The sequence below is a fragment of the Paenisporosarcina sp. NPDC076907 genome, from assembly GCF_050269735.1.
Lineage (GTDB): Bacteria > Bacillota > Bacilli > Bacillales_A > Planococcaceae > Paenisporosarcina.
In genome coordinates this window covers 678,424-736,094 of sequence record NZ_JBNNIX010000001.1, presented here as the reverse complement: position 1 = coordinate 736,094, position 57,671 = coordinate 678,424, and the positions used below count along the sequence as shown (strand labels likewise).

General features: G+C 41.2%; 45 protein-coding genes. 5 read left to right on the top strand and 40 right to left on the bottom strand.

Features of this window, described 5'->3' with window-relative positions:
* Positions 1–14: 14 nt before the first annotated feature.
* The 7 genes from galU to ACQKEV_RS03585 all read right to left on the bottom strand — a co-directional run bounded on the left by galU (position 15) and on the right by ACQKEV_RS03585 (position 17,172).
* A complete protein-coding gene (galU, locus tag ACQKEV_RS03615; protein ID WP_427443447.1) occupies positions 15–893 on the bottom strand; it encodes a UTP--glucose-1-phosphate uridylyltransferase GalU in 879 nt (292 codons plus the stop codon).
* Between the two features lie 105 nt (positions 894–998).
* Positions 999–2,843: a polysaccharide biosynthesis protein gene (locus ACQKEV_RS03610; protein ID WP_427443445.1), complete on the bottom strand. Its 1,845-nt coding sequence runs from the start codon at positions 2,841–2,843 to the stop codon at positions 999–1,001.
* A 28-nt stretch (positions 2,844–2,871) separates the two neighbouring features.
* Positions 2,872–3,642 carry a tyrosine-protein phosphatase gene (locus ACQKEV_RS03605; RefSeq protein WP_427443443.1) on the bottom strand — a complete coding sequence of 257 codons (771 nt, stop codon included), beginning with the start codon at positions 3,640–3,642 and terminating at the stop codon, positions 2,872–2,874.
* A 124-nt stretch (positions 3,643–3,766) separates the two neighbouring features.
* Entirely contained in the window at positions 3,767–4,492 is a 726-nt protein-coding gene (locus ACQKEV_RS03600) for a CpsD/CapB family tyrosine-protein kinase (RefSeq protein WP_427443441.1), read from the bottom strand.
* Positions 4,492–5,232: a YveK family protein gene (locus tag ACQKEV_RS03595; RefSeq protein ID WP_427443439.1), complete on the bottom strand. Its 741-nt coding sequence runs from the start codon at positions 5,230–5,232 to the stop codon at positions 4,492–4,494. The genes ACQKEV_RS03600 and ACQKEV_RS03595 overlap by 1 nt, the downstream gene beginning before the upstream one ends.
* Before the next feature lie 538 nt (positions 5,233–5,770).
* The gene (locus tag ACQKEV_RS03590) at positions 5,771–9,505 is read right to left on the bottom strand and encodes a S8 family serine peptidase (RefSeq protein WP_427444813.1); all 3,735 of its coding nucleotides are present in this window, start codon (positions 9,503–9,505) and stop codon (positions 5,771–5,773) included.
* 605 nt (positions 9,506–10,110) lie between these two features.
* Positions 10,111–17,172: a CehA/McbA family metallohydrolase gene (locus tag ACQKEV_RS03585; RefSeq protein ID WP_427443437.1), complete on the bottom strand. Its 7,062-nt coding sequence runs from the start codon at positions 17,170–17,172 to the stop codon at positions 10,111–10,113.
* 238 nt (positions 17,173–17,410) lie between these two features.
* Between ACQKEV_RS03585 and ACQKEV_RS03580 the strand changes: the two genes are divergently transcribed.
* Positions 17,411–18,547 (top strand): HupE/UreJ family protein, encoded by a 1,137-nt coding sequence (locus ACQKEV_RS03580; protein WP_427443435.1) that lies wholly within the window; start codon positions 17,411–17,413, stop codon positions 18,545–18,547.
* A gap of 339 nt (positions 18,548–18,886) precedes the next feature.
* Here ACQKEV_RS03580 and ACQKEV_RS03575 read toward each other — a convergent pair whose 3' ends face one another.
* The 7 genes from ACQKEV_RS03575 to ACQKEV_RS03545 form a co-directional block, all read right to left on the bottom strand.
* Positions 18,887–19,333 carry a GNAT family N-acetyltransferase gene (locus ACQKEV_RS03575; RefSeq protein WP_427443433.1) on the bottom strand — a complete coding sequence of 149 codons (447 nt, stop codon included), beginning with the start codon at positions 19,331–19,333 and terminating at the stop codon, positions 18,887–18,889.
* Positions 19,334–19,364: 31 nt separating this feature from the next.
* Positions 19,365–20,003 (bottom strand): L-fuculose-phosphate aldolase, encoded by a 639-nt coding sequence (locus ACQKEV_RS03570; protein ID WP_427443431.1) that lies wholly within the window; start codon positions 20,001–20,003, stop codon positions 19,365–19,367.
* A gap of 37 nt (positions 20,004–20,040) precedes the next feature.
* Positions 20,041–21,057, bottom strand: a complete 1,017-nt coding sequence (mtnA, locus tag ACQKEV_RS03565) for an S-methyl-5-thioribose-1-phosphate isomerase (RefSeq protein ID WP_427443429.1) — start codon at positions 21,055–21,057, stop codon at positions 20,041–20,043.
* The gene (gene mtnK, locus ACQKEV_RS03560; RefSeq protein WP_427443427.1) at positions 21,054–22,280 is read right to left on the bottom strand and encodes an S-methyl-5-thioribose kinase; all 1,227 of its coding nucleotides are present in this window, start codon (positions 22,278–22,280) and stop codon (positions 21,054–21,056) included. The genes mtnA and mtnK overlap by 4 nt, the downstream gene beginning before the upstream one ends.
* A gap of 244 nt (positions 22,281–22,524) precedes the next feature.
* Complete coding sequence (locus ACQKEV_RS03555) at positions 22,525–23,817, bottom strand: efflux RND transporter periplasmic adaptor subunit (RefSeq protein ID WP_427443426.1); 1,293 nt, start codon at positions 23,815–23,817, stop codon at positions 22,525–22,527.
* A complete protein-coding gene (locus ACQKEV_RS03550) occupies positions 23,814–24,503 on the bottom strand; it encodes a hypothetical protein (protein ID WP_427457706.1) in 690 nt (229 codons plus the stop codon). Before ACQKEV_RS03550 ends, ACQKEV_RS03555 begins: the two co-directional genes overlap by 4 nt.
* A gap of 1,164 nt (positions 24,504–25,667) precedes the next feature.
* The gene (locus tag ACQKEV_RS03545; protein ID WP_427443422.1) at positions 25,668–26,102 is read right to left on the bottom strand and encodes a transcriptional regulator; all 435 of its coding nucleotides are present in this window, start codon (positions 26,100–26,102) and stop codon (positions 25,668–25,670) included.
* A gap of 623 nt (positions 26,103–26,725) precedes the next feature.
* On the opposite strand from ACQKEV_RS03545, the gene ACQKEV_RS03540 reads away from it, so the two are divergent.
* The 3 genes from ACQKEV_RS03540 to ACQKEV_RS03530 all read left to right on the top strand — a co-directional run bounded on the left by ACQKEV_RS03540 (position 26,726) and on the right by ACQKEV_RS03530 (position 31,521).
* The gene (locus tag ACQKEV_RS03540) at positions 26,726–27,166 is read left to right on the top strand and encodes a helix-turn-helix domain-containing protein (RefSeq protein ID WP_427443420.1); all 441 of its coding nucleotides are present in this window, start codon (positions 26,726–26,728) and stop codon (positions 27,164–27,166) included.
* A 75-nt stretch (positions 27,167–27,241) separates the two neighbouring features.
* Positions 27,242–28,792 (top strand): SWIM zinc finger family protein, encoded by a 1,551-nt coding sequence (locus ACQKEV_RS03535; RefSeq protein WP_427443419.1) that lies wholly within the window; start codon positions 27,242–27,244, stop codon positions 28,790–28,792.
* Positions 28,789–31,521 carry a DEAD/DEAH box helicase gene (locus ACQKEV_RS03530; protein ID WP_427443417.1) on the top strand — a complete coding sequence of 911 codons (2,733 nt, stop codon included), beginning with the start codon at positions 28,789–28,791 and terminating at the stop codon, positions 31,519–31,521. Before ACQKEV_RS03535 ends, ACQKEV_RS03530 begins: the two co-directional genes overlap by 4 nt.
* Positions 31,522–31,668: 147 nt before the next feature.
* Here ACQKEV_RS03530 and ACQKEV_RS03525 read toward each other — a convergent pair whose 3' ends face one another.
* Both ACQKEV_RS03525 and ACQKEV_RS03520 read right to left on the bottom strand, forming a co-directional pair.
* The gene (locus tag ACQKEV_RS03525) at positions 31,669–31,812 is read right to left on the bottom strand and encodes a hypothetical protein (protein WP_427443415.1); all 144 of its coding nucleotides are present in this window, start codon (positions 31,810–31,812) and stop codon (positions 31,669–31,671) included.
* Positions 31,813–31,892: 80 nt separating this feature from the next.
* The gene (locus ACQKEV_RS03520; RefSeq protein ID WP_427443413.1) at positions 31,893–32,312 is read right to left on the bottom strand and encodes a single-stranded DNA-binding protein; all 420 of its coding nucleotides are present in this window, start codon (positions 32,310–32,312) and stop codon (positions 31,893–31,895) included.
* A 264-nt stretch (positions 32,313–32,576) separates the two neighbouring features.
* Between ACQKEV_RS03520 and ACQKEV_RS03515 the strand changes: the two genes are divergently transcribed.
* Entirely contained in the window at positions 32,577–33,014 is a 438-nt protein-coding gene (locus ACQKEV_RS03515) for a YwpF family protein (RefSeq protein ID WP_427443411.1), read from the top strand.
* Positions 33,015–33,137: 123 nt separating this feature from the next.
* On the opposite strand, the gene ACQKEV_RS03510 is transcribed toward ACQKEV_RS03515, so the two are convergent.
* From ACQKEV_RS03510 to rpiB, 24 genes are all read right to left on the bottom strand, one after another.
* Positions 33,138–33,449, bottom strand: a complete 312-nt coding sequence (locus ACQKEV_RS03510) for a hypothetical protein (protein WP_427443409.1) — start codon at positions 33,447–33,449, stop codon at positions 33,138–33,140.
* A 303-nt stretch (positions 33,450–33,752) separates the two neighbouring features.
* Positions 33,753–34,196, bottom strand: a complete 444-nt coding sequence (fabZ, locus tag ACQKEV_RS03505) for a 3-hydroxyacyl-ACP dehydratase FabZ (protein WP_269926315.1) — start codon at positions 34,194–34,196, stop codon at positions 33,753–33,755.
* Positions 34,197–34,330: 134 nt separating this feature from the next.
* On the bottom strand, positions 34,331–34,627 hold the full coding sequence (locus ACQKEV_RS03500; RefSeq protein ID WP_427443407.1) for a DNA-directed RNA polymerase subunit beta: 297 nt from the start codon (positions 34,625–34,627) through the stop codon (positions 34,331–34,333).
* A 50-nt stretch (positions 34,628–34,677) separates the two neighbouring features.
* On the bottom strand, positions 34,678–35,673 hold the full coding sequence (locus ACQKEV_RS03495; protein ID WP_427443405.1) for a rod shape-determining protein: 996 nt from the start codon (positions 35,671–35,673) through the stop codon (positions 34,678–34,680).
* A 920-nt stretch (positions 35,674–36,593) separates the two neighbouring features.
* Complete coding sequence (locus ACQKEV_RS03490; RefSeq protein WP_427443403.1) at positions 36,594–36,866, bottom strand: sporulation transcriptional regulator SpoIIID; 273 nt, start codon at positions 36,864–36,866, stop codon at positions 36,594–36,596.
* Between the two features lie 55 nt (positions 36,867–36,921).
* Complete coding sequence (locus ACQKEV_RS03485; protein WP_427443401.1) at positions 36,922–37,581, bottom strand: peptidoglycan DD-metalloendopeptidase family protein; 660 nt, start codon at positions 37,579–37,581, stop codon at positions 36,922–36,924.
* A gap of 35 nt (positions 37,582–37,616) precedes the next feature.
* The gene (gene spoIID, locus ACQKEV_RS03480) at positions 37,617–38,540 is read right to left on the bottom strand and encodes a stage II sporulation protein D (protein WP_427443399.1); all 924 of its coding nucleotides are present in this window, start codon (positions 38,538–38,540) and stop codon (positions 37,617–37,619) included.
* A 939-nt stretch (positions 38,541–39,479) separates the two neighbouring features.
* A complete protein-coding gene (gene murA / locus ACQKEV_RS03475; protein ID WP_427443397.1) occupies positions 39,480–40,781 on the bottom strand; it encodes a UDP-N-acetylglucosamine 1-carboxyvinyltransferase in 1,302 nt (433 codons plus the stop codon).
* A gap of 373 nt (positions 40,782–41,154) precedes the next feature.
* A complete protein-coding gene (locus ACQKEV_RS03470; protein WP_427443395.1) occupies positions 41,155–41,391 on the bottom strand; it encodes a DUF1146 family protein in 237 nt (78 codons plus the stop codon).
* A gap of 384 nt (positions 41,392–41,775) precedes the next feature.
* Complete coding sequence (locus ACQKEV_RS03465) at positions 41,776–42,183, bottom strand: F0F1 ATP synthase subunit epsilon (protein WP_427443393.1); 408 nt, start codon at positions 42,181–42,183, stop codon at positions 41,776–41,778.
* Between the two features lie 24 nt (positions 42,184–42,207).
* Complete coding sequence (atpD, locus tag ACQKEV_RS03460; RefSeq protein WP_427443391.1) at positions 42,208–43,623, bottom strand: F0F1 ATP synthase subunit beta; 1,416 nt, start codon at positions 43,621–43,623, stop codon at positions 42,208–42,210.
* Between the two features lie 30 nt (positions 43,624–43,653).
* Positions 43,654–44,511: an ATP synthase F1 subunit gamma gene (gene atpG, locus ACQKEV_RS03455; protein ID WP_427443389.1), complete on the bottom strand. Its 858-nt coding sequence runs from the start codon at positions 44,509–44,511 to the stop codon at positions 43,654–43,656.
* Positions 44,512–44,553: 42 nt separating this feature from the next.
* Positions 44,554–46,062: a F0F1 ATP synthase subunit alpha gene (atpA, locus tag ACQKEV_RS03450; RefSeq protein ID WP_427443387.1), complete on the bottom strand. Its 1,509-nt coding sequence runs from the start codon at positions 46,060–46,062 to the stop codon at positions 44,554–44,556.
* A 27-nt stretch (positions 46,063–46,089) separates the two neighbouring features.
* Positions 46,090–46,626: a F0F1 ATP synthase subunit delta gene (locus ACQKEV_RS03445; protein WP_427443385.1), complete on the bottom strand. Its 537-nt coding sequence runs from the start codon at positions 46,624–46,626 to the stop codon at positions 46,090–46,092.
* Positions 46,623–47,156, bottom strand: a complete 534-nt coding sequence (gene atpF, locus ACQKEV_RS03440; protein ID WP_427443383.1) for a F0F1 ATP synthase subunit B — start codon at positions 47,154–47,156, stop codon at positions 46,623–46,625. Before atpF ends, ACQKEV_RS03445 begins: the two co-directional genes overlap by 4 nt.
* A 151-nt stretch (positions 47,157–47,307) precedes the next feature.
* Positions 47,308–47,532: a F0F1 ATP synthase subunit C gene (atpE, locus tag ACQKEV_RS03435; protein WP_427443381.1), complete on the bottom strand. Its 225-nt coding sequence runs from the start codon at positions 47,530–47,532 to the stop codon at positions 47,308–47,310.
* A 57-nt stretch (positions 47,533–47,589) separates the two neighbouring features.
* On the bottom strand, positions 47,590–48,300 hold the full coding sequence (gene atpB / locus ACQKEV_RS03430; RefSeq protein ID WP_427443379.1) for a F0F1 ATP synthase subunit A: 711 nt from the start codon (positions 48,298–48,300) through the stop codon (positions 47,590–47,592).
* A 240-nt stretch (positions 48,301–48,540) separates the two neighbouring features.
* Positions 48,541–48,753, bottom strand: coding sequence for an AtpZ/AtpI family protein (locus ACQKEV_RS03425; RefSeq protein WP_427443377.1), 213 nt, complete (start codon positions 48,751–48,753; stop codon positions 48,541–48,543).
* A gap of 1,156 nt (positions 48,754–49,909) precedes the next feature.
* Entirely contained in the window at positions 49,910–50,539 is a 630-nt protein-coding gene (upp, locus tag ACQKEV_RS03420) for a uracil phosphoribosyltransferase (RefSeq protein WP_269926296.1), read from the bottom strand.
* A 392-nt stretch (positions 50,540–50,931) separates the two neighbouring features.
* Complete coding sequence (locus ACQKEV_RS03415; protein WP_427443375.1) at positions 50,932–53,121, bottom strand: EAL domain-containing protein; 2,190 nt, start codon at positions 53,119–53,121, stop codon at positions 50,932–50,934.
* A 250-nt stretch (positions 53,122–53,371) separates the two neighbouring features.
* Positions 53,372–54,751 carry an amino acid permease gene (locus ACQKEV_RS03410; RefSeq protein ID WP_427443373.1) on the bottom strand — a complete coding sequence of 460 codons (1,380 nt, stop codon included), beginning with the start codon at positions 54,749–54,751 and terminating at the stop codon, positions 53,372–53,374.
* Between the two features lie 497 nt (positions 54,752–55,248).
* On the bottom strand, positions 55,249–56,484 hold the full coding sequence (glyA, locus tag ACQKEV_RS03405) for a serine hydroxymethyltransferase (protein ID WP_427443371.1): 1,236 nt from the start codon (positions 56,482–56,484) through the stop codon (positions 55,249–55,251).
* Positions 56,485–56,505: 21 nt separating this feature from the next.
* A complete protein-coding gene (locus ACQKEV_RS03400) occupies positions 56,506–57,057 on the bottom strand; it encodes a TIGR01440 family protein (RefSeq protein WP_427443369.1) in 552 nt (183 codons plus the stop codon).
* A gap of 14 nt (positions 57,058–57,071) precedes the next feature.
* On the bottom strand, positions 57,072–57,512 hold the full coding sequence (gene rpiB, locus ACQKEV_RS03395; protein ID WP_427443367.1) for a ribose 5-phosphate isomerase B: 441 nt from the start codon (positions 57,510–57,512) through the stop codon (positions 57,072–57,074).
* Positions 57,513–57,671 lie beyond the last annotated feature (159 nt).

Sequence of the window (57,671 nt, the reverse complement as noted above, 5' to 3'; positions counted from 1 at the left end):
CTAGGGAAGCTTATCTACCTAACTTCTTTCTTCACTAATAAGCCTTCGAGATACTCTAGCAACTCTTCTCTCAATTCCTCATGCTGCAAAGCAAACTCAATCGTAGTCTTCACAAACCCAATCTTCTCCCCAACATCAAACCGCTTACCCTCAAAATCATAAGCAAATACACGTTGAATCTGATTCAATTGTTCAATCGCATCCGTCAATTGAATCTCTCCACCCGCTCCTGCCCCTTGTTTCTCAAGGAAATTAAAAATCTCTGGTGTTAATATATAACGCCCCATAATAGCAAGATTAGACGGTGCAGTTCCCATAGCTGGTTTCTCTACAAAATTATTAACTTTATAAAGTCTTCCAGCTCTTTCAAGTGGTGCAATAATCCCGTACCGATTTGTTTCATTATCAGATACTTGTTGCACACCAATGACTGAAGCACCGGTTTCATCATATTGATAAATTAATTGTTTTAAACATGGTGTCTCAGCTTGAACAATATCATCACCCAGAAGAACTGCGAAAGGCTCATCGCCAATGAATTTCTTCGCACATAACACCGCATGTCCAAGTCCAAGGGGTTCTTTTTGACGAATGAAGTGAATTTCAACATTTGAGCTTTCTCTTACTTTCTCAAGTAAATCGAATTTCTCTTTTTGAATTAAGTTTTCTTCTAGCTCAAACGCGTGATCGAAATGATCTTCAATCGCTCTTTTCCCTTTACCTGTCACAATAATAATATCTTCAATACCAGATGCAATTGCTTCCTCAACAATATATTGAATCGTTGGTTTATCCACAATCGGCAACATTTCTTTGGGCATCGCTTTTGTCGCAGGCAGGAAACGTGTACCTAGCCCTGCAGCCGGAATAATCGCTTTTCTGACTTTCTTCATGACCCTTACCTCTTTCTTATATCGCATTTTTATAATAAATGATCTATTTTTTATTATTCCAAGTATTCATACACACAACAAAAGGACGTTTAACACGTCCCCAAATCACCCGACAACATTCATCATCTGTTTTAAACTAGGAACCTCAACATTCTTACGATTAGCAACGCCAACCAAAGTCTCTTTCAACTCAGAACCCGCTAAAGTTGGAATCTTCTCAAGCAAATAAAACAGCTCATGTTTCGTAATCGGCGTAGCCTTCCCAATATAAATCTTCGGAAACACTACGTCGCTCTGACGTTCACTTTCATTCATCAACTCTTCAAACAACTTCTCACCAGGTCGTATTCCAGTCTCTCTAACTTCAATCTCTCCTTCTGAATAACCAGAAAGTCGAATTAAGTTCTTTGCAAGATCTACAATCTTAACCGGTTCACCCATATCCAAAACAAAAACTTCTCCGCCATTTGCTAGAGTTCCTGCTTGAATGACAAGTCTAGAAGCTTCCGGAATGGTCATGAAGTAACGAGTCATACGTGCATCCGTTATGGTTACAGGACCACCCTTGGCAATTTGCTTCTTAAATAAAGGAACAACGCTACCACGAGATCCTAAAACATTCCCAAAACGTACAGCCGCGAATCTGGTATTACTGTTCTTTGCTAAGTTCTGTACAATCATTTCTGCAAAGCGTTTTGTTGCGCCCATTACATTTGGAGGGTTTACAGCTTTATCTGTAGAAACCAATACAAAGTTACTAACTCCGAACGTATCCGCCGCTTCTGCCACATTCTTCGTACCGAAGATATTGTTCTTAACAGCTTCCATCGGATTATATTCCATCAATGGCACATGCTTATGTGCAGCCGCATGATAGATGACGTCCGGTCGATACTGATCAACAATGTCGAAGATTCTCGCGCGGTCTTGCACGTCCGCAATCACAGGGCAAAGTTCTGTTCCTTTTCCTACTATCCCGCGCAATTCTTGTTCAATCAAATAAATCGAGTTCTCACCATGGCCCAATAAAATTAATTGTTTCGGACTGAATCTCATCACTTGTCTGCAAATCTCTGATCCTATCGACCCGCCCGCTCCCGTAACTAGGATTGTTTTGTCGGTAATGTTCTCAGAGATTACTTTCATATCCAACTGGACTTCTTCTCGTCCTAGTAAGTCTTCAATCTTCACGTCACGAATTTCGTTAACCGATACTTTACCTGTCATGAGGTCTTCAATTCGTGGAATCTGCTGTGTTTTTGCACCGGAAGCCACACAAATTTTTATGACGTCTGCCAATTCTTGTTTCGATAGAGATGGAATCGCAATCACAATGTTTTCCACGTCATGTGTTTTTACGATTTCGGGGATGTCTTTTAAATATCCCCATACTTTTACGCCGTAGATTTCCAAAAACTGCTTTGATCGGTCATCATCTATAAATGCCACAGGTTGTAGTTCTGCCTCACTGCTATTCAACAACTGACGTGCCACCATTGTCCCTGCTGCGCCCGCTCCGACAATTAATGTGCGTTTTTTCATATTAGTTTTTGAATGTTTGAATTTAGAGTCCGCATAGACTCGCCATGAAAAACGCGATCCACCTAGTAAAATGACATGTAGCATCCATGTTAACGCCAGGACACGCCAATAAATGTTTTGTTGAAGAGCAAATTGAATGACCATTACTGCTAAAATTGTAAAACTTACCGCACGTACGATGGATTTCATTTCCCCCACTGATGCATACGACCACACTTTGCGATATAAACCGTAGCGCCATGCAAAAAAGTGATGAGCTATGAAAATGGCCAGAGAACTGACCACCAACATTTCATTTGTAAAAATATTAAAGTAAGGATGAAGGACAAAATAACCAGCATATATGGAGAACAATACAATGATTGAATCGAGCAGAATCAATAAATATGTTCTTTTTTTTATGGTCATCATCCTTACCTCCCTCTGTATTAGTTGATTAAACAATCCCAAACAGCTTCTTTCGTTGATGAATTCTTTCTGGTGGGAGTTTGGCAATGGCAATGCCATTCAACACATCCCGGGCATTGGTTGCAAATGCATCCACGCCATCTCTACCAAACTCTCGCTCCACGACTTTCCAAGCAGCTTTCCACTGGAAGGCGCGGTTGCCTGTATTATGGGCATCTGAAGCGATGACATGAGCTAACTGATGATCCAAAAATTTGATGGACGTCTTTTGGATTGACTTCCCAAACTTCCCGGCCAGACTGCCCGCCGTTACTTGGGATAACGCACCATTTTTAATGAAACGGTATAGACGATCCGGATTTTTGACGAACTCACTGTTACGCTCAGGATGAGCAATAATTGGTGTGTAACCTTTTACTTGAATGTCATAAAACAATTGATCGGCATATTTCGGCACATCAGATGACGGGAATTCGATCAAGACGTAATTGGAATCGTTCAACGACAGCAACTCATCGCCTTTTTGTAAATCCTCTACCAGGTCCCCATAAATACGAATCTCCTGTCCAGCCATTACAGACAAAGGAATGGATTGTGACCGTAATTCGGCATTTAATAACGCCACATGTTTCTCTACCTCAAATTTGCTGTTTAAATAACTTGGGTGTTTATGATGTGGTGTAGCAATGATTGTGCTTATGCCCTCTGCCACCGCTTGTCTGGCCATTTCTAAACTACCCTCTAGTGATGGTGCCCCATCATCGAGTGTCGGTAATATATGCGCGTGGATATCAATCATCATTATGCTCCTTTCGACCTACTTCGTTATCAAATAACACTAAATTCACTATCTATCTAATAGATTAGCATTATTTCACACTGGAAGAAAGGGAAAAATTGTTATTTGTTTGATTAAAAAGTCATCAATTACTTCCGTAGTAATAGTAGTATTGTGAATCTTTTGCTTTTTTCTTGTTTAATACCGCACCAAGTAATTTGGACTTGGCATTTATCAAGATATCTTTCGCTTTCACTGCCGCATCTACATCCGTATCTCCACTGCTGAAAACTAGAATGGAACCATCTACTTTATTCGCTAAAATTTGCGCGTCCGTTACAGCCATAATGGGTGGGGTATCAAAAATCACCATATCGTATTTCGATGCCACGTTTTCGATGAACTGTTGCATCGATTCGGAACCAATCAGTTCCGCTGGGTTTGGTGGAATTGGACCGCATGTCAAGACATGTACATCTTTTATAAATGTCATTTGGATTGCATCATCCAATGTAGCTTGTTTTGTAAGGACATTCGTCAAGCCCTTCGTATTTGTTAAACGGAATGTGTAGTGAACCGTAGGATTACGCAAATCAGTATCAACGATTAGTGTTTTTTTCGCTTGCTGGGCAAACACAATTGCCAAATTAGCTGCCGTAGTGGATTTCCCTTCACCCGGTGCCGTAGAAGTAATCAATATGGTACGAATAGGTTCATCGATTGACGAAAACTCAATATTTGTGCGCAACGTTCTGTACTGCTCTGAAATCGGTGAACGCGGTGATTCATGTGTAATCAACTGACGTTCTTTCGTGAATTTTTGCTTTGACTTTTTCTTTCCTTGTTTATTGCTTCGACGACTATTTTCCATTACAGCGTCTCCCCTTCTTGCGGTCGTGTTTGCTGGAACTTATCGAGCTTGCTCTGTTCTTTCCGCTCCATCGATGAAATAGCACCGATGACAGGGATATCCAACAGCTTTTCAATCTGTTGCTCACTCTTAATTGTAGTATCGAGGTATTCCAATAAGAAGGCCAAGCCCACTCCAAGCATTAAGCCAACAACCATAGCAATCGCCATATTCAACGGTTTGTTTGGTTTAATCGGACTTTGTGTATCAGTTGCAGTAGCTTGCGATAATATGCTAACATTGTCCACATTCATAATGTTCGAGATTTCACGTTGGAAAACACTTGCCGTTGTGTTAGCAATGTCGCGTGCAACGAACTGGTCCGGATCTTGTACAGTAATTGTCAACACTTGAGATTCACCAACTGCTGACACGGTGATTTTCGAGTTCAATCCCTCCGTCGTCAATGTATCTAAAGCCAAATCTTTGCGAACGATATCTAAAATTGCCGGACTCTTAATAATTACGTTATATGTGTTAATTAATTGCAGATTTGTTTGTATGTCACTAACATTTAGAATGGGCGTTTCAGATTTCTCTTGATTGACCAAAAGTTGAGTGGATGCTTGATAAATTGGCGTTACAAAAAAGTAACTAACGATTCCGCTAATTAATGTCGCTAGAATGGTTAGTGTCAGAATTAATACGATCCGTTTTTTTAATGTGTGAAATAGTTCCTGCAAACTGATAGTTTCTTCCATGGCTGTGCATGTCCCCCTAGACAGTAAATAATATGTCATATTATAGCACATTAAAACATTGTCTATTGAACTATTTTGCATGTAAACTACTAAAATGTTGGTAAAAATGGGTATTTATTACCACTTATCTTGTAAAAATTTTGTCACATGTAAAGTACTAGAATAGTGCCACTATTCTAGTACTTTACATGTGGCTTTTTTTTATTGAAATATAGTAGTTTTTTGAGATTCGAAAGAAGCATCACGCTGTTGTGGGGTTCTTTATTTTTTTGTGGAGGTTGGACACAATTTGAGGAACAATTGTGTCCAGCCTCGAGTGATACATACCGCTAGAGTGCAGCGTCCATTTCTGCTACAAAACTGCCCCTACTGGATCAGGCGGCGACACAAATACAAAACATTTGTGCCGCCGTCTGCCGCCGTTTATTTCTCACTCTTGAACGGAGTATCACGCTGTGTCCACTTACTTTATCTTTTCTTTAAAGAAACACAAAAGGAGCCAGCGGTTGCTGACTCCTTTTGTGTTTTTTCATTTAGATCATTTAGGGCGTTTGATTGGTGCTGGTGCTGCTGCTGGTTTAGCTGCACCTTGTCGTGTTACTGAGATATTTTGTGTTGCTTCGTGACCGACCAAATCAACCACTTTTAGTTCGAAATCGTTTTTGCCAACTTCCAAAGGAAGCTCTACTTCAACTACTTGGCTGAAGTTTGACATTCTGTATGGCTCTGAAATTTCTTTAGCGAACACTTCACTGCCATTCAAGTATAGGCGAATTTCATCAAAGTTGTCTCCAACTCTTACTTTAATCACTTTGCTCGCAACATTTGCTTTCACAGAAGTTGGAACAGTGTTTGCGACCGCTTTAACTGTTGGTTTTGTCGAATCCACGAAGACTTTACGTGCGATTGACATTTTGTTATCAAACTCATCAATTGCTTCTACGCTCACGTTTTGGACACCATCAGCCATTACCAATGTGTGTTTGAACGTTTTGCCGTCGAATGAAGACGCTACTTCGCCATTGATTTTCAATGACTTGATGTCTGAATCATCTTCAACTGTTCCAGATACCAATACTTCAGACGAATTGTGATAGCCGAAGAAATCAGGCGTTGTGATAAAGATTACTGGCTCTACTGTTTCTGCTACATTTTGTAGTGTGAATTTCTGCTCTACTTTGTTACCAGCGATATCCCATACTTTGACTGTAATATCATCGCCAGGCATTGCGCTTGCCACTACATATGATTCAAGTGTTGCAGCTTCTTTTACTTCTTTGCCATTTACTAATACTTCAACACGGTCAATTCCGACTCCACCTGCGTTGTCTGCCACACTAGCAAAAGCAAGTGTTTTCGTAGAAGCGTCGAATGAAACATCAGCAGTCGGTACTTTTGTATCTACCATAATCGGGTACTTAATTTCTTGCCATTCTGCTCCTTCAAAGTCAATCACAGCACGTAATTGAATTTGGTATTGTCCATCAGCAACTTGGCGGTAGTTAACTTTTCCATCCCACCCATTTGCCGCACTATACGTGTATGCCGGGTTTGTTGCAGAATCGATATAGTCTTTCGTCAAGTTAGATGCTGTGCGGATTGTACGTAATTTGTTACCGTTTGCATCCAACACGTTGACTTCGAATTTCTTCGCATTACGCATTAAAGAGTAAACCGGAATCGCTTTATCAATGCTGCCATCTGCGTTAGGAGAGAAAGCAAATTTCGATGGGTCGAAATCTTCACCTAAAGAAGGACCTGAGATAAAGTTCCCTTGCTCATCTGCCAATGCTTGATAACCCCAATACGTGTCATCATTCCATAAGAAGTCATCAAAGATTGATGCATCATCCCATGAACCGTTGAATCCGAAGAAAGGTACATGTAATGGTACGTTTCCTGTTGTTTCTTCATTCGGGTCAGTTAGTGACACAAATCCGTCAATGAAGAATCCGTTTACGAATGTCTCAAAACCTTCCATGTCTTTCAATGCAGATGCATCGACAGAAACTTGGATATCCACTGCCCCGTTACCTGGGATTGTTATTTTGCTAGGAGCTTGTACATCTACTAAATCCGTTACGATGTTAGATCCTGCAATGTTTGGTACAACGACATCATATCCACCTGTTGTTAGTGCATAGTCTGTTTGAAGTTGAACGTTCACATCAAAGTTTTTCTTTTCCCATGAATAGTTTTTCGCTCTTAATGTGAATGTGAATTTACCATCTTTGATTTCTTTCAATGCAACTTTCGCTTCACCAGTTGCTTTGTTTGTTACCATTACATCCGTTTCCAAAGCGTTCGCAATTTGCATGATTCCAGCACCTTGACGACGTGGGGATACGTATTCTTTCATTCCACCATACTCAGCAAGAACAACTGGTTTAGCTGTGTTCATCATTAAGTTTTTAACGAATTGCACACGTTTTGCACCAGTTAACTTGAACTGTTCATTTACACGTTCCATAACCAATGCTGTACCACCTGCTACATGTGGCGCTGCCATTGACGTACCGCTCATTAAACCGTATTCGTTGTTATTGAACGTCGAGAAGATATTTCCACCTGGAGCTGTGATTTCAGGTTTGAAATCCAAGTTCGGTGTTGGACCCCAAGAAGTGAATGTAGACATTTTGCCAGCCGTCGGACTTGCTGTTTCGATATATTCCCCATTGAATCCGACAGTTACAACTTTCCCTGAATCTAGACCCGCCTTCATTGCCAATCCATCCACTTGAAGTGTAGACATGTATGGAATCGTGATTTCTGAGCTTGAAGCCATACTGATTGTTCCAGCCGCATTGTTGTATACAATGACAGCGGCTGCACCAGCAGCTTGTGCATTCAAACCTTTTTCAACGAAAGGAATGCTTCCGCGTGAAACTAATGCAATTTTACCTGATAGGTCCTTACCAGCGAAATCAGCCGGAGTACCAAACCCTGCAAACACGACTGGGTATTCTTCTAGTGGAAGATCGTTCGGTTCTGCGTCATTTGCCAGCAAGAATAAAGCTTTACCAGCTTCTGCGCCGTCAAATTCATAACTGAAACTTGAAGCCGTAATGTGGCTATTTTCGAATGAAGCAACACCAAATGAATCTTCAGACGTCGATGGTGATCCCGTTAAACCGTAATCTTGATTGTTAGCCATCGGATAGAATGTACCTGATCCGAACATATCGGAGTTCCCTGCAGAAATCGCTACTAACAAACCATTGTCTTGCGCGCGTGAAACAGCTTGTTGCTCAGGACTGCTGTTATCTACATAACCAGCTGTTGATCCAAGTGACATGTTCAGAACGTCCGCACCTAACTTGATTGCATCGTCCATCGCTTTCACATAAATATCACCATATGTTGATGGGAATAACGGATCATTACCGAATACTTTAAGTGCTAAAAGTTGAGCTTCTGGAGCTACCCCTTTAATACCACCATTTTCTTCGTCACCGTTCGCTGCAACTGTACCACCAACGTGCATACCGTGCATCGATGCTCCCGGACCTAAGTCACGGATTTCCTGGTTACCATCCATATAGTTGTAACCGAAAGGCACTTTCGCAGTGAAATATTTACCTGGTTCAATTGCACCTTTGTTAATCAATTTATTTACTCGTGTAGATGTAATGTCGCCTGACGCGTCATTTGTTAAGACCATGTCACGGTGTGTGGAGTCAATCCCAGTATCGATAACCCCTACGACCATGCCTTCGCCTTTAAAGTTATATTTTTCCCAAGCAAGTTGTGCTTGAACTAATCCAGCAGAGTGAGTCATATTCGGTTCTTCTAAAGGACGATCATATTCAGTAGATTCGTGTACAGCTTTTACTCCCGTTGTAGAAGCAATACGTGCTACGTCTTTTGCATCTACTTCAGCAGAAAATCCGTTGAATACAGCTGTGAAGTTCTCTTTTACTTTCATGTTTCGCGCAAATCTCGAGATGTTTGCACGAACATTCACTTGGTCTTTCTCAATTGCCGCTTCCAAACTCGTACGTTGGCTTTCCGGCAGTTCTTTATATAGCACACCTTTTTGTGTAGCTGTTTCAATTGCCGGTGCTTTTTCAAGTTCTACGATAATACGTACTTTCTCACTTGGATTTTCCGGTGTTACTAATCGTGCCGGCATTTTCGGAGCCGGTTTTTGTAATTGAATCGTTGGAATCTGTTTTGCTAATTGCGTTGCTGCCGTAGGAGCTGGTGCACCAAATGATGCTGTGCTAAGTGCTAACGACGTAGCAATTGCTAGGATCATACTCTTTCTTTTCATTCCCAATCTAGTTTCCTCCCCAATTATGTTTCACAAATTAGACGAACTTTACAAATATATTAAGTTTCCAACTAAAATGTGTGACAATTAGAAATTTACCATATATTTCGATTCTTGCAAATACTATTTTCATCTCCTTGTATTACATTTTGATTACAAATTTATGCAGTAGAGGAAAAAATGACGCTAAATATTATTTTAGTAGTACTTTAGTTGTTATCTAATAGTTACTTAGACTTAAAATTACGGTGTTTATAATGCTTTTCTAATATATTAATTCTAAAAATCTATCATTTTCCGTTTTTAAAAAGAAAGAATCGTACATTGGAGTTTCTCCAGGTAGACAGTTTTGCGTTTCAGGTAGACAGAATTTCATTTCAGGTAGACAGAACCACGTTTCAGGTTGCACAAAATGAAAATAGACGAGCATCGGACTATCACATAAACGCAAAAAGGCAAGACCGAAGTAAGGCTACGTAATCACTATTGGAATCGGCGAAGTGGAGAGTCTATTCGAGTTCATAGGAGGTCTATTCGCGTTCATATACTTTCTGATTACATAAAAAAATCCATCCAAGCTTGTGGCTTGGATGGATCTATTTTGATTACCAACGGATGGTTAAGAATCTCCACTTCTTCGATTTGTTTTCGTAGTATGCTCCTACGATTTGCTTTTTACCTGAAGTGGTGATGATGAAGAAATCTTTGAACCCTTCCGTAATTTGTTGCCCTGTTGCATCCGTAAATGACATGTCTTTCATTTTCCATCCTTTGGACCCATTTTGAACATGGAACTCTAGATTTAGTGAAAATGTTCCTTTTTTCGCTAAAATGTCGAAGTTCCTCGAAGTGATGGTAAATGTGCCGCTTGCTAGCTTCACTATCACATTCTTGTTCGCTTTGTCGATTTTGGCTACTGCTTCATTTGTAAAACGAATTTGGCCTTTTCCATTATCAAACGAAGTTTTGCTTTCAATCAAGATTGCTGATTTTGTTGTATCTATTTCGCCTGCATTCACAATGACCACATTTAGATCTGTAGCAATTACCGTTACGTTAATTAATACGGAATTTCCACCATATGTTGCGATGATTGTTGTCGTTCCAGCAGCTTTCGCTGTAACTAATCCGCCATTCACTGAAATCACGTTGGCATTGTAGCCACTGTATGTTGCTACAGCCGAAACGTCTTTTTGTGATTTAGTCATGCCAGAATTTTTGATTGTTTCTGTCATTACGATTCGATCAGTTGCACCTACAACAAGAGACATTGTAGATTTGTTCAATTCGATTGTAATGACATCTTGTTTTGGTGGCGCTTTTTCTGTTACTGTAACCTTCACTGTTTTGGAATTTTTGCCAACTGTAATTTTGATGTTGGTTGTTCCGCTTGCTTTCGCTGTAATTAATCCAGCATTAATTGAAATTATCTTACTATCGAAGCCTGAATATGTCGCTGTTGCCGTGACATTATTAATAGTAGAAGTCATGTTCGCTTTTGTCGTTATTTCATTTACGATCAAACGCTCAGTTTTCCCTACACTCAGTGATACAGAAGTTTTGTTTACTTCTAACGTTTTGACATCCGGTTTTTCTGTGACCGTAACGCTCACTGTTTTCGTGTTCTCACCGACTGTAATGGTGATGTTCGTTGAGCCGGCCACTTTCGCAGTGATTAGGCCCGCTTCTACAGCAATCACGTTTGTGTCATAGCCACTATAAGTTGCAGTTGGTGTCACATTTTCTTGAGTAGATGTCGAATCAGCTTTAGTCGTTGTTTCAGTGACTACTAATTGATCAGTTGCACCTACTTCAAGCGAAACAGTTGTTTTGTCCACTTCCAACGTTTTGACATCCGGTTTTTCTTTGACCATAACGCTCACTGTTTTCGTGTTATCACCGACTGTAATGGTAATGTTCGTTGAGCCGGCCGCTTTCGCAGTGATTAGGCCTGCTTCTACAGAAATTACGTTTGTGTCATAGCCACTATACGTTGCAATTGGTGTCACATTTTGTTGAGTAGATGTCGAATCAGCTTTTGTCGTTGTTTCAGTGACTACTAATTGATCCGTTGCACCCACTTCAAGTGAAACATCCGTTTTGTCCACTTCTAACGTTTTGACATCCGGTATTTCCTTGACCGTAACGCTCACTGTTTTCGTGTTCTCACCGACTGTAATCGTGATGTTCGTTGAACCGGCTGCTTTCGCAGTGATTAGGCCTGCTTCTACAGATATCACGTTTGTGTCAAAACCACTATAGGTCGCAGTTGGTGTCACATTTTCTTGAGTAGATGTCGAATCAGCTTTTGTCGTTGTTTCAGTGACTACTAATTGATCAGTTCCACCCACTTCAAGCGAGACATCCGTTTTGTTCACCTCAATTGATTTCACATCAGGAATGGTCGCTTCCGTACCGACAAGTTCTTTTGTATTGCGTACTCGAATACGCGTTCCGCCTGCAAATGAACCTGAAAGACCGACTGCTTCCAATGTATCGCCGACTTTTAATTTTGGTACTGCGCCTGATTGGTTGACGATATAGCCATCCGTAAAGACGAGAACATCTCCAGAACCGTCATTAATGACATAAGAATTGTCATCATAGATCGATGTAACCTGTCCTTTTACTTTCACTAAAGAGCCTTGATTTGCTTCAGTAGTCGCATCACCTGTTGCGACTTGCTTCGGCTGAACGACGTCGCCATGACCAATTTTGATCACGTCATGTGCGAACGATGTAAACTCGATTTCTATGTTGTTATCAAACGAGATGATGTGGCCATAGATTCGGACTTTATCACCAAGTTTTAAAGCATCTGCAGGGACTTCCTGGAATGCCATGATGCCGCCAGTTTCATCTTGGATGTAGAACGCATCGAAGAATATGCCGGCTTCAGCTGTTACTGTACCTTCCACGACAACCTCTTTTTCGCTTACAACTTTACGTGCTTCATTGATTGGCGTGACTGTTGTATCACGATGAGCCAACCAGTTGATTGCATTTAAAGAGAATTCGTCATTCCCTTTCGGTTCATAAGCCTCATCCAATTGTTTGTCATTGAATATATTCATACCTGAGACGATGACGCGTCCTTTTTCTCCGATTTCTTCAGAAGCGATTAATGGAATCTTCGAACCGCCTTCGTTATCCGAAACCGTATCGTACGCATATGCGTTTGATCTCAGGTTACCTTGATACGTCGTTTCATTCCCTTTTACAAGAATCGTTACTTTATCACTGTTATTCAAAGCCGTGTTTTGTGGTCCGCTTAAACTTGCACCACTGTAGTAATCCACAAATGGCACTCTATCAGTCATATAATTGTCTACCAAACCTGGATGTGGGCGTACTGCGAATGGACTTACAGTCGGATCACTCCAGAAATTACCTGATTTGCTAAGGTCGAATACGCCATCACTTTGGATGCGGATAGTCGATCCCGCTTCTGCCAATACCGCATTGTTGATGGTTGGTTCTGAACTGTTGTTACTCTTACCTGCAACCAGTAATGAACCGCCATTTTGAACAAATTTCGCTACTGCTGTTTGTTCAGATGCTGTTAATACTGTTTTTGGATGCGTCATCATGAATACATTAACGCCCGTAAATGTTGCATCTGTAATTTCCGCTTTGTTTTCCGCTACTGTGTATCCTTCTTTTTGAAGTAATACTGTAAAGGCTTTTAGATTATCTTTATATGTTCCGCCATCCCCGCTGGAGTTTTCATTCCCATGGGCAGCGTCAATTACTACTTTAATGCCAAGTGGTTCTTTTACAATGACCGGAAGCGTGAAGCTTACGTCACCGATCTGCAATCCATCATTTGATGTGACGACTGCGATGATGTTGTGATTTCCCTTAATCGGGGTTGCCCATGTTACCGAAGCGATGCCCGTCCCTTTAGAAAGAATAGATGAAATGGTATTTGTTCCAATTAACTTTTCAGCTTTGACTTCATCGTAGTAGAAGTCTACTTTCAAGTTTTTCACTTCTTGTGTACCGAAGTTCCCTACTGTTGCATTTAGTTTCGCAGGGTTTCCTTCTATAATAACGTCACCCGTTACATCAATCGCATTCACTTTGACGTCAACAGATACTTCTTTTGACCAGATTGGTGCGGAGTAAATACGTTCACCATCTTTTTGCGTTACACGCACAACAAACCATTGTTGGCCACTTGGCACATTAACCGAAGGCTTCCAAGTGAAGTCTTTCGCATCTGGTGTATGTGTTTCTACTACTTTTCCACCGTTTGTAATTAATTCTACTTTTTCAACAACATCGTTTGATGCGTATGAAGTTGGTAAGTAATCATAGCCATTCGATTTAGTTTCAGCAACTAAATCTTTCACTGAAATCTCGAAATCCAATGATGTGCTGTCCACTGTTGAACCCATGTAGTAACCATTTGCCATTACATCGAGGTCAGCGTTTGCATCTTCACTCATGTATACACGCATATTACGCATTGAATGAAGCAATGAAGCTTGAGTTAAGTCGTCTGCCACAATGACTGTACGGGCATTCGTTTTACCCCATGTGCCATCGTGGTTATCTTCACCATAAGTCGGTGCTAAGTGCCAGCCTAAGTCTAATGTAGAGAAATATTTCTTCTCAGCATTTGCATAAGCGTAGTTACCTGAACCATTTCCTACTTCAAGCATTGTGAATAATTGGTCCACTTTTTGGTCGTACGGTTTGAAACTATTGAATGCATTTGTCGACATATCCGGGTGGTTGAATTGAGCTACAACATCCTCGTATGAAAGTACCCATGCATAGTATTGATCTAAGCTTTGGTATTGCTTGCCGTTCACGTTACGATCGATGAAGTTTTCTGTCCCGAAAACATTCGAGTGACCCCAAGATGTAGATGTCATTTCGAACGCCGGGAATACAACATACTCGCCATCTTTCGTATATTGATCTGCTAAATTTTTTGTTAGCTGCCAATCAGAACCACCAGAACGTTCAGGCATTCCTTTACGATCTACTGTGTCTGTTCCCAGTTTGTCTGGGTCGATATCATGTGAGTGATCAGAGAAAGCAAAGTAATCATAGCCATATTTTTGACCAGCTTTCAATGCATCTTCAGGTGATCCCGTTCCGTCATGAGAAATGTTTGTATGGTTATGTGTCGTTCCTCTGTAGTGGTTACCACCTGTAAAGCGTGGCACGATTTCGAATGTCCACTCTTTTGTGCTTTCGTTCCCTTTTAAATCTTTTGCTGTTACTTTTACCGTGTGAATGCCTTGTGCATAATCTTCAGTGGCCGTGTATTTCACTTGAGTTTTGGAAACTACTGCATCCGATTTTACTTCTCCGTCAATCCAAAGTTGAATGGATGATGGCTCTACTCCACTCAAGTCGTCGATTAAAACCGCTACTTCTGGACGTGGTGTTTCCACACGCGTTCCATTTTGTGGTGTTTCACTCAAGAATTGAGGACCTTCAGCATCTTCCACTAATGTAACTGTGAAGGGACCAGCCACTTGTTGTTGTGTGCCTGCTGTAGCCGTGATTTTGTACTCAAATCCATTTTGAGGTACTTGTCCAGCTGCTAACTGTGCTGTGAAACGATTTTCTGTATCTCCGACCATTGGAATCGTCGTGAATTCAGAATCACTCGTTCCTTTGTAACTTAATGTTACTGATTCTGCACCATCCACTACTGCTTCGAACGATACATTCGTATCTAAGTAAGTGGTTGTGATTGGTGTGTGTGTAATGCCCAGCATTGGTGAAATGTCCTTCACATCACGTGGGAATAACTGATAGCCACTTTTCGCTGTAGCAGAAGTTGTATATTGGCTCACTACTCCAGTGAATGTGTAGCTTTTGTTTTGTACGATATCTTTTTCAATATTGATATTTGTCTTCGCCATAACACGAACAAGTGTTGATTTGTTGTTCTCATCAACAATCGTTACGTTTGTGTTCGAGCCTGAGGCGGTAACAGCAGAAACTTTCCCGCTTACTTTTGCCAAACTGCCTTCCAAAGGTTCCGCAATAGCATAGTTTGTCATATCCAAAATTGATAATTGTTTTGGAGCAGGCAGTTCTTGTTGAGCAAGAACTTTTTTGATCGAAGTTGGTTCAAATTCTGTTAAGCCGTTATAGTAAATCACTTTACCCGACACACGTAATTTATCTCCACGTTCGATTGTTAAGTTGTGATCGAATGAACCAAACACATTAATACCTGCTGTTTCATCTTGAAGATAGAAGTTGCTTTTTTGTGATCCTAATACTCCGTTTTCAAATGTAACAACCCCTTCAATCGTGAAGGACTCATTTAAATGAATCGGTTGACCTTTATCATCAGAACCACGAACGTCCGCTAATTTCGTGATGACTGTCAAATCAGGTTTTGTAACGGATACAGGAACACTTTGCAGTTGAATCCCTTTTGCCGTAGCTGTTTGCTGTGTTACGTACACTGTTTCTGGTGCAGTAGTACCATTAAATGTGTAAGTAAATTCCCCAGCACCATTAACGATTACAGGCTCGCCGTTAGATGGAGCTAAATAGTTTTCTTGTCCCATTGCTTCACTTGTATAGACAGCAAGAGATGATGAAGATTTTCCGGCAGCAGCCTTCCCACTCACGGTTCCGTTGCCGTTGCCATCGACACTATATGCTAATTTTTCAGCATCCAGTGATGTACTTGGTGCAGCTACTGCAATTTCAGTAGGCAAGCTTTCAGGCTTGTTCTCTGTTGGACTAATAACTTCTGTTGAAGTAATAAAAACAGATGTTAATACTTTTTTAGCATCGAAAGTCGTTTCGAAAGAACCGTTCGCAGTTGCAGTAGTTGAACCAAGATACGTTTCGGTTCCAATAGTTTCACTTGAATAAAACTTAACTGTAGCTTCTGCAGTTACTGTTCCTGCTAGAGCTTTAATTGTTGCATTTGTACCTTGTTGGACGAATAGAATGCGATCGCCAATTGGTTTTAAACTTTCTACTAACTCAAATTTCTCTGCAGGGCTTGCAGAGTTGTGTGGGACTGGTGCAACTGCCACAAAATCCGCTTTGTTATCATTTGTATCCCAGCCGTTGCCATAACCTTTGGCTGGATTCATATTTGCATAAGGACGACGAATTGCAGCTGTACTGTTAGTCAGTACAGGCGTTGCTGCTGACCCTTCATAAGCATTCGCAGATCCATATCCTACATAATCTAGTACAGCAGGGTCATCTTTACCTGAAATTGCTGTTGTCTTATCTTTAACCAGCGCAACTTTACCATTCGTTCCAGCCATATCAATTGTAGTACTTGTCACATCGTAAGGCTCTGGTAGTGGTTTATCGGTAACTGAAGTTCCCGCTTTTGCTTTTATTAAATAATAAGAATAAGCTTTAATTTCACCAGTTAGTCCTGTGATTCCAGTACTGACGCTTCCAGTTGAACTGGCATATTGTACTGACCAACCATCTAATGAAATATCACTTGCAGTTGGATTGTATAATTCAATAAAATCGTTGGAGTATTTTGCGCCTCCATTACCTCCCCCACCATACACTTGACTGATGACGACTTGCTCAGCAATTTGAGCGTTTACTTTATGACTTAATCCTGCTGGCAACATCGAACTGACAACTAAAATAGCTGTTAAGAACATGCTGACCCAACGTTTTAAAGATTGTTTTCTTTTAATCACAAATTCTACCTTCTCCCCTATTAGTGATTGAACAATTTTGCCTACCAAATGACAAATGTTGTCAGGATGTCTGACTTTTCTATTATGTAAGCATTTTCATTTTACGCATTTTCTCATATAAAAGAAATATAGTTTTGAAGATTTAATAAATTATTTACATTTTTTCTTCTATCTTTGAAAAGATGTAAGGCTTATAATCTTTAAGGACCATAAAGGAGATATAAGGGGAGATCTATTCGTGCCAATTATTTATTCAAGTTCGCGTTATTTTTTGCTGCTTCTACTACTATTTAGTTTATTGCATCCGTTAAAAGTGGACGCACATGCATATAGTGCGAGTTATACAAGTATAGATATTCAAGAAAGCCGAACAGAATTGACGTTTACAATTGATAGTCTTTCGTTAATTGAATTAGTTGAAGATGTTGATGTGAACGGCAATGAAAAGATTGGCAAGAAAGAGTTGAAGAAAGCAGAGCATCATTTAGAAGAACTGATTTCTGAAACGCTCGTAATCGATAAAAATAACACTGAGCTGCATGCTTCGCTCGAAAAAACAGAAATAAAAGAGATCGACAACACGGAATTCATTCGTTTTCACTTCGCCTATGAAGGCTTTCAACCTGGTGATACGTTGACTTTGATGGATGGGTTTTACGTAGATGATTCCGCTACAAATTACATAAATTTGGTTTCATCTTCTTATTATGGAGAGACAAGTGAAACGGTAATTCAAGGCAATGAACGTACTTGGACAAAATTGATTACTGAGGTTCAAATGGAGCAAGGCAGCGAAAATGCTTCTGCTGGTACTCATTCGACAGATCAAGATTCATCTTGGCTCGCCTTCTTCAAATTAGGTGCCATGCATATTTTGACCGGGTACGATCATTTACTGTTCTTATTTGCTTTGTTATTGCGCAAACAGACATTGAAACAATATATTGCCATCGTTACGGCATTTACAATTGCGCATAGTATTACAATCAGTTTATCTGTGTTGGGTATGATCAGCCTGCCATCACTATTTGTGGAAGCCGTAATTGCTTTAAGTATTATCTATGTGGCACTTGAAAATATTTTCCGTAAAGAAGTGAAGCATCGTTGGGGGCTAACTTTTGGTTTCGGATTGATTCACGGGTTAGGGTTCGCATCGATTCTAAAGGAAATGAATCTTCCGTCGAATCGATTGTTTACAGCTTTATTCAATTTTAATATAGGCATCGAAGTGGTCCAGATTCTACTGGTACTTGCTTTGCTTCCCCTGCTGAACTATATGCAAAAACAAAAATATGCCCGTCAATTTGTGACATATGGTTCGGTCCTTATTGCGTTAATGGGTGGGTATTGGTTGATTGAGAGGTTGTTTTTATAGAGGAAATTGGACACTGGCATATGCCCGTGTCTTTTTTGATGGCTTTTTACAGAGAAGAATATTTATTCCCTTTCACTTTGATTTATTGCTTTTGGCGCTATGTTTATTCCCTTTCGATCGCACTTTATTCTATTTCACTCCACTTTTATTCCTCTACAACATTGGTTTATTCCCATTCACAGTTTTCCACACAAAAATACCGCGAAAACAGAGTTTGAGGGGGCCAATTGGTTTGGTTTTCGCTTCGCCCGACTGTACTAAATTGCGATTCTAACAAATAACGAAAATAAAGGAGCCAGCAAATGCTGGCTCCTCTGTTTTCTTATAGTCTTAGTCGGTTTAAGCGAAGAAATAGTCCATTACTCGCTCATTACCAATATATTCATCTGTCAGTACAAAGCCTACCTTTTGGTAGAAAGCAATGGAGTCGTCATTTGACGATACCACCGATAGTCTTACCCGTTCACAATCTTCATGCTTCGATAGCATTTCAATCGCTAGTTGCACGCCTTTACGTCCATAGCCTTTTCCTTGGAATTCTTCGCCTACCATAAAACGTGTTATCCAGTATCGATCGTAGTCTTCATTTTCAGGAACGATTTCCGTTGCGACAAGCCCAACGACTGTTTCATCATCCATGATCGCGAAGGGTGTCAGTTTTGGATCGACGTATGCTTCGGCAATTGTGTACATATTGGATGCAACAAAGTTTTTCTGTGATTCCGCGACTTGCAGTTTAATACACGCTCGAAAATTATGTTGCGTGACTGGTTTTAACTCAACCATCTTCCATACCCCTTTGTGCTTGTGAATCTATTTATTTCTGCCCGTACGTCTTAAATTTATCAGCCATATGAGCCATTTCTACGTCATCCAAAATGACTGGTTCCCCTACGGCTTTTGCTTTTAAGTAGACTTCGCAGCAAAATTCGACTTCTTCTGCGATGGCGAATGCTGTCGCGATGTTGTTTGCGCCTGCCAATAATCCGTGATTGGCTAGTAATACTGCTTTCCGATCTTGCATAGCATCGAAGGCATTTGTTGCGAGTTCTGGCGTTCCGAAACTTGCATAGTCCGCACAACGTACGTCTTTTCCGGCAAAAGCTACCAAATAAGAAACGGCCGGTAGATTCCATCTGAGTGAAGCAAGGACCGTCGCGTGCATGGAATGTGTATGAACCATGGCATCTATGTCTTCGCGTTGTTGATAGAATATTGCATGCATTGGAAATTCACTTGATGGCTCTTTATCACCATGAATAACACTCCCTTGTAAATCGCAAACGACGACATCTTCTGCAGTCATGATGTCGTAATTAATCCCACTCGGACTGATGATCATATGGCCGGATTCACGATCAAAGATCGAAATGTTGCCACCTGTCCCTTTCGTCAATCCTCTTGTTTTCAACATCTTGCAATATTCGACGATTTCACTGCGTTCTTTCAAAAACATACCTATTCCTCTTTTCTGCTACTAGGCACAGCCCAATTTATTGGAATAATTTTTTCAGGTTTTCTACGTATGGCGCACGAACAATGCCTTTCTCCGTAACGATGGCCGTGATGTGTTCGTGAGGCGTGACATCGAATGCCGGGTTGTAGACATTCACATCCGCTGGTGCTGTCAGTTTGCCAAAGCCTTCGATGACTTCAGATTTGTGACGTTCTTCGATTGGAATTTGCGTCCCTGTTGGTGTATTTAAATCGATCGTTGGCGTCGGTGCAGCCACGTAAAACGGAATGTTGTAGTGTTTCGCTAAAATGGAGACGCCAAGTGTCCCAATTTTATTTGCCGTATCCCCGTTTGCAGCGACACGATCACAGCCGACGATCACCGCTTGTACTTTCCCTTGCGACATGACCATAGCAGCCATGTTGTCGGTAATGACTGTTACGTCGATGCCCGCTCTGCTTAGTTCCAGTGCTGTTAAAGTGGATCCTTGAAGACGCGGGCGAGTTTCGTCAGCGTATACTTTGAAGTCCCAGCCTTTTTCTTTCGCCAGATACATCGGTGCCGTAGCTGTGCCGTATTTAGATGTCGCAAGGGCACCAGCGTTACAATGTGTCAAGATTCCCATGCCGTCAGCTAATAACGTTAATAGGTTTTCGCCGATGTTGCGGTTGATTTCTTCGTCTTCTTTATGAATCGCTTTTGCTTCCGCTAATAAAGCTTCTTTGTACGTAGCGTCCGGCGCTTTGACTGCTTTCATGCGGTCGAGAGCCCAGAATAAGTTGACTGCGGTCGGCCTAGACGTAGCCAGATACGCTGCACTTTTCTGCACTACTTCCACCAAATCGGTTTCAGCATTGCGAACAGCCAAGTAAACGCCGTATGCTGCGGCAACGCCAATGGCCGGGGCACCGCGGACTTTCATGGTGACAATCGCATCCCACACGCTTTCGACGGTTGTGAATTCTTCATAGACGATGTCGTTCGGCAGTTTGGTTTGGTCGAGCAAGACGAGGGCGTCGTTTTTCCATTCGATCGGGTTAAGTGCTTCAGTCATTTGTTTTCCTCCTGGAGTGCGTTTTGTAGTGCAGTTAAGTATTGGCCGCCCGTTTGGAAATCTGATGGGTTGAAGATCAGTTCCACTGCGACGCGCAGGCAAAGTCGCTCTGCTTTCAGTCGTTCTTCGATTGGTTCGATCGTCGTGATGTCTTTCACTTTTGCCAGTCCGACGATGCGGCGTGCCAGTTCAAGTCCAGCCATACCAGCAGTGTCTTTCAGGATATTTTGGATGTACTGTTCTTTGAAATCGGCATTTTTAGCGACGAGTTCCGTTGCATGATCGTCCCAAGCTGCGCGGAATTTCGAGTCGAATAAGTCCATGATGTCGAATAATGTATTTTCGACCCATTCCGTGAATTCTTTGTTTGAGTAGGCGCGGCCTCGAGCCCACGCGAAAATCAGGTTCGCCATGACATTTCCGATATCGTAGCCCATCGGCCCAAAGAATGCGAACTCCGGATCGATGACTTTCGTGTCATTTTGGTCGATGAAAATGGAGCCCGTATGTAAGTCGCCGTGAATGAGCGATTGCGTGTTGTTCATGAAATGAAACTTCAATTTGGCGACTTCCAAGTGAAGTTCTTCGTTTTCGTAAAGGTGCGTTTGAACGAATTGTTCATTGCCTGGTGTCACTTCGTTGCGGTTGAAGTTGTTATGGAAAGGCTCTGTAAACACGAGGTCTTCCGATATTTCACAAAGCTCAGGGTTGATGAATTTCGCAACAAGATCTTTCTTTTCTTTATGGTTCAACACTAGGTCAGATGTGCGTAGTAACGTGTTCACAAGGAAGTCCGTGATGTGTTCCGCGAAATTCGGGAACGTCTTGAAATTTGTGAGTGCAGTGCGCATGATGGTCAGATGCGATAAGTCTTCCATGACGCAGCAGCTCATCGTTTCATCTAATAGTAAGATTTCAGGAACTAGCCCTGGTGCCAGTATATGTTGTAAGAGTAGTGCTTCGGTTTCGATTTTGTTGCGGGCTGTCGAAAGGACGAACTCGTCAGATATGCGCGCAGTCGTCCCCGCTTGTTTGAGAATGACCGATTCGTTCGTCTCCGTGTTCACAACGCGGTACACATAGTTTAAGTTCCCGTCACCGATTTCCTGACATGTGATTTGTTGTGCATTTTGGAACGTATCTATTTTAGATTTAACGTATTGAATGACATCATCGGTGTTCATGAGGAAATATTGTTCAAAAGTGGATGTATCAGTATGCATAACTTGGCACTCCTTTGAAAATAGTTTTCTACTATCATATCAAAATAATTGAAAGTTTGGGGAAATCAATTAATAAGGGGAGTGGGAGAGTTTTTTATGGGGCATCACGCAGTGGTGGGGTTCTTTATTTTCCTGGCGGCCACCGTTTATCTCCCACCCCTGTATAGGGCATCACACTGTGGCCACTTACTTTATCTAATCAAAAAAATGACCTCTTCCATTGCTAGGAAGAGGTCATCTATGTTTATCGCACTAAGTATTTAAGGTAGTTTTTCCAGCCGAATGTTTTTACAGATTCCCATGACGGAGATTCCATTGGCATTGGGTAAAAAATAGCTGGTGCATAACGGTAGTCGTTGATTTGTGGTTCGTACACAACGACTGAGCCGGCTTTGAGCCCTTCTGTGATGATCGAACGTGTTTTCAAGTCAAAGGCAATTGTTACAGGAGTTTTCACTGCTAAGCCGTCCTTGTTGACGACATATGCAGTTGCTTCCTTGTCGAAACGATTGTTTAACCAAGCGCTCTGAACGGCAACCGCTTTTTGTGCTTCGTTTACTAGCACCATGGCGTTCGTGTTGTTTCCGAAAGGCAAGTTTGTGATTGGTTCTTTCGGTTGAATGCGAACTTCATAGTATGCAAGTGGGTTCTTATGTTCTTTTGGTTCTAGTGCTTTATAGGCAGTCAGGAATTCGGAATCTTGTGCAGGAACTTGGGAAACTTGCGTTACTGTTCCTTCTAGTGATTGTTCCATGCCATCTGCTTGCAAGCGAACGCGGTCGTCGGCTTGCACGTCCTGCCATTGCTCATCCGTTGCGTACGTAACGATGATTTTATCGATGCTGTAAATTTCGATCGCCAAGCGGTCATTTTTGTCTCGAATTGTGGATACGATTCCTTCGACCGGACTAATGATGGCAGCCGCTCCTTCTTGAGCAAGCTGTGCATTGACGACTTGTAATTGTTGATTGACTTCAGACAATTTCTGCTGCGCTTCAGCGATTGCTTGTGCGAAAGCACCGTCTTGGGATACGTCTACGCCAACATCTACGTTGACATCTACATTAACGGTTTGATCGTCCGTGTTTTCTGTTACGTTGTCTGTAGCATTTCCCGTTGAACTGCTTGTGCTTTGTGCAGTTGCACGGTCAGATTGCAACGTACTGATTGTTGTGTTGAGTTCCGTTACTTGACGCTCAAGTGATGTCTTCTCCGACTCCCAAACTTTGCGTTGTTCATCAGCTGTCGACGTATTCAACGTAGCAAGCTCGTCGCCAGCATTCACAGCGTCTCCTTCTTTAACTAACCAGTCTTGGATGGTATCTTCACTTTCGACATAAACAGTGGTCGTATCGAGCGGAGCAACGAGTGATTCTTTCGGCAAAGATTCTTCAAAGTCGCCAGCTGCCAGACGTTCGTAATCATGGACATACACGTCTTTAGAAATTACGCTTTTGTCGCTGAACAATAGAATCGCATTGGCACCAAGGAAAGCTGAAACGGCGACGGATATTCCGATTGTTAACCATTTATTCATTTGACGGCACCTCCTTCAACAAAACGACCGTACCATTCTTCAAGAGGAATTAAGCCGACTGCCGCAGTAATGAGTGCCATCACGATATGTATAGCAATGACAATCAGTAAAATGATGCGCGGGTTCATATCCGTGAATGCGCGGATGAAACGAACTTGCAACGCAATAATTAGCGCAGTAAAGATGGATAGTTGATTAAAGAAAAGTACAAGGAATGGGTTTTCGAAAACCGTTGCTGCCAGCGGTCCAAATGAAAACAGTGATACCGGAGTGGTTACACCCGTCATCATAAAGATGAAAAATAGGAATGCTTTTTCAAGTAATAGGATTCCTAAAACATATAGTTGCAACACGGCCAATTTGGATAATTCGATGCCTGTGATGCGGTTCAATAGGAAAGCAATGCCGAAAAAGTGGAAGGCCATATAAAGGATTGCCCATAGGATGATTCCAACAAGTGAGACCAGACGAGCCAGTGTGTATGGGTCATTGCCGCCTAATGCGTATAAAGAAGTGAGGTGCTGTGTGTTCATTCCCCACAGCTCTTGTGTAACAAATAATAGTAATCCGAACAGACCGACCATCCAGACGCGTTTTTTAAAATCGCGCATCGTGGCAGATCCGAGATTATCTATTAGTTCTTGCTGGTTTGCTAGATATCTCCAAAACCTAAAATCAAAAATCATATTATCAAATTTCCTTCCTGTAACTACCAGTAGCTATTAATCTTCCTTTACTTTACCAAAATTCGACATCATTTGTAACGTACGAAGGGTATAGATATGGAAAAATTGGTAATAAAGTTATGGGAATATAGTAAGAGGTTCACAGGTTTATGTCTTTTGAAATAGATTTTGAGTGAGTCCAAGGAAAAAAGTGTGAGCTCCCAACTTTACTCACACTTTTCTTTGTACAAGATTTAGGCCCCCACCTAAACAGGTCGACAGAATTATACTGCTCTTAAGCTTAATTGCGCGCGGATTGGTGTAGGAATGAGGTGAGATTCCCGCAACGCTATGTATCCATCAATCGTCCCCTATCTCCCCTTCCCCAAAAGGTTCAATAGCTCTACTTCAGTTTAAATCGCCATTGTTTTATTGGATACATTTCGCCTCAAAATTGAATTTTGACCACCTATTAAGCTTAGAAATTTCAATTTTGCCTTTGGAAAATGCCCCAAAATTGAATTTTGGAGAATCATTGAAATGAAATTCAGTGAAAAATGAATAAAATTTTCCAACAAAACCTAAACTTTATATAACCTATCAAAGGAAAATTTCTACATATATTAATACAATCGTATTTCCTGCGATACGTTTTAGGAATGGTAAGACGCCAGCCGCTTCTATAAGTTAGTTTAACTAAGCAGAGAAAAAGTAGAGAGGATGTGGTAGATATGAAATTAAACAAACTTCTTGAATTGAATGCTGTCGATATCTTGTTCGGCGTCATCGGGTCAAGTGTATCTGTCATAATATTGTATGTGTTGACTTCAATTTAGGAGCGTGTTGTATGTACAGGTACGACTAGAGCCCTTCCCCGATCGCAATATTTCGGAGAAGGGTTTTTAATTTGGGCTCATCACTAAACTAAATGGCCCCATCACACTTTATTTTGATGGGTGTTTTTGTGGAAAATTGTTGGCGTACGGGATGAAAACTTGGTTGAGGAGGAATAAACCGTGGTCGTAGAGGAATAAAGGGATCGCGAAACGGAATAAACACCTCGCCAATCGGAAGAAATCAAAACGAAGAGGAATATACATAAAAATTTCCACAAGAAAACACCTCCCTCATTGCTTTGGCAGGTGTTTTCAACTTTTATTGAGTTCCATGATTATCCTCCAACGGTTAATGTGTCAATCGATCAAAGAGACTTTGATCTCGCGTAGTAAGCGCGTAATCAATCATTCGGCTGCGATTTGCTTGCTCGAGTAACGAAATAAATTCGTTTGCTTCTTCCTTAACATCGCTAGCTGGTTCTTTGTCTTCCGGCTCGCCATGTTTTAAAATCGTTTGCAAATGCATATGAATATCAGACACTAACAACAATTGATAGAGTGGTAAGCGGATGAAACGATTACCTTTTTGAAAGACGAAGACATCCGATAAGTTCTCGACTTGGTACGTATGCATATTAACAATTATTTCTTTTCCTTCCACAGGAATGAAGTGAAATAATTCGTCATCTTTTTTAATAGAGAAATATTGATAGGCAAATACCAGTTTCATCTTTTGTCCTTCTAGTTTTGAATAAAATGGTTTCATTAGTTGTACGTGTAACATTGTGATCCCCTCCTTTTTTATCAAAATATTCTGATTACTAATAGTGTATCACAATCCCGTATGTTTCGTGCATGACATATCCGAAAAAAATGCTACCGGTTGACAGGTAGCATAAGTAATTATTACTTCTTTTTTTTGTATGTAATAAAGGCAATAGATCGCTCGTGGTACTGTATGAAGAACCCGAGCAGTATGTTTTGTATGGTGGTGGCGAGATCCTTTCCAAGTGATTCTTTGTATGTAAAAGAGCATTTGCTGTTAATAAAATCAATGTGCAAATCTTCAATTTCAAAGGAATCAAATGACAAGCTTCCAATCAACGCTTTTCCATTATTATTCGAAACGATGATTGCTGATTTGCGTTCTCCGTTCGGAGTCACATATAGTAAGAATTCCTGGCCTTTCTGTTTGAATTTGGTGCTTTGTTGCAATCCAGGCAGTACAATTTCATAGGATGGGCAAAGTAAATCAACCTTTCTGAAATGGAATTAATTTGGTTTCAGTTCCATTAAGTGGAATAAACTATTAAAATATTACTAAATATTCTGTTTTTATTAAAAATAATATATCAATTATGAAACGCCATTTCAATAATAAGATATCTTAAAACAAGAGAGCTGAAATTGACTACACTACCTGCAACTAAGGTGGTGTTGATTTTGCAATTACATGAACTGATTATGGAGTACCGGAAGCTATCTCAACTTACTCAAAAAGAAGCTGCCAAACTACTGAATATTTCTGCCAGTACTTTATCCCGCTATGAAACGAATCCTGAGAGTATTTCTCTACCAGTTTTTCGTGCCATGTGTGAACTATATCGAATTCCGAGAGATATCAGTAATGAAGTTATATATCACTCTTCTACCGTTTCTCGGAAAAAAGTCATGCGTGTCAATGAGCCCGTGGACAATTACGGAGATGAATCCTTAGATCCTGTCTACCATGCATATAAATCGGACCCTACTTTCTTTCAACTATTCCAGGAGTTTTATAGTAAACCAACGGATGATAAAGAAAAGTTTAAAGAATTTTTGCAAGCCTACCTTCATTTAAAATCATAATTCTTTCCTTTCACTTACGGTTTTCCTCGAAAAGCCGTATAATGAAAGGAAAGATTTTTTTTGGAGATGTTGTTGTTGAGCCATTCGTTATTTAATATTGCCGTACGCTACCAAACCCATGTCCAGCAATGGATGGAGTCAATTGCAGAAGACTTGCACCCTTCTCATCAAGAGGATGAGGAGCTGGTCCGACGTGCCTCTTTTTCCGTTCGCAATGGAGCGGTACGTGCGCTTTCATATGATCCGTACGAACATTTACTCGAAGCAAAAGTGCAAGATGTAAGTCCTGCCATCGTGACGATTCATTTATTAGAAGAGCAAATCACGTGCTCCTGTCCGGAAAAACGACTATGCCGTCATTGCTTAGCCGTTATATTCAGTTTATATATGCAAAAGTTTTCTTTATCCGAGTGGCTCCAGGAATGGCGCTTGAAAAAGTCGGAACAGCTATCGCTCCTTGCTAATGAACGAACACCAGAAAGCTGGAACGCCATTGTTCAATCGACGTTCAATGCCGTGTCGGGTGATTGGTCATGGAAAGAACGCTATTTCATCGACAACTCAATTAACCAAATGAAACAAAAATTGAAGAAGTTTATGCCGTTTGAACGTGAATGGCAGCCTCTTTACGAGGTATATACCAAAACGATGCTGCTTCGTATGTTGTTTGATGTCAGCGAAGATATGAATGAAAATTTGTTCCGTGCCACGATTCAGACTGATATTGAAGATATACAGCATCAGCTGTTGAATTTGTCGAGCAAACCACGTTTGTTCTCTGCTGATCCTTTTTATGATGCACTCGTGCTTCATGTTCGTCATATCGTTTATGAACTGGAAACGATGGCTGACCTTCGATTTAATTTGTTCCATGCCTATTGGGTGATTTTACTGACAGAAAAAGCCCGTCGTGAACAAGAGTTTGCTTATTTAAACGAAGACAAAAATCTCAATAATGATTTATTCCGGGCATTGTTCTGCTTGTTGTTAAAAAAACCGGACGAATTAAAAGTGATTACGGATCGCATTCTCCCAAGCGATATGCCGGAATGGATGCATTTGGCGAAGCTTGCGAAAGAACAGGATGATGTGGCGTCGTTGACGATTATTTTGCATGCGATGCGACCGCATATTTTTGAATATGTGAACAGTCACCTATCTGCATGGAACCGTTCCGTTTTCGTATCAAAATTATATGCATTGTATAAATTCATCGAAATGCCCGATGCTGAGCGTGAGCAGTTATTCTGGCAATTTGGTTCATTTGGCGTCCGTGCTTATTCCGATTTCTTGATAGATCAACAGCGTTATCAAGATTGGGTGGCACTGCATCACCGATTTGGGTCAACGCTTGATTATGCCGAATCTTGTGGCTTGAAGACGGTTCTTCAGGAAGCGCCTGAAACCGTACTACCGCTTTATCATGTACTTGCCCTGACAGAAGTGCGTGAGCGCAATCGCCATAACTATAAACAAGCCGTACGCATTTGGAAAAAGATGAAATCGGCTGCGAAGAAAAGTGGCAAAACCGATTACTGGAACAATTATGTGAGCGAACTCCAAGCGAAATACCGACGCTTGCGTGCGCTTCAAGAAGAGATACAGAAAGGAAACTTGCCTTTATGACTTCCCGTGTATCGCCTTTCATGAAAAATTTAATTCTGTCATTCGATTCAATGGATGATGGGTTTACAACAGTGCATGCCTACAATGAGGAAGGCATGCGTTTATTTACAGAGCAATGGATTTCATTTCTTTCCTTTCAACATGAACCGTCTTTTTACGGTTTGCACCATGACGAAGAAACTCGTTTTTCAACTTTGGAAATAGTTGAACTGTTTTCACCGATCGTTAAACACCCTTACGTGCACGTAAGCGGTTATGCTCAGGAAGATGAGTCGACAATTACAACGATCCAACAAGCCGCTCACTTATGGAGTTCGCCTACACTTTGGAACGACATTGAATTTGAAGAAGGTTCTCTTGTACTGACAACAGAAGAAGTGACACCGGATGCAAAAGTGATGCTGACGTCAGCGATTCAACAGAAATTGTATGGGGCCGGTTTAACGATGGCGGATATCCCAACACTTCTCCCCTTCTTTAAACAAGGCGGCTGGCCGTTGCAAGCTCAAAGCGGTCATACGGATGTCAACGTGGCACTTCGTCTTAGTGAGCCAGAATCATTCTCGGATGAATGGCTACTTGAAACTGTGGTTCGTGGCAAGAAAAGTTCAGTGCACTGGACACCCGCTTTTCGCAAGAAAGAATCTTCGATTGCCGATGCATTGCCTGATAAGTGGAAAGTTCACGCACCTTATGTGCACGAAACACAAGCCAATATGCTGGAATTAATGAATATTGAAGCGGATACAGATCGATTTTTATCTCGGACGTTAAGTGATTTGGATGTTCGACACTTTTTGCGTGACGATGCAGCCCGTTTGCAAGCGCTAGGTTTTGAAGTGATTTTGCCAGGTTGGTTGAAAGCGGTAAAAGAGTCGAAACTTCGCGTTAAGTCGAATGCTAAGACCGCTTCCTTTAAAACGACTGCCGGCCTCAATGAAATCCTTACTTTCGATTGGCATTTTTCGTTAAATGGTCAAGCCATCACGGAAGATCAATTTAAGCAAATGGTCGAAGAAAATCGTGAGTATATCCGTGCCGGCAACGAGTGGTTCCGTATTGATTCACACTGGATGCATGAGATTCGCCAGTTGATGGAACAAACCGAATCTGAAGACTGGACCGTTAAAGAATTACTTTTCCGCGAACTGCCAGATGCATTAGTGCTGGATGAAGATAATTTGGAAGAAGAGGAAGATCCTTTATTCCAGTTCGAACTGAATCAATTACTTCAAAAATATTTAGAGCAGCTTCAAGATAAAAAAGGCTTACCGACAACGATCGTGTCACCGCACTTATTGACGGAACTTCGACCTTACCAACAACAAGGCTTTGACTGGCTTGTCTTCATGCGTGAACAAGGATTCGGTGTTTGTTTAGCGGATGATATGGGACTTGGGAAAACGGTTCAGTTAATTGCGTATTTGCTCCATGTACATCGCACGAAGCAAACCGATAAGCCATCGTTTATCATTTGCCCCACTTCCGTATTAGGAAACTGGCAGAAAGAACTTGCTCGATTTGCGCCTGACTTGGATGTTCATGTGCATTACGGCCAGACGCGTTCTAAAGATGAATCAATGGCAAGTGAACTTATATCCATGAAACCGGATGTCGTGTTGACAACGTTTGGAACGGCTTCTCAGGATGCTGAAGCTTTGAGTGAAATCGAGTGGGCCAGTGTGACACTGGATGAAGCACAGAACATCAAAAACATGCACACGAAGCAAAGTCGTGCAATTCGAAAGTTACGCGGTGAACATCATCTGGCACTGACAGGAACACCGGTTGAAAACCGTCTGTCTGAACTATGGGCTATTTTTGATTTCATTTATAAAGGTTATTTAGGTAGCTTCCGTAAATTCCAGGATAACTTCATTGCTCCGATTGAGCGGGATGAATCGGAAAATCATAAACAAAAGCTGCGTAACAAAATCCGCCCCTTCTTACTGAGACGGACGAAGCAGGATCCGGACTTATTGTTGAATTTACCGGACAAACAAGAACAGCGTGAGTACTGCCCGTTAACGACGGAGCAAGCAGCACTTTATGAAAGCTTGATTCAAGAGACGCTGTTCAAACTAGAAACACTGACCGGCTTTGAGAAAAAAGGTCTTATCTTAAAAATGTTGAGCAAGCTGAAGCAATTGTGTAATCACCCAGCCCTTTATCTGAAAGAGGGGTTTGGTGAAGCGGAGTATATGATGGAGCGTTCTGAAAAGCTGGCTCAAATCGTTACGCTCGCTGCTGAAATTGCCGAACGTGGTGAGCAATGCCTCATTTTCACTCAGTATATCGGGATGGGACATCTGTTGCAGCATTGCTTAAGCGAACTGCACAATATCGATCCGCCATTTTTAACAGGTAGTATGCCAAAAGCACAGCGTGATCGTTTGGTTGAAGCCTTCCAGGAAAAAGAGTTCCCTGTATTCATTCTGTCACTTAAAGCTGGCGGAACAGGTCTTAACTTAACAGCTGCCAATCATGTCTTGCACGCCGATCGCTGGTGGAATCCAGCAGTTGAAAATCAAGCGACTGACCGTGCATATCGTATTGGCCAAACACGTTTTGTCCATGTGCATAAGTTCGTGACGATAGGGACGATTGAAGAGAAAATCGATAAATTGCTTGCCGATAAACAGGCTTTATCGGAAGACTTGATTCAATCGAGCCAGTGGATTACTGAACTAGCTGATGATGATTTAAGAGAACTGCTTACATTAGGTTAATGATAATATTGATGCCTGTCGGATTTCCGACAGGTGTTTTTTTATGGGGCATTACTACGCTTTAATTCGGCTTAGCTGTCGTTCATATGTACAAGACCGGCCGTGCTTCACGCGGCCGGTTTCCTCTCTTGTCAATCGTGAATAATCTTATTTGCCCACTACGCGTAGTGCGGGTTCGGTCAATCTGTGTTCGAGCACTTGGATACGCTCATTCAAATTCGCAATCATACGAATCAGTTGTTCCATATGTAGTTCCATTCGAATGAGATGATCAGTTGATATAGCTTTCATATTGGGTGAATTCCTTTCTCTTGGATTTGAGAAATCTTGTGTACTAACCAACGGTGCGGTCAACCGTGGAACAATCTTAGTTACACAATCGGCAATTCTTTGTGCTCTTCCTCAGAGAAAATGAAGTCTCGTTTTGCTTGCGATTCTTTTTTCATATGAGGGATTTCAGAAGATTCTCCTGCTTTCGGTTTCGTCTGTAAAAACTGGACTTCTTCAACGATCACTTCTGTGACGAAGATGCGATTGCCATCTTCTTTTTGGTAGGATCTCGAGTGGATATGTCCACTGATTCCTACGAGCGAGCCTTTTCCACAATACTTTACGGTGTGTTCAGCAAGTTTTCCCCATACCGTGCACAACACAAAATCAGCATCTTCCGCTTTTGCGTTTTTGTAGGTACGCTGTACAGCCAGTACGAAACTTGCTTGCACCCTGCCTTCAGACAAATGCCGGAGTACCGGATCCTTTGTCATACGCCCAATCATCCCAATTTGATTCATTTATTCACCTCCTTCCCGCTTCTTGAATTTATTGTACAAAGCACATCTAATTGTGTGCAAAGTGCCAAAAATTCATTTTGCCCCATTTTCTGCATGGCAAAATTCAATTTTGCTAGTTCCACATATTAACAAAGTGTTCTTTAAGCTAGGTGGCTGTAAGCTTTAGGAGTTTCGTCAAAATTCGATTTTGGCTACTTTCCTAAGATTTTTAAAGTCTATGATATAATAGAGTCAATTGAACTTTGCGGAAAGGCTGTGAGCTTATTGAAAACCTTTAAAATGTTATCCATGACATTGGTTCAAGGGGACCAAACCATCTCGATTCCACTTGTGGATGGCATCATCATCAATCAAGAAAACAGCCACCGATCGTGGATATTGGAAATGTATGTCGATAAAAAAGACAGTACTTTTTTTGAGCAATATAAAGGTTCCGGTGAAATAATCGAAGTGAAAGTTGTCATTTCATATCCTGAAAATGAACCTGCAAGCTTTGAAGTAGCGGTATATGCTGTCAAAGAAATCGGGGATTATGTTTCGGTGTTATTCCAAGGAACTTTAAAACGAGTTCGTCGTCAGTATGCAGAACAATTGTTGGCAGAGCTGATTGCGAGTGGGTTATCCGGTGATGCCCTTGTCACTCGTTTCGAAGAAGACATGCAAAAAAGACCACAACTTAAAAAAGACTCAGCTAAAGTTTAATTTAGCCGAGTCTTTTTTTATTGTTTTCAGCAAGCCCAGGTTTACGTCTTAACGTCAGAAACTCAATCAATTTTTTGATTCATTTCAATTAGGAAAGACAACTGTGCTTCACTTTATTCATCATTATTTGTCTTTGTCATCCGCGTCACGTGCATCCATGTCGTCTTCAAGAATTTCTTCTTCATCTGTATTCGGGTCTTCCATCATGTCTTTATCTTCTGCTTTGTTTTCGTCTTCTAGTGTTGGATCCACTTTATTTTCCCCTTCAGTTCCAGGTACTACATCTTGGGTATCCTCACGTACATCGTTTACGTCGTTTTCTACGTCATTTTCCATTGGGGTTTCGTTTTCTGGAACGTCGTCCTTATTATTCATGTTACAGCCGACAAGTAAGAGTGCACTCATCCCAAATACCATTGAAGCTTTTTTCCACATAAAAAATTCCCTCCTTTCCGGCATTGTTCACCACACATTGTGTGATTCACTGTAGGTTGCCCGGGAAAGGAAGGAACTATCCGACTATGCGTTTTGTTTTTCTTTTAAAATGAATTCGACGTATGCCGCTTCTGCTTTACACGCATAATTATATTGGGTGTAAAGCTGTTTTTGCATGATTTTAATTTTTGCAATTTTTTTCAGACGGTGGTTCACATATAATTTTCGAAAAAAGGCTATATCATCTGTTTCATTATTCCCAAGACGATTAGCATTAAACTACGAGTTCTTGTCGTATTGAGATTATTCTTTCTCTACAACTGGTCCTAGAGCAAATAAAATATCTGTTTCGCAAGCGATTTCTCCGTCTACTGTTGCAATGGCATGACCTTTGCCCATTGCTCCACGAAGTTTTACAAATTCCACTTCTAAGCGAAGCTGATCGCCAGGAACGACTTGACGTTTAAAACGGCAGTTATCAACACCTGTCAAAAATGCCAGGCGTCCTTTGTTTTCTTCTTTGTTCAATAATGCTACGCCGCCCACTTGTGCCAACGCTTCGATAATTAGTACACCTGGCATTACAGGATATCCCGGGAAATGCCCATTGAAGAAGTCTTCGTTGATTGAGACGTTCTTTAAACCAACTGCACGTTTCCCGTCCTCAATTTCAGTGATTCGATCGACCAGTAAGAATGGATAACGATGTGGTAAAATCGCTTGAATTTGTTGAGCTGATAGTGTCAATGTAGTACCTCCATTAGAAAAGCGTAAAGCGCCACTTAGCTCGACTCCCTCGGTGAAAAACAATTAGATATGAAGGGTCTGGCTGGCGCTTGGAGCTAGACAGTAATTTTATTGGAAATCTTGTAAGAGTCCGATTACGACTCTTTACCGTTGAGTAGATCTAATATGTGTTGCCATGTTTCCCATTTCAAGGCATCTTTTGGTTGCCCGTCGCCGATGTAACCATAGCCAATCGTTAATCCTGCTGCAATTGCAGCAACGATAAGAGCAAGTACCAAAACAATGCGAAGCCAAATCGGGAAAAGACGGATTTGAACCCACCACGTTTTCTTTTGTTCCTTAGCCTCGGCTTTTTCAGCTTTATGCTGTTTTCGGTTTGAAGCAACTGGCTTATTCACCTGTTGTTGTTTATCTTTTACTTCATTCGTCATTCGCCGTTCTCCTTATCGTCCACCAATTGTGCATGTATATTTGTTGGATATTACAGTCGAGTGGAAGTTTTACCAATATTATTAAGCAAAATGCCCGTTCCTATTGCTACACAATCCATTGGGTTGTCGGCAATTAATACCGGAACTTTCAATTCCTGAGCAAGCAAGAAATCAATTCCATGCATCAATGCGCCGCCACCTGTTAAAATTACACCACGGTCAATAATGTCTGCAGATAATTCAGGAGGTGTTTTTTCCAGAACGTTTTTTGAAGCCTGCACAATCATTGCAATAGATTCTCGTAAACATCTTTCAATTTCCTCCGAATGGATGACAATGGTGCGCGGAAGACCTGTGACCATATCACGGCCACGGATTTCCATTTCTTCATTGCGTCCACCTGCGAATACCGTACCGATTCTGATTTTAATATCTTCAGAGGTACGCTCACCGATCAATAATTTATATTGACGTTTAATGTATTGTAAAATGTCATTATCAAATACATCGCCGGCTACTTTAATCGATTCGGACGTTACAATGTCACCCATTGAAAGTACTGCGATATCTGTTGTGCCCCCACCAATGTCAACAACCATATTGCCGCTTGGCTGGAAAATATCCATCCCTGCTCCAATCGCTGCTACTTTTGGTTCTTCTTCAAGGAACACTTTTTTGCCGCCTGATTTCTCTGCCGCTTCACGAATTGCTTTTTGTTCCACACTCGTGATATTTGTCGGACAACAAATCAAGATACGTGGCTTTGATAAAAATCCTTTAACATCCAATTTATTTATAAAGTGTTTTAGCATGGCTTCTGTTACATCAAAATCAGCGATTACTCCATCCTTCAGTGGACGAATTGCCACGATATTCCCTGGAGTACGCCCTACCATTTGGCGTGCTTCTTCACCAACAGCCAAAACGCGTTTCGTTTTACGATCCATTGCTACAACTGACGGTTCGTTTAATACAATTCCTTTGCCTTTAACATGTATTAATACGTTCGCCGTTCCAAGGTCAATTCCAATATCTTTAGCAAACATGAACCTTGTTTCCCCTTCCTACAATTCCCATAATAGTTGACGATCTCTATCTTTGTCTCTACTAACTGACTATTCTATCATACAGAGCAATTAATTACATCTTTTTTCAGTAAATAGTCCCGTGCCTGAAATTAAGGTCTGGTATGGTTTTAACCATGAAAAAGCGAAGACTTCGGCCTTCGATACTGAGTTGAGCGATGGAGATGACGCTCAGTTGTAAAAATCGGGGGTCACGTAGGAAAAATCGGGGTTGACGTAGGAAAATTTGGAGGGCACGTAGGAATCGGCTGGTATTCAAGACGATTGTGGTGTGTCGTCATGCCGTTTCTTCCTTGTATTCTCCACATTTATAGGAAAGCTAGCCTTCGAACCTAAGTTTGAGCGAAGGATATGATTCTCAGTTGTAAAAATCGAGGGGCACGTAGGAAAAAACGGGGTTGACGTAGGAAAATTTGGAGGGCACGTAGGAAAAATCGACGGTCACGTAGGAATCACCTGATTTCCAAAAATTTGTGTTATATATAAAAAAACGTCATGACGTTTCTTCCGTGTGTTTGAAAAAGAGCCTTCGATCCTAAGTTTGAACGAAGGATATGATTCTCAGTTGTAAAAATCGAGGGGCACGTAGGAAAAAACGGGGGTGACGTAGGAAAATTTGGGGAGCACGTAGGAAAAATCGGAGTTCACGTAGGAATCGGCTGCCGATTCAAAAAAATTATGATATATATAAAAAAACGGCATGACGTTTCTTCCGTGTGTTCTTCTTAAATGTCCACATTTTATGGAAAAAAGACACTTTGATCCTAAGTTTGAGCGATGGTTATGACGATTAGTTGTAAAAATCGGCGTTCACGTAGGAATCACCTGCAATCAAAAAAAATTATGATATATATAAAGAAAACGTCATGACGAGTGTGTCGTCATGACGTTTCTTCTGTGTGTTCTTCTTTTAGTTTCCACATTTGTTTCGTTGCTTCCCCGCCCCGAATATGCCGGATGGCCTTATGATAGGCAAGGATTTCACTAACTTCTTTGGCCAGTGCTTCATTTACTAGTTTTAAACGTTCTGTTAAATCTTTGTGCACCGTGCTCTTCGAGTAGCCCGTTTTCTTTGCAACCGCGCGTACCGTTAAGCCCGTTTCCTGCACCATGACGCCAAGCTCTAGGCAACGTTTCCGGATCTGTTCGTGCAAGACCGCATCCTTCCGTACCGAACGTTTCCTATACCGTATGCCTTAAAGATGGCAATTAGAACGCCAAATAGTTACGTGGATTTACTGCTTCTCCATTTTCGAACACTTCAAACTGTAAATGAACGCCAGCTGTTGGGTTGAATTCATTTTCAGTTGATGTTGCCATCGCTTGACCTTGTTGTACATGGTCGCCGACTTTAACTAAAATTTCTTTTACTGAACGATATTGAGTAATTAGGCCGTCTTCATGTTCAAGAACGATTTCGTCTCCAATAAATGGATCAACATTAACTTCTTTTACAGTTCCACTCATTGCAGCTAAAATTTCAAACGGTTCGCCTTCAATTGAAATGGTAACACCGTTACTTGTTTCATAAGTTTGGTTGAATACAAGAAGAGAATTTTCTTGTGATTCTTCCGAAGCTGTTGGATCATAGAAATCTTGTAGAATGGTCATTTGATCAAGCGCTGCTTCATCGAATGGGAATTTCATGTTCTCTTCTTGAGACGTTACTGCAACTTCTTCCGTAGCTCCATTGGCATCCGTACGTGGACCATCTGCAACATCACTGTCAGAGCCAATAAACGCATTGTACCCCCAGATCATGCCGACAAATAATAGCGAAAATCCTACGTAAATCGCCGGCCAAAGCCACGTTTGTTTTTTACTTGATTTTTTTGGTAGAGAAGGACTGTTAGATTTTTCCTCTCGCATATTCATCACCTCTTGATGCTAGTGTTGTCAGCGATTCAAGGTTTTAAACATGCGGATTGAATAGATTGGAAATTTTTTATTTCCGTCTTCGGATAGTAATGTCTCAAGATCTCCTCCACCTTACTCCCTTCCTGTGCCATGGCGTTTGCACCGTATTGACTCATCCCGACTCCATGCCCGAATCCTTTCGTAGATACGGTGATGAGATTTGGATTGGATGCGTCTATTTCAAAGTCCGTGGAGGGGAGGCCTAAAATATCCCGTATTTCACGGCCAGTCCATTCATGTTTGGCGGTTGTCATTTGTTTGACTCGTTGTGATTCATTCGGCGTCAGCACTAGTGTCTTGAAGTGATCGGCAGTCCAAGTGAAGCCGAACGCATCATTCCATTCCTTCAGCGTGAAAGTTTTCGTGTTGAAGAACTTCGGAGATATGGTATCCCCCAGGCTGTCCGTAGTCACTAAATAAGGAATTTCGTTCCCGCTATACCCTTCTGCGCTTTCCGTTCTTCCATTGCTTGTTGAAAAAAACATGGCTGTGATGAGTTCATTATTATAGGTAAGAACTTGTGAGGTTGTTTCTGTAACTGCTTGTGCGATGTTTGGAGGGGATATGCGTTCGCTTTGTGAAATGAACGCCTGGTGTGAAGTAGTAGGTTTAATAGATGTTGTACCGAAATTTGTTGTTTTAAGTGCATAAGTGCGTGCTGCAATGGCTTGCGCTTTTAAGGCCTCTAGCTGGAAGGTAGCCGGCATTTCTGCCTGCACTACACCTTTGACATAGTCTTCTAACGGAAACGGCTCAGCATGCCCTTCCACGCGAATCAGTATGGGTTCACATGCCGCTTCACTGCCGGGGGGCGTTGCTGACTCTTGCCCGTCTTTCGGTAACTTTTTAATCAGTTGCAGTGGCAGGAGGAATAAACAGAGACAGGCGATTACAATGGCTAAGTATCTCATGGTCGAATATATGAAGAGAGAGTAAAGAATATGATTTACAGAGAGCATTAGAATTTATCTAGGTTTGCACGGGAGTTATCTAGATTTCATCTTTTATTTATAGTGGTAGACTTTTCAAATTGCATCATAGCGGAAATTAACTAATTTGCCCCCTACCACTTTGTGTTCGGGGTATGTTTGTGAGAGTAGCTGGGTGAACGGGAACTAACCAGACTCTAGAATGAAAAAGTTTAAAGTTGCCGCAAACGAGATAAAGTCTCTCGTGGTGTGGCACCTTCTAGCGCAGTGTTCTCAGACATCAACCGCAATTTTTCAGACGTGATGTCAGACTGAGCGTCCGCTCACCCAAAAAAACAAAAGACTTGAAGGAATAAATCAATATAAATCCTCATTCATTCACAGCAGCGCAGCGGAAACGAACCATTTTGCCCCCTCTCACTTCGTGTTCGGGGTATTTTTGTGAGAGTCACTGGGTGAACGGGAACTAACCAAGACTCTAGAATGAAAAAGTTTAAAGTTGCCGCAAACGAGATAAAGTCTCTCGTGGTGCGGCAACTTTTAGCACAGCGTTTTCAGACGTCATCCGCAATTTTTCAGACGTGATGCTCCATTTTTCAGACGTCAACTTCATTTTTTCAGACGTGAAGCGCTAAAAGTCAGACTGAGCGTCCGCTCACCCCAAAAAACAAAAGGCTTAAAGGAATTAATCAATATAAAACCTCATTCCTTCACAGCAGCGCAGCGGAAACTAACCATCCTGCTCTCGCACTTCAAAATAATTTGGTCTGGAACAGGAACATTTCCTAACAAACATGAATACACTAAAAATCCCTCTCTCCCCTTCGTTGAATGGAGTTTTCACCTAAAAAATTACCCACAAAAAAAACCGACATCTTGGGTATAAGATGTCGGTTTTTGGAATAGGATAGGATATGAGAATTAAACTGTTTGTTGCATCACTTTTTCATCAGATGATGTAGATGAAACGCGTTCAATGTCTGCTCCTAGAGCTTGTAATTTTAAGTGGAAGTTCACGTAGCCACGGTCAAGGTGGTAAAGTTCAGTAACGCGTGTTACACCTTCTGAAGCTAAGCCAGCTAAGATTAATGCTGCCGCTGCGCGTAAGTCTGTTGCTGCTACTTCAGCACCTTGTAAATCAGATGGTCCTTGCATGATAACTGATCGACCTTCGATTTTCACGTTAGCATTCATGCGACGGAATTCTTCTACGTGCATAAAGCGATTTTCGAATACTGTTTCAGTAAGCATACCATTTCCTGTTGCCGTTAACATTAATGCCATCATTTGCGATTGCATGTCAGTTGGGAAACCAGGATGTGGCATTGTTTTGATGTCCACTGATTTCAAAGTTTCAGTTGCACGGATACGAAGTCCGTCTACTTCTTCATTGATTTGAACACCCATTTCTTCCATTTTGGAAATCAAAGCTGCCATATGTTCAGGCACAGCGTTTTCGATTGTCACATCACCTTTAGTGATAGCAGCTGCTACCATAAATGTGCCTGCTTCAATACGGTCAGGGATGATGTGGTGAAGTGTTCCTTCTAATTCCTCAACACCCTCGATACGAATCGTGTCAGTTCCAGCTCCGATAACACGTCCACCCATCTCGTTGATGAAGTTCGCCAAATCAACAATCTCAGGCTCTTTTGCTGCATTTTCAAGAATAGTAGTACCTTCTGCCAATGCTGCAGCCGTCATGATGTTTTCAGTTGCCCCAACACTTGGGAAGTCCATGTAAATTTTAGCGCCTTTTAAGCGACCATTTGTTTTTGCCTCAACAAATCCATGTCCAAATGAAATTTCAGCACCCATTGCCTCGAAGCCTTTTAAGTGTTGATCAATTGGTCGGGAACCGATTGCACAGCCTCCTGGAAGTGCTACACGTGCAAATCCGTTACGAGCTAAAATTGGACCCATTACTAAAATGGATGCACGCATTTTACGCACGTATTCGAATTGAGCTTCACTTGATAAAGTAGCTGAAGAATCAATGATGACTTCGTTTTGTTTAGGGTAGTATTGCACTGTTGCACCTAAACTTTTTAATACTTCATTGATTGTATAAACATCTGCTAAATTCGCTACGTCACGAATGATGTTTTTCCCTTTTGACGCTAAAAGTGCTGCTGCTAAAACCGGTAATACCGCATTTTTTGCACCCTCTACTCTTACTTTTCCTGTTAACTTTTGGCCGCCTCTTACAATAATTTTATCCAATGTTGACCCTCCATGTTTTGTATATTGATTTTCTCTATGTGTCGATTAAACTCGTATGATGTCGTTAGTTAGGAATAAAAACATTTCTCATATTACAGTCATTTTCTCTATAAAACAAGTATCCATTCCCTCATTTGTTAAAAACTTTTTGACTAGTAACTGTCTTATATGATACGTAAGTCACGAGTCCTTTGTGTCGGTCATTTATGAAACTCATATAAACTCTTTTCATCAACTTATTCTCACTACTAATTCCCTAGTTATATAGGTTTAAACCATTCTTCGACAATTTATTTCCCGGGTAATAATACGTTCTCTCCATGGCCATAGCTACGAATACCTAATTCATCTTTATGGACATAAAGAGGACACATTAAGACAATAGATACGGTAGCTGTTTCGACCAATTCGACATGTTCAGAAAGAAGTTCGACACGGTTGATCCGATAGCAATGCTCAATAAAATGTATAAAAGTTGCACTTGAAAAACATGTTGTTTTTTGACCACTTTTTCGATCATGACTGCACGAAGTGCAAAAAATGTAATACCGATAAAAAATGCATGAGATAATATGCCGAGAATTGCTTGCTGTCCAATTTGTGTATACATATGTGATTGCTCCTTTTTCGTTTAAGAAGTGTTTATACAAAGTTAGGAAATTCTTTTCTTAAAAATCATTGTTTAGCATGAATGCCATTGGTGAATTATTTTAAATACGCTCGAATCATGTTGAAACAATTAATATTAGATAATGCACAATACCAGACAAGCAGTAATCATATTCAGATATCGTAAGTAGAAATGCAGATTTCCTAAGATGAAGTGAAAAGATCCTTCCTATTCATCGATAACAACGTGCAAATTGCTGATATCCTCAATCCATTTCTCGAAATCTAATTGCGAAATGTAATAACCACATTCGAATGCAGATTTACTCACAAATCCATAAAAAACGAGTCGAGGAGAATACTACTCCTCGACTCGCATCTTTTATTAGATGTTACCCTCATTAACGTTGATACGATTCATTGCGCGTTTCAATGATAGTTCCGCACGTTTGAAATCGACGTCGTCTTGTTTTGATAAGTTCAGACGTTCTTCAGCACGTTTCATTGCTTCTTTCGCACGATAGATATCAATTGTGCTAGATACTTCAGCTGATGGAGCCAGAATGGATACTTGGTCAGGTCGAACTTCCAAGAAACCGCCGCTTACTGCTACGAGTTCAGTTGTTCCTTCCTTTTTCAAACGAATGACACCCACTTTAAGTGGAGCAACCATTGGAATGTGTCCAGGCATCACACCAATTTCACCAGTTGTTGTAGTGGCAATGATCATGTTGACTTCAGAATCGTATACCGGGCCGTCGGGAGTGACAATATTGACTTTGATGGTCTTCATTTTTTCCCCTCCTGGTCCCTGTTATTAAACTTCAACGCCCATGCTTTTCGCTTTTTCAATAACCTCTTCAATGCGTCCAACTAAACGGAATGCATCTTCAGGAAGGTGATCATATTTACCATCAAGAATTTGTTTGAATCCTTGAACTGTTTCTTTAACTGGTACGTATGAACCTTTTTGGCCAGTGAATTGCTCAGCTACGTGGAAGTTTTGAGATAAGTAGAACTGAATACGACGAGCACGGTTAACCGTTAACTTGTCATCATCAGATAACTCATCCATACCAAGAATCGCGATGATATCTTGAAGTTCTTTGTAGCGTTGAAGTGTTGATTGTACTTGACGAGCAACTGTGTAGTGCTCTTCGCCAACGATTTCAGGTGACAATGCACGAGAAGTTGAAGCCAAAGGATCTACAGCTGGGTAAATACCCATCTCAGAAAGTTTACGTTCTAAGTTAGTTGTTGCATCTAAGTGAGCAAATGTTGTTGCTGGAGCTGGATCCGTATAGTCATCGGCAGGTACGTAAATCGCTTGGATCGATGTTACAGAACCTACGTTAGTAGACGTGATACGCTCTTGCAATTGACCCATTTCAGTAGCAAGTGTTGGTTGGTAACCAACGGCTGATGGCATACGGCCTAGAAGGGCTGATACCTCAGAACCTGCTTGAGTGAAACGGAAGATATTATCGATGAACAATAGTACGTCTGCACCTTGCTCATCACGGAAATACTCAGCCATTGTTAAACCAGTCAAGGCAACACGCATACGTGCACCAGGCGGCTCGTTCATTTGACCGAATACCATTGCTGTTTTCTTGATAACGCCAGAATCGCTCATCTCATGGAATAAGTCATTTCCTTCACGCGTACGCTCACCAACACCTGCGAATACCGAGATACCGCCGTGTTCTTGTGCGATGTTATTGATTAATTCTTGAATAAGTACAGTTTTACCTACACCGGCACCACCGAAGAGACCGATTTTACCACCTTTGATGTAAGGAGCTAATAAGTCTACTACTTTGATTCCTGTTTCAAGAATTTCAACTTCCGTTGAAAGGTGTTCGAACGTTGGTGCAAGACGGTGAATCGGGTCACGGCGTAATTCAGCCGGGATCTCTTCGCCTAAGTCAATTACTTCACCAAGTACGTTGAATACACGACCTAATGTGATGTCACCAACTGGAACTGTAATTGCTGATCCAGCGTCTGTAACTTCCGCACCACGCTTCAAGCCATCTGTAGATGACATAGCTACTGTACGGACAGAGTCGTCACCAAGGTGTAACGCAACTTCAAGAGTTAACGTTGTAGGCTCTTGGTTTGGACGTTCAATCGCAACTGTCAATGCGTTGTAGATTGCTGGTAACTGGCCGTTGTTGAACTTAACGTCAACAACTGGACCCATTACTTGAAGAACGTGTCCTATGTTCATACTTGTTCCCTCCTGTCTTACTTACTTCTTCTATTCTAGAGCCGCTACGCCGCCGACGATTTCCGTAATTTCTTGGGTAATCGCTGCTTGACGTGCACGGTTGAATTGTAATGTTAATGAACTGATTAGTTCACTTGCGTTATCGGTTGCGCTCTTCATTGCTGTCATACGTGCAGCATGTTCACTTGCTTTTCCGTCTAGTAAAGCACCGTAGATCAAGCTTTCCGCATATTGCGGAAGCAGTACTTCAAGAATTGCTTCGCCTGAAGGCTCGAATTCATATGAAGCAGCTGTGCTTGTCATAGCGATGTCCGTTAACGGAAGCACCTTTTTCTCTGTAACGTCTTGTTGAATGGCGCTAACAAAATGGTTGTAGTACATATAAAGTTCATCATACATACCTTCTGTGAACATACCAACAGCCTTGCGCGCTATTTCTTTAATATCAGCAAATGAAGGCTGGTCCGGTAAACCGACTGCACTTTCAATTACTGTAATGCCGCGTTTCGTGAAGAAATCACGACCGATACGTCCAACTGCAAAGACTACAAATTGATCATTTGATGTGTGACGCTCACGAATTGCATTCGTTACAGCACGTAACACGTTACTGTTGTATGCACCCGCAAGTCCACGGTCAGCAGTGATGACGAGGTAAGCCGTCTTAACTACAGGGCGATATTTGAGCATTGCATGCCCATTTTCGCTAGTTCCTGAAGCGATTGCTCCTACAACTTCTTCAATTTTCGCCATGTAAGGAACGAATGATTTCGCATTCAATTCTGCACGGTTCAATTTCGAAGCCGACACCATTTGCATCGCTTTTGTAATCTGGCTCGTTTTCTTTGTCGATGTTATTCGGCTTTTAATGTCGCGTAATGATGCCACTGGTATTTCACCACCTTATCGTTTTTTATTCATCCAAAAAGATTACTCTGATTTAGCAAATGTCTTTTTAAACGCTGAGATCGCGTTTACTAAGTCTTCGTCAGCAGGAAGATCTTTTGTTGTACGGATGTGATCTAAAACGTTTGTGTGGTTTGAATCTAACCAGCTGTGCAATTCGCTCTCGAAACGAACGATATCTTGAACTGGAATATCATCTAAGTGACCACGTGTAAGAGCGTAAAGAATAACAACTTGTTTTTCAACCTTAAGTGGTTTATTCAAGTCTTGTTTCAATACTTCTACTGTACGTGCACCACGGTTTAATTTGGATTGAGTTATTTTATCAAGGTCAGAACCGAATTGAGCGAATGCTTCAAGCTCACGGAATGCAGCTAAGTCAAGACGTAGTGTACCCGCAACTTTTTTCATTGCTTTAATTTGAGCTGAACCACCAACACGTGATACTGAAAGACCCGCGTTGATTGCTGGACGTACACCTGAGAAGAATAGGTCAGATTGTAAGAAGATCTGTCCATCCGTAATCGAAATTACGTTTGTTGGAATATAAGCAGAGATATCTCCAGCTTGTGTCTCAACGAATGGAAGAGCTGTAATTGACCCTGAACCAAGTGTTTCATTCAACTTAGCAGCACGCTCTAACAAACGGCTATGTAAGTAGAAAACATCCCCTGGATAAGCTTCACGACCCGGAGGACGACGAAGTAATAATGAAAGTTCGCGGTAAGCAGCAGCTTGTTTAGATAAATCATCATAAACAATCAGTACGTGCTTGCCATCAAACATGAATTCTTCAGCCATAGTGATACCTGTGTAAGGAGCTAGGTACAATAATGGAGCTGGTTGAGATGCTGAAGCAGTAACAACGATTGTGTATTCTAGCGCACCGTTTTTACGAAGCGTTTCAACTACGTTACGTACAGTCGATTCTTTTTGACCGATTGCTACGTAAATACAAATCATGTTTTGGTCAGCTTGGTTAAGGATCGTATCGATCGCAACAGCTGTTTTACCTGTTTGGCGGTCACCGATGATTAACTCACGTTGACCACGGCCGATTGGCACTAATGCGTCAATCGCTTTAATTCCAGTTTGCAATGGCTCATGAACCGATTTACGGGCCATAACACCTTGTGCTGGGCTTTCGATTGGGCGAGTTTTTGTTGTGTTGATTGGGCCTAAGCCATCAACTGGTTGGCCTAGTGGATTGACAACACGGCCAATCATTTCTGTTCCAACTGGTACTTCCATAATACGGCCTGTACGACGTACTTCATCGCCTTCTTTGATATCTGCATATGGCCCTAGAATAACAATACCAACGTTGTTAGCTTCTAAGTTTTGTGCCATACCCATAACACCGGTAGAGAATTCCAATAACTCTCCAGCCATGACGTTGTCGAGACCATGAGCACGAGCGATACCATCACCAATTTGGATAACTGTACCCACATCGCTAACTTTCATCTCAGATTGATAATTTTCAATCTGCTGTTTAATCAAGACACTGATTTCTTCAGCTTTGATGCTCATGTATGTCACCTCTTTCATTTCATAATATTAACCAATAAGTTGTTTTTTCAAGCGGTCTAGCTTAGCGCTTACGCTGCTATCGAAAATACGATTTCCGATTTGAAGACGAATGCCACCAATCAATGATGGATCAATTTCGTTTTCAATGCGTAAAGATCGTACTCCTACTTTCTGTGCGAATGCAGACGAAATCGCAGTACGCTCATCATCAGTCAAAGGACGTGTAGAGAATACTTTCGCGTCAGCAATACCTTGTGCTTCGTTTGAAAGTGTTTCAAATTCAGTAGCGACTGCTACTACTTCATTGATTCGTTTACGGTCAATTAACACCTGCAGTGTATTCACTACGAATGGATTAGCTTTACCGAATAACTCACGAATCAACTCTTTTTTACGGTCTAAAGAAAGTTTTGGAGATGCAAGCATTACTTGCAATTCGCGATTTTCTTTAAATACCACTTTCACTTCACGGAAATCTTCTTCCACGTGAGCTAGTTGGTTATGTTGTTGTGCTAGTTGAAACAATGCTAGGGCATAACGTTTCGCTGCAGTTGATTGACTCACACTACATCGCCTGCCTTCGCAATCGTTTCTTCGATTAACGCACGGTTATCTTCTTCAGAAATTTGTTTTCCAAGAACTTTAGATGCTGCAAGAACAGATAGAGATACAACTTCTTCGCGTACTGCTGCGATAGCTTTTTCTTTTTCTGTTTCAATCTCACGGACAGCTGATTCTTTCAAACGGCCTGCTTCAGCGCGTGCAGTTGTGATGATTTCTTCACGTTGTGCATCGCCTTGTTGCTTCGCGTTTTCAACAATCGCTTGTGCTTCTGTGCGTGCTTCCTTTAAAAGGGCACGTTGTTCTTCTAATAATTGATGTGATTCTAGGCGGCTATTTTCAGCAGCTTCGATTTCACTTGCAATCAAATCTTCACGTTGTTTCATTACACCCATTAATGGGCCCCATGCGAATTTCTTCAATAGGAACATCAAAAGGATGAAAACGGTTAAAGTAGCAAAAATGTCACCAGTGTTAAGTGCTTCAACAGCATGTTCTGTAGTGGCATTTAGGACGAGGTAATCCAAAAACACGATTGTTTCACTCCCTTCAAGAGCTTCAAGTCTTTATCTGAATCTAAACAGATGAGTTTTCTATTTTACAAAACGTTCAAACATTCATAAGAGAATGACGAAGAATCGTCAAAGATCAACTTCGCCATTGTCATTTTTAAGTCTTTATATATTATCGGTTTAAAACGATGAACGCGATAACTACTGCGATGATAGGAAGTGCTTCTACTAATGCAACCCCGATGTACATTGTTGTTTGTAATAAACCACGTGCTTCAGGTTGACGAGCCATACCTTCGATTGTTTTTGAAACGATTAATCCGTTACCAATACCTGCTCCAAGAGCTCCTAAACCGATTGCGATTGCTGCTGCTAAAATACCAATTGAACCTTCCATGTGTGTGTTGCCTCCTTGAGTTTTGTTTTTTCTTTGTTCATATTGAACAAGTTATACTTAATGATCATGACTCACTTTATGAGACATATAAACCATTGTTAAAATGACGAAGATGAACGATTGAATCGTTCCGACGAATATTGAGAAACCTTGCCAAGCTAATGTTGGAAGCAAAGCTCCTGCAAAACCTAAAATACCAGCGCCACCAAGACCTGCTAGTAAACCTAGCAATACTTCCCCTGCATAAATGTTCCCGTAAAGTCGAAGACCAAGTGTAACCGTATTGGCGAACTCTTCTACAATCTTAAGGGGCAGAAGGAACGGTAAAGGTTTTAAGAAATCTTTTCCGTATTCGGAAACGCCTTTTAATTTGATGCCATAGTAATGAGTTAATATCATGACCATAACTGCTAACGTCATCGTTACGATTGGATCTGCGGTTGGAGATTTCCACCACAATTCACCATGGATAACGATTGAAAATGGTAAACCTAACATGTTCGCAACAAAGATGAACATGATAAGCGTGAGACCCAGAACATGGAATCGTCCACCTGTATTCCAGTCCATATTGCTTTTGATAATCCCTTTTACGAAGTCCATTAACCACTCCATAAAATTTTGCATACCAGTTGGCTTTAAACTTAAGTTCCGAGTAGAAACTACTGCAATTAATAGAACAATAAGTGCCGTTACTGTTAGCATCATAACGTTTGATAGGTTGAACGTAAGCCCAAGCCATACCACCGTCGGGTTCTCATGATGCACGTGCATTCACCTCTCTTTCACAATTCGGTATAGAGTTTTTCATGTATATAATCCTGTCTACTATTAATAGTAGACAATCGAGATTACTGAATTCATGTTCTTTCAGGATTCGACATTCTTCATGGCAAGCTGAAAGAATTTGTTGCAAGGGATTTTTAACACGGAATGCTGTTACTATGTATGGTCTTGCATTTGAAACTTTAACAATAGTTTCTTCCTATACATAAATACCGTTCGAAATCACAAATTGCTCATTCGAATGGTCAGAATCATGGCTGCTACACCGGCTGCAAGGCCAATGAACAGAAAAAGTACTAAAAATAACGGGGTGGTACCTATTTTATCATCAAGCCACATTCCAGTGAAAACTCCGATTAAAATAGAACCAACAAGTTGTGAGAGAATAGCCGAATAAAGGGCCATTTCTTGAAAAGGACGTCTCGTTTGACGCATAATAATCCTCACGTTTTTGCAGTATTTTGTAAAAACCGTGAACCTGATAGAAAGCAGATATGATAAGGTTTCAGCGTTATTTCAACCCATGAAAGCCCTCTCATTCATACCCTTTGTAAGCATACAATAGGGGTAAAATGATGTCAATTGATTCCCGTGAAAAACTTCACAAAGTCGCCTCACTCGACATATTGTCGACAAATTTGGGAACAGCAGGATAAGTTGTTATGGAAATAGAATTATTTAGTATGTTAACTATCTGTTTTTCTCGGCTTAAGAGATTTCTTTGCTATATCTACTTGTTTCAAAGCGATCTTTCACGGAATCTAGATAATTCCTACGTCAACCGCGATTTTTCCTACGTGAGTCTTAATTTTTACAACTAAGATTTTGTAGACATAAGAAAAGGGACTGCCAAGGCGGTTCCATATGATGATTTCTTTGCTATATCCCCTTGTTTCAAAGCGATCTTTCGCGGAAACTATGTGATTCCTACGTGAACTCTGATTTTTCCTACGTCAACCGCGATTTTTCCTACGTCACCCTCGTTATTTCCTACGTGAACCTCGAATTTTACAACTGAGATTTTGTAGACACTGTAAAGGGAATGCCCTGGTGGTCCCCTGTTATGATTTCTTTACTATATCCGCTTGTTTCAAAGCGATCTTTCGCGGAAACTATGTGATTCCTACGTCAACCGTGATTTTTCCTACGTCACCCGCGTTATTTCCTACGTGAACCTCGATTTTTACAACTGAGATTTTGTAGACACTGTAAAGGGGCTGCTCAGGCGGTACCATATGATGATTTCTTTGCTATATTCCCTTTTTTCAAGAGGATATTTCGCGGAAACTAGATAATTCCTACTTCAACTCTTGATTTTCTTACGTGAACCTCGATATTTGCTACGTGACTCTATATTTTTTCAACTAAAATTATGTAGAAACAAGAAAAGGGACTGCCAAGGCGGTCCCTTTTTGTAATTTCTACTTATATAAATAGACTTTTAACGTTTCAACGATTCTTCTTGGCTTCTTCGTCCGTACCAGCCAGTTTCAATTTACCGGCTGCAATTCCTTATGGACGTTCAGTCGTATCAGGCAATACAAGAACCGACTTCACTAAAGAACGGCCATTTTTCCTGCACGTCGCTTACTTATTTTGTTCCGAACAAACGGTCACCAGCGTCGCCAAGTCCTGGCACGATGTAACCATGGTCGTCCAATTTTTCGTCAAGGGCAGCAATGTAGATATCAACATCAGGGTGAGCTTCTTGAAGAACTTCCACACCTTCAGGAGCGGCGATTAGACACATAAATTTAATGTTTTTCGCACCGCGTTTTTTCAATGCATTGATTGCTACAAGTGCAGATCCACCCGTTGCAAGCATTGGGTCTACTAATATAAAATCACGCTCTTCAACGTCTGCTGGGAGCTTCACATAATATTCGATAGGTTGTAAAGTTTCTGGATCACGGTATAAGCCGATATGACCGACTTTTGCCGCTGGGATTAATGTCAAAATACCATCTACCATTCCGATACCTGCACGTAGAATTGGCACGATGCCTAGTTTTTTACCTGACAATACTTTTGCTTTTGCAGTTGTTACAGGTGTTTCAACATCTACATCGTCTAGAGGCATATCACGTGTAATTTCAAAAGCCATCAATGTTGCCACTTCGTCTACCAATTCACGGAATTCTTTTGTACCCGTCTTCTTGTCACGGATATATGTTAATTTATGTTGGATCAATGGATGATCAAATACGTATACTTTTCCCATTATGTCCTCTCCTTTACGTTCAAACTTTATCTATTATAGCAGAAAATATCGAAAACGCTCGACTTGCTTCATATTTACATTTTTAAGAAAGTTCAGATTATATGATACCGTAACTGTGTTAAAGGTTCCACTCAGATAGGAGCGGTTTTTGGTGATTCCCTCTCATTTTGAAATGTTTCTTTTGGTGAGCAGCTTAATCCCTTTCGCGGTTGCTTAATTCATTTTCACTCTCCATTTATTCCGCTTCATCCAAGGTTTATTCCCCCTCCACCCAGTTTCCCCACAAAAATACCCCGAACAAGTAGTGTGAGGGGGCAAATTAGTTTGGTTTTCGCTACGCTGCTGTTGGAGAGGTTGACCGCAAAAAAAGACTGCCTGGGCAGTCTTTAGTTTTATTGTTTATCCAGAATCGCATCGATGTCTTCGAACGCCATTGGTTTGTAGAAGTAGTAGCCTTGGCCGCGTTTGCATCCGATGGTGCGAAGGATAGTGAGTTGCTCCACGGTTTCGATGCCCTCTGCGATGGATTGCATATTTAAATTGTTGGCAAGCTGAACGATGGTACGGACTATCGCGAGCGTGCCTTCGTTTTCAATTTTCGAGATAAAGCTTCGATCGATTTTGATTTCACTTACCGGCAATTGTTGCAAATAGCTTAGGGATGAGAAGCCCATGCCGAAGTCATCAACTGAACTTTCAAATCCTGCTAGTTTTAATTGTTCAAAGATGTTTTTCGCCATTTCGAAATCGACAAGACCAATACTTTCCGTGATTTCGATGCGAATATATTTCGTTGGAATGCCAAAGCTTTGCATCGCTTGTCGTAAATCTGCGACAAAGTATGGATGGAAAAAGTGATCCGTTGAAATATTGATGGCAACTGGCATCAAGCGTTTGCCATGCTGTTTACGTCTTTGAAGCCACTTCAACACTTTCGTTAAGACAATTTTTTCGATCGCTCTGATTTTACCGGAGTTTTCAGCCGCTGGAATGAAAACATCAGGCGGTACCTCACCTAGTTCTTTGGAAGACCATCTTGCCAGAGCCTCAAATGACAATATTTCACCAGTATGTAAATCCACTTTTGGTTGGACATGAACGGAGAATTCATCTTTTTGCAAAGCATGTGAAAGATGATTAATGATGGAAAGTTCCCGCTTCGCTTCTTCGTGTTGATCGACCGTGAAGAAGGACAAGGCATTCCCCGCCCTTTTCTTAGCGTCTGACATGGCGGTATCTGCAGAACGAATCAATTCTTCACTATTAATTAAATTTCCTTGGAAAGGAATGACGCCAATTTTAAGAGTAATAAAGACCTCTTCTTCCCCAATAAGGAATGGATCATTGGCAATGCCCATAATTCGGGAAGTGTAACGATCAATTTCATACGGTGGAATTAAACTAGCTAGTATCAATGCAGGGCTTGCAAACCGGGCGATGACATCGTCTGATCGTCTGCAAACACGTTGAATACGCTGGCACATTTGCTTGATTAAATCATCTGCAGCAGCACGACCATATACATCTCCAATATGTGCAAACTCGGATGGCTCTATAATGGCAACGAATCCGGGTTCATTTTCATTCATTAAATCTTTTAATTCATTAACGAAGTAATGTCGGTTTGGAATACCTGTATCAGAGTCCATATAAGCAAGTCGCAATACTTCTTCCTGATGATCCGAGTATTTAACGGCAAGAGAAATAAGCGGCGCCAAACGTTCTATGAATTCTAGGTCAACGTCACGCGGTTTATTTGGTTTTGTAAAATAAGTCGCAATCGTTCCTACGACTTTTTGGTCTTGCGTCACGATCGGAATGGACCAGCAAGCTCGTAAGTTATAGGATAGGGCAAGTTCCTGATAGTCAGCCCAAAGAGGATCTGTTTCAATATCCGTAACGATGACTGTTTCCTTCGTATACGCGGCCGTTCCACATGAACCTACATTTAATCCGATTTTCGTTCCGTGAATGGCCTGGTTGTAACTCTCTGGTAGTGAACGAGCTGCTGCTACGATTAAACGGTCATCAGAATCCAGCAATAAAATCGAGCTTTTCGTATGTTGTTGGAAGAAACTTTCTGCCACATCACATACTTTTTGAAGCAATACATTTAGCGCGTACCCTTTTTCTATACCTTGATAGATTTCTTGTTGCACGACAAACAGCGCTTCCGTTTGTTTTCGATTGGTCACGTCCATTTGCAACCCTATATGATATAAGAGGTTTTCTTTTTCATCGCGAAGCGGTTGGATGACTAATTCATTCCAAAATGGAGTTCCATCTTTTCGATAGTTTAATAGTTCTGTATGTACAGGATGTCCATCCTCAAGTTGATTTTGTATGCTGTAAACGGAGCTGGCTAACGTTTCTGGACCTTGCAGGAAACGACAATTTTCACCAAGGACTTCCTCGCGGGAATAGCCACTTAATCGTAAAAACGCATTATTTACATAGACTATCGGGTTGTTTGGTTGATCTGGATCGGTCACGACAAAACTCGTTTGGTATTGGTCTCCTAAACGACATAACCAATCAAATAGTAAATCTTTGCTTAATTGTCTTGGATAATTTGTCTCCACAACTCCAACCCCCTTCGGTATTTCTTCTTCATCTTATCGTAGTTTAATTCGACAGAAAAAGCTATATATGAATGCATAAATATGCTAAATATTCGGAATTCTACTTGATGTGAATATATCGATTATTACGCAAGTTTAAATCTACTTCTTATACCGTATTTAACCCAATTTCACCCTTTCTAATCGTGAATGTCATGATTAAATGATAAAAGCACCACAGACGCGAAGTCCATGGTGCCATAAATTTGAATTAGCGATGAGCTCGGTTCTTTTTATTGAACCCTTTTCCATAATAATAGAACGTTAAGAAGACAAGCCATAGAGGTCCAATAATCAATGCGATTCTAGTGTCTGGACTATACGCCATTACTACAATTACGAACGCCAGGAACGCAAGCGCAATATACGATGTAAGCGGGAAGAAAGGAACTTTGTATTTCAGTTTTGCTTTCTCTGCCGGTTTGAGTTGCTTGCGGAACTGTATTTGAGAAATCAGGATAATTCCCCACGTCCAGATAGCGCCGAAAGTAGCGATACTCGTTACCCAAGTAAACACTTTAGCTGGCACGATGTAATTCAAAACCACGCCAACCAATAAAACAGTTGCTGTTGCAATGACCGCTTTTCCAGGGACCCCGTTTCTAGTCAGGTGTCCAAATTTCTTCGGTGCTTCCCCGTGTTCTGCTAAGTTAAATAACATTCTTCCTGTACTAAAAATCCCACTGTTACAAGAAGATAATGCTGCAGTCAAAATAACGAAGTTGATGATACCAGCAGCACCTGGAATGCCGATTTGTTCGAATGCCATGACAAACGGGCTTCCTTTTGATCCAATTTCCTCCCAAGGATAAATGGACATGATGACAAATAGTGCACCTACGTAGAAAATCAAAATGCGCCAGAAAACAGAATCAATGGCTCTTGCCAACGATTTCTCCGGATTTTTAACTTCACCAGCGGTTACGCCGATCATTTCAATACCAAGGAAAGCAAACATAACCATTTGCAGTGATAATAAGAGACCTTCTATTCCGTTCGGGAAAAAGCCTCCATGTGCCCATAGATTACTGATGCCGGTTGCGATGCCGCCGTTACCAATTCCAAAGACAATCATGCCTAACCCTATAAAAATCATCGCAATAATCGTGACAATTTTAATTAATGCAAACCAGAATTCCAATTCACCATATGCTTTAACTGCCAAGAAGTTAATGGAAGCCATTGCGATTAATGCAGCTAGAGCCCAGATCCAGCGTGGTGTGTCTGGGTACCAGTATTCCATGTAAATTCCAACGGCCGTAATTTCAGCCATACAAGTGACTACCCATAAAAACCAATAGTTCCAACCAGTTATGTATCCTGCCAACGGTCCTAAGTAATCACGTGCGTATTTACTGAAAGATCCTGCTACTGGTTTGTGAATGGCCATTTCACCAAGTGCTCTCATAATAAAGAACATCATCATCCCTGCGACTGCATATCCTAATAAAATACTCGGTCCCGCTAACTTAATTGCAGTTGCAGATCCAAGAAACAGTCCAACTCCGATGGCCGCTCCTAAAGACATTAACGTAATATGCCTTTCTTCAAGCCCCCGTTGAAGACCTTTTGATTGCGTCTTACTCTTCATTGTTGCGTCCCCCTTAGTCCTTCTGTTCATCATGATGAATTAGTTGTTTTAAATTGTATAATACTTAAGCAGAAAAAGTATTATATTAATATAAAACATTTTTAATAGTTTGACTAGTTACATTTGTGCTAGTTCAAGCGACGTTTTTCCTATGAAATATAGCTTTTATGCCTCCAAACTAATAGTATTTTGTTTGATTTCGTTACTTTACAGTTTTAAGACCTTCTTTGGAATACCCTCGAATAAACTGATTTAAACATTATTCAAAAAATGAGAATTCTTTATACTGGATATCTATTATATTATTTTAATATTTCGAATAGAATGATTTTTGAGAGGATTTTTTTGGGGATATTAGATGTTTCCTACGTGAACTCTGATTTTTCCTACGTGAAGCTCGATTTTTCCTACGTCATCCCCGTTTTTTTCCTACGTGACTTTTAAATAGATAAAAAAAGAAGGTCATCTCCTGAGTGGGAGATGACCTTCTTTCATGATTATTGATAAAGAGGGAACTTCGAAGTAAGTGCTGCTACGCGTTCTGCCGCTTCTTTATGAACCGCTTCGTCTTCATGGTTGGTTAATAGCTTCGCCATGATGGATGCGATTTCTTTCATTTCAGGTTCTTTGAAGCCACGAGATGTTACTGCTGGCGTTCCGATTCGAATACCAGAAGTAACGAATGGGCTTTGTTTATCAAAAGGAATCGTGTTTTTATTAACCGTAATGCCGACTTCGTCCAACAACTTCTCTGCTACTTTACCTGTTAAGTTAAGAGAATTTAAGTTAACTAGTAATAAGTGATTATCCGTGCCACCTGAAACGACATCGATGCCTTCATCAATCAAGCAGGTTGCCAATGCCTTCGCATTTTTCACCACTTGTTGAATGTAAGTTTTGAATTCAGGTTGTTGTGCTTCTCCGAATGCCACTGCTTTCGAAGCAATTACATGCATCAACGGACCACCTTGAATTCCAGGGAAAATTGTTTTATCAATTTTCTTCGCAAATTCTTCCGTTGTCAGGATCAATCCACCACGTGGACCACGAAGTGTTTTATGCGTTGTTGACGTCACGAAATGCGCGTGCGGCACTGGATTTGGATGCTCTCCCGCTGCTACTAAGCCAGCGATGTGCGCCATATCGACCATCAAGTAGGCACCGACTTCGTCTGCAATTTCACGGAACTTCGCAAAATCAAGCGTACGAGAATATGCACTTGCTCCTGCAACGATCATTTTTGGTTTATACTGCATCGCTTTTTCACGTACATCCGAATAATCGATTGTTTCAGTGATTTCATCAACACCGTATTCAACGAAGTTGTATTGAATTCCGCTGAAGTTGACTGAAGAACCATGTGTTAAGTGACCACCATGAGATAAATTCATTCCCAAAACTGTGTCCCCTTGCTCAAGTACTGTCATGTAAACGGCCATGTTAGCTTGTGAGCCAGAATGAGGTTGTACGTTTGCGTGTTCCGCGCCGAAAATTTCTTTCAAGCGGTCACGTGCAATGTTTTCCACTACGTCTACGTGTTCACAGCCGCCATAATAGCGTTTTCCTGGGTAGCCTTCAGCGTATTTATTCGTTAATACTGACCCTTGAGCTTCCATTACAGCTTCTGAAACAAAGTTCTCAGATGCGATTAATTCAATATTCCCTTGTTGACGAGTCTTTTCAGCAGTCATTGCCTCAAAAACGGCTTTGTCTTGCGCAGCAATCTTCTTCATGTGTCCATATCCCCTTTATGTCTACTTGATTTTATATACTGCTCGCTCTCCGCCGATTAGTTTCGGTCGGGTCGTTGCGAGTGTGACAATCGCTTCACCAATTTGTTTTACTGTTGTTCGGATCGGCACAGCAACAGATTTAATGTGCATGCCGATCAAAGTTTGTCCAATATCGATGCCACCATGGGCTTGTAAATGTTCGACCACAACCGGATCATTGAATTGTACATAGGCATAGGCAGACATGGAACCTCCCGCTTTTTGAACAGGAATGACATTTACCGGTTCTAGCCCGTAAGCAAGTGCCGTTTGTCGTTCCATCGTAAGCGCTCGGTTAATATGCTCGCATCCTTGAAAAGCTAAATGAATTCCATGCTTTTTGGAAAATGTTTGTAAAGGCTTGAATAAGCTTTCCGCCACTTCTAACCCTCCTGCTGAGCCGATGCGTTTCCCCACAATTTCGGAGGTCGAGCATCCAATCACAATGATTTGCCCAGGTATGAACGTGACTTGTGTCGCAAACTCACTGAGCAATTGTTCGAGTTGCGGCTGCCACATTGTGAGTGCATCCATATGACCAAACTCCTCTATATGTTTTCGAGTTCAGAAAGTTTGGCAATGCGACGTTCGTGACGTCCACCTTCAAACTCGCCTTCTAACCATGTTTTCACAATTTCTCGCGCCAGGCCGCCACCAATTACACGTTCGCCCATTGCTAATATATTGGTATCATTATGTCCACGTGTCGCTTTTGCGCTGAACACATCGTGAACCAATGCACAGCGAATACCTTTTACTTTATTGGCTGCTATTGACATGCCAATACCTGTACCGCAAATTAAGATGCCTCGGTCAAATTTCCCTTTAGCAACACCATCAGAAACAGGTCCTGCATAGTCTGGATAATCAACTGAATCGCTCGTTTGTGGACCGAAATCCTGATATGTGTGTCCCAGTTCATCAAGTAAAGAAGTAATTTCTTTACGCAAATTATTGCCCCCGTGATCGGAAGATATCGCGATATTCATTTCAGTCCCTCTTTTCTATTCAGATTCTTTTTAATCTTACCATTTTTACTAAGAAAAGCGCAAAGTGCCATTCTAGCTAATCTTGTTTTATCGTTTTTAGAGATTGGAGTGCTGGTGTTATCTCATTAACTTAGCTTGGAGTTGAGACGTGTTTGAGCG

Excerpts from the sequence above, each read along its gene's own strand:
- galU (WP_427443447.1), bottom strand. The coding sequence starts at position 893 with ATGAAGAAAGTCAGAAAAGCGATTATTCCGGCTGCAGGGCTAGGTACA.
- ACQKEV_RS03610 (WP_427443445.1), bottom strand. The coding sequence starts at position 2,843 with ATGACCATAAAAAAAAGAACATATTTATTGATTCTGCTCGATTCAATC.
- ACQKEV_RS03605 (WP_427443443.1), bottom strand. The coding sequence starts at position 3,642 with ATGATTGATATCCACGCGCATATATTACCGACACTCGATGATGGGGCA.
- ACQKEV_RS03600 (WP_427443441.1), bottom strand. The coding sequence starts at position 4,492 with ATGGAAAATAGTCGTCGAAGCAATAAACAAGGAAAGAAAAAGTCAAAG.
- ACQKEV_RS03595 (WP_427443439.1), bottom strand. The coding sequence starts at position 5,232 with ATGGAAGAAACTATCAGTTTGCAGGAACTATTTCACACATTAAAAAAA.
- ACQKEV_RS03590 (WP_427444813.1), bottom strand. The coding sequence starts at position 9,505 with ATGAAAAGAAAGAGTATGATCCTAGCAATTGCTACGTCGTTAGCACTT.
- ACQKEV_RS03575 (WP_427443433.1), bottom strand. The coding sequence starts at position 19,333 with ATGGTTGAGTTAAAACCAGTCACGCAACATAATTTTCGAGCGTGTATT.
- ACQKEV_RS03570 (WP_427443431.1), bottom strand. The coding sequence starts at position 20,003 with ATGTTTTTGAAAGAACGCAGTGAAATCGTCGAATATTGCAAGATGTTG.
- mtnA (WP_427443429.1), bottom strand. The coding sequence starts at position 21,057 with ATGACTGAAGCACTTAACCCGATCGAATGGAAAAACGACGCCCTCGTC.
- mtnK (WP_427443427.1), bottom strand. The coding sequence starts at position 22,280 with ATGCATACTGATACATCCACTTTTGAACAATATTTCCTCATGAACACC.
- ACQKEV_RS03555 (WP_427443426.1), bottom strand. The coding sequence starts at position 23,817 with ATGAATAAATGGTTAACAATCGGAATATCCGTCGCCGTTTCAGCTTTC.
- ACQKEV_RS03550 (WP_427457706.1), bottom strand. The coding sequence starts at position 24,503 with ATGATTTTTGATTTTAGGTTTTGGAGATATCTAGCAAACCAGCAAGAA.
- ACQKEV_RS03545 (WP_427443422.1), bottom strand. The coding sequence starts at position 26,102 with ATGTTACACGTACAACTAATGAAACCATTTTATTCAAAACTAGAAGGA.
- ACQKEV_RS03530 (WP_427443417.1), top strand. The coding sequence starts at position 28,789 with ATGACTTCCCGTGTATCGCCTTTCATGAAAAATTTAATTCTGTCATTC.
- ACQKEV_RS03525 (WP_427443415.1), bottom strand. The coding sequence starts at position 31,812 with ATGAAAGCTATATCAACTGATCATCTCATTCGAATGGAACTACATATG.
- ACQKEV_RS03520 (WP_427443413.1), bottom strand. The coding sequence starts at position 32,312 with ATGAATCAAATTGGGATGATTGGGCGTATGACAAAGGATCCGGTACTC.
- ACQKEV_RS03510 (WP_427443409.1), bottom strand. The coding sequence starts at position 33,449 with ATGTGGAAAAAAGCTTCAATGGTATTTGGGATGAGTGCACTCTTACTT.
- ACQKEV_RS03500 (WP_427443407.1), bottom strand. The coding sequence starts at position 34,627 with ATGACGAATGAAGTAAAAGATAAACAACAACAGGTGAATAAGCCAGTT.
- ACQKEV_RS03495 (WP_427443405.1), bottom strand. The coding sequence starts at position 35,673 with ATGTTTGCTAAAGATATTGGAATTGACCTTGGAACGGCGAACGTATTA.
- ACQKEV_RS03485 (WP_427443401.1), bottom strand. The coding sequence starts at position 37,581 with ATGCGAGAGGAAAAATCTAACAGTCCTTCTCTACCAAAAAAATCAAGT.
- spoIID (WP_427443399.1), bottom strand. The coding sequence starts at position 38,540 with ATGAGATACTTAGCCATTGTAATCGCCTGTCTCTGTTTATTCCTCCTG.
- ACQKEV_RS03470 (WP_427443395.1), bottom strand. The coding sequence starts at position 41,391 with ATGTATACACAAATTGGACAGCAAGCAATTCTCGGCATATTATCTCAT.
- ACQKEV_RS03465 (WP_427443393.1), bottom strand. The coding sequence starts at position 42,183 with ATGAAGACCATCAAAGTCAATATTGTCACTCCCGACGGCCCGGTATAC.
- atpD (WP_427443391.1), bottom strand. The coding sequence starts at position 43,623 with ATGAACATAGGACACGTTCTTCAAGTAATGGGTCCAGTTGTTGACGTT.
- atpA (WP_427443387.1), bottom strand. The coding sequence starts at position 46,062 with ATGAGCATCAAAGCTGAAGAAATCAGTGTCTTGATTAAACAGCAGATT.
- atpE (WP_427443381.1), bottom strand. The coding sequence starts at position 47,532 with ATGGAAGGTTCAATTGGTATTTTAGCAGCAGCAATCGCAATCGGTTTA.
- ACQKEV_RS03425 (WP_427443377.1), bottom strand. The coding sequence starts at position 48,753 with ATGCGTCAAACGAGACGTCCTTTTCAAGAAATGGCCCTTTATTCGGCT.
- upp (WP_269926296.1), bottom strand. The coding sequence starts at position 50,539 with ATGGGAAAAGTATACGTATTTGATCATCCATTGATCCAACATAAATTA.
- ACQKEV_RS03410 (WP_427443373.1), bottom strand. The coding sequence starts at position 54,751 with ATGAAGAGTAAGACGCAATCAAAAGGTCTTCAACGGGGGCTTGAAGAA.
- glyA (WP_427443371.1), bottom strand. The coding sequence starts at position 56,484 with ATGAAGAAGATTGCTGCGCAAGACAAAGCCGTTTTTGAGGCAATGACT.
- ACQKEV_RS03400 (WP_427443369.1), bottom strand. The coding sequence starts at position 57,057 with ATGGATGCACTCACAATGTGGCAGCCGCAACTCGAACAATTGCTCAGT.
- rpiB (WP_427443367.1), bottom strand. The coding sequence starts at position 57,512 with ATGAATATCGCGATATCTTCCGATCACGGGGGCAATAATTTGCGTAAA.